The sequence below is a fragment of the Propioniciclava sp. genome (genome assembly GCF_047602245.1).
Lineage (GTDB): Bacteria > Actinomycetota > Actinomycetes > Propionibacteriales > Propionibacteriaceae > Propioniciclava.
The window spans coordinates 3,310,511-3,368,181 of record NZ_JASGHT010000001.1 but is presented as its reverse complement, the minus strand read 5'-3'; the positions used below and the strand labels follow the sequence as shown (position 1 = coordinate 3,368,181).

Here is a 57,671-nt window from a genome sequence, read left to right as displayed (position 1 = left end):
CCCGGCTGAACCGGCTTGCCGAATCGACCAGTCGGCCCAAGTCGTTCTACGTCCGCGCCCTGCTCGAAGAGCATCTTTCGGAGCTCGAGTACGTGGCCGGTCTCGATTCCGAGGCCGAGGCGATCCGGCGTGGTGAGGTCGAGGCGCGGCCGATGGATGAGTTGGCCCGCGAACTCGGATTCGACCCGGCCAAGCTGCGCGCCGAGGCGAGTTCCGGCGCCGGCTCATAGCCCGGAGTCGAGCACCTCCCGATGAGTGGGTTCAATCTTGTCCGGTCACCCACGTTCGACAAGCACTTCCGCAAGCTTGATCGTCCGGTTCAGCGCCGTGTACTCGTCGCACTGTACGACCTCGTTCAGCTCCCAGATCCAACCGAGCGATTGAAACCACTGCAGCATTCGAAGGCGGGCCTGTGGCGTCTCCGCGTCGGCGACTACCGAGTGATCACCAGCGTCCAGAAGGCGGAGCTCACGGTCATCGCCATCGATGTCGGCCATCGCAGCAGCATCTACGACTGAGAGAGTGCCTGGACTCGAACCAAGAACAACTGATCAGATGGTCAGGTCGCCCGTCCGCCAAGCGGCGACGATTCGGGAGGCGATCGAGGAGCGCATCGGCAAGGTCAACTCGCCGGCGTCCACCAGCCGGGTGACCTCGCTTTGGCTGTAGAAGTTCGCCCACTCGATCTCGGTGCCGTCGACGCGGATCTCGTCGCCGATCGCGCGGGCGACGAAGCCGAGCATCAGCGAGCGCGGGAACGGCCACGGCTGGCTGCCGACATAGCGCACCGCAGAGAGTTCGAGCCCGGATTCTTCGCGAATCTCGCGGCGGACGGCCGCCTCCAGCGACTCCCCCGCCTCGACGAAGCCGGCCAGGATCGACACGCGGGTGTCCTCCCAGCCGGTGTGGTGGCCGAGCAGCAGGCGTCCGGCTTCGTCGAGGATGGCCACGATGACGGCCGGGTCGGTGCGCGGGAAACGCTGCCGGTCACAGCCCGGGCACCAGCGCATATGCCCGCCCTCGCGCACTAGCGTGCGGGTGCCGCATTGGCCGCAGAACGGCGCGACCCGGTGCCAGTTCACCAACGCGACCGCGGTAGTGGCGATGTCTGCTTCGGTCTCTTCCAGGACGCCGCCAAGCTGGCGCAGGGACGCCGACGGTCCCTGGGTCGCGGCCGGAACCGCGAACCACGGAGCCCCCGCGACGGTGCCGACGAGGTAATGCTGCTCGGGGTCGTAGCCCCCCTCGGGTGCGATCGGGCGCAGCGCATTGCCGGTCTGATCGGAGGAGATGTTCGAGCGTTCGTCCACGCCGATCACGCGCGCGGCCCGATGACGCCACATCGCCTCGACGGCGGCATCCTCCAGTCGCCCCTCAGGCGCCCTGTCCAGTTCACTACGCGTGACCCACGGTTCCATGCACCCCAAGATAGACCTGTCGCCCCGCTACCTCGGTGTCATCCGGGTCACCAGGCGTTCAAGCTCCTCACGGCCGGGCAACTGCGAGGGTCTTGTGAGCGTTCGGGCGAGGACGTCGTAGAAACCGACTTCGACATCCTCGATGTCGAGGCCGTGCAACTCGGCCCAGGCGAGGCGGTAGACCGCCAGCTGGAGCGGGTTCGCCGATCCGCGGCCGGTCTTCCAGTCGATCACCTGGGGGCGTCCGCGGTCTTCGAAGACGGCGTCGATGCGGCCTCGGACCACCTGTCCACCCAGGAACAACGAGAACGGGATCTCGGTGGCGACCGGCGTCCGGCCCGCGAAGGGGCCCGACTCGAAGGCGTCGATCAGGCGTTGCAGGTCGGCGTCCGCGTCAAGGTCATCGACGGGGTCGTCGAGCAGGGTGGGGGCGGCGGTGAAGCGGCGCTCCAGCCAGGTGTGGAACCGTTCGCCGACGCGGGCTGCTCGCCGGGGCGGGCGCGGCATGGGGCGAGCGAGCGCATCGAGGTAGCCGTCGGCGTCCTCGGACAGGGCGATGAGGGCGGTCGCCGACAGGTAGGGCGGTAGCGCAGTCTCACCGGCTCCGCGGCGTAGTTTCGCCTCGGCCAGGAGTTGAGTGGCGGCGGCGTCCCACGTAGCCAGCACCGCCTCCTGGTCCAACGGCAAGCCCTCCGGCTCCACCAACTCGCCCCGCCGGGAGCGTTCGACGGACTGCGCGGCGTCGACACGCCGGGCGTGCGCTTCGGCGTCCATCGGGGCCGGCCACGGGAGGCCGGTGCCGTCGCGAAGCAGCGGGTTCTCCGGGGAGATCTCCTCGGTGTGCACCTCGTCGGCGAAGTCCTCCAGGGTGCGCAGGTAGGGCGACGGCTTGCGCGGCTTCTTCAGGTCGCTCCAGGCGTGCGTGGTCGCCACGAGATGCTGACGGGCGCGGGTCACCGCGACATAGGCGAGGCGGTCGTCACCGCGGCGGGCCTCCGAACGCAGCGCCTGGTCATACTCGGTGGCGGCGGCATTGGTCACGTCGGCCAGCTGCGGCACATTGGCGGCGTCTCCGCGCAGGTCGGCGGGCAGCACGTCGGCGCGCTTGAGCCAGTTGCCCTGCACCCGGTTCGACGGGAAGATCTGATCGGCCAGCGCGGGCAGGTACACCACCTCCCATTCGAGGCCTTTCGCCTTGTGAATGGTGAGTAGTTTCACCGAATCGGACGCCGTGGGCACCGCCTGTTCCAGGCCGACGCCGCGCTCCTCCTCGGCAGAGATCCAATCGAGCAACCCCGACAGCGACCCGTCGCCGTCGATGTCGGCATACCCGGCGACCTGGGCGACGAACGAATCCAGCTGACGGGTGCCGCCCGGCCCGCGCATGCCCAGCTCGACTTCCAGTCCGAGCGTGGCGATGACCCGGCGCACCAGGTCGGTCACCGGTCCACCGGCGTGCGCCCGCAACGCGGAAAGTTCCGCGGCACAGGCCGCCATCCGCTGCTTCGCCTCGGGCGTGTACGGCCCGTCGCCGGGATCGGCCAGCGCCTCGGCGAGGCTCGGCACCTGCGCGGACTCGGTCTGCGCGATCGAATGTTCGATCAGCGCGCGGGCGTCCGCCTCGTCGTCGGGACGCCGTGAGCCAGCCAACTCGCGCGCGCGGCGTCCGAGCACCGCCAGATCGGCCGGACCGATCGCCCAGCGCGGACCGGTCAGCACCCGCACCAGGTCGGGGTTCGCGGTGGCGTCGCCGAGCACGCGCAGCACGGCGACCACATCGGCGACCTCGGGAACGCCGAGCAGCCCGTCGAGACCGACGATCTCGACGGGGATGCCGCGCTCGAGCAATTCGGCGTACAGCGGCCGGATGTGCGCGTTGCGGCGCGCCAGCACCGCGATGTCGGACCACAGCCGGGCGCGACCGGAATCGTGGGCGGCGGCGATGTCGTCGGCGATCCAGGCGATCTCGCCCGGCCAGGTGTCGAACGTCGCCACCCGGATGTCGCCTGGCGGCGTACCGGGCGGGGCGACCAGGTCAGTGTCGATGCCGTCCCATTGCAGTTCCTCATCGGCCCGCAGCGGCGCCGACAAGGCGTTGGCCGCATCGAGGATGCGCTGGCCCGAACGCCGGTTCACGGTGAGCGCATACGGCGTAGCCGGGGAGCCATCAACCCGCGGGAATTGCTCGGCGAAGGTGATGATGTTGGCCGCCGCCGCGCCACGCCAGCCGTAGATCGCCTGGCACGGATCGCCCACCGCCGTCACCGCGTGCCCGCGGCCGCTCGCGGCGTCCGCCCCTGAGAACAGCGCGGTCAGCAGCGCGGCCTGGGCGCTGGACGTGTCCTGGTATTCGTCGAGCAGCACCACCGCGAACTGCTCGCGCAGCATCGCCGACACGGCGGGCACGCGTTGCGCCAATTCGGCGGCCACCCCCATCTGGTCGGCGAACTCGACCGCACCCAGGTCGCGTTTGAGCCGCTGATACGACGCCACCAAATCGGCCAACTCGGCACGTTCGGACGCCGCCGCCGCGGCCGTCCGCAACGACGCGTACAGCGCCTTGCCGCGCGAACGCGGCGCCACCTCCACCTCGGACAGGAACTCCGCGGTGTGCCCGGCCAGCGCCGAGGTCGGCACCAGATGCGACGACAAATCAGCATCCAGGCCCAGCACCCGCTCGGTCACCGAGTCGGGACGCAACCGGGCCAGATGCGCCAACGGTCCGGGGGCGGCATTGACCACCCGCGAGGCGATCCGGAACCGGGAGGCCCCGGTCAGCATGCGCGCGTCGCCCTCGACGCCGATCCGCAGGCCGTGGTCGGCGACCAGCCGGGCCGCGAACGCGTCGTAGGTCATGATCAGCTGCTCGCCGGCGTCGTCGAAACCGTCGGCGTCCACCACGCCCGCGGTGGCGAGGGCTTTGCGGACGCGGTCGCTCAACTCGGCGGCCGCCTTGCGGGTGAAGGTCAGCCCGAGCACCTCTTCGGGACGCACCTGGCCGGTGCCGACCAGCCAGACCACCCGCGCGGCCATCACGGTGGTCTTACCCGAGCCGGCGCCGGCGATGATCACGCCGGGTTCCAGCGGCGCGGTGATCGCGGTCAGCTGCTGCTCCGAGAACGGGATGCCGAGGGCGTCCGAGACCTGCGCCGGCGAGGTGAACACGACCATCACAACACCTGCCCACTGCGCGCCGGGCAACTCGACCGCACCGCGCACCGCCGGCAATGGTCGCCCGCGCGCGCCTCGAACGAACCTTCGGCGATGATCCGGCTGGCCTGGGCGATCCGGTGGTGCACCCAGGTCGGATAGGCGAGTTCGTCGGCGTTTTCGGTGAGGTGTGGTTTCTCGGTCAGCGACGGCTGGCGGAACTCCTTGGGCCAAGCGTCATCGCCGTGGCGCAGATAGACCAGCGACCCGCCCGCCGAACGCCCTGGTGCGGCGTGTTCGGCGAAGCCGCCCGCCTCGATGGCGAGCTGATAGACGCCCACCTGCGGGCTGCCGGCCGCCTCCGCCTGCGTGGGCGCATAGCGGCCGGTCTTGAAGTCGATCACCCGCAGTTCGCCGGACGCCGTGCGCTCCAGCCGGTCGACCGTGCCGGTGAGGATCACTGCGCGCCCGTCCACCTCGATCCGCGCGGTGAACGGCACCTCGACGCCGATCACGTCGGCATGCTCGTGGCCGGACTGCCAGGCCGCGAACCGTGCGACGGCGGCGTCCGCCTCGGCCCGTTCGGACGCCGACAGCCACGCCGCCGGGAACGGGATGCCGGCCCACACCTGGTCGAGCAGGTCGCGCGCGGTCTCGGGGGTGAGTTCGCCCACCGCGGCGCGCTCGGCGACCGCGTGGATCACCGACCCGAGCAAGGTGGTGCTCGATCGCGGCGGCTCGGCGGTCGCCTCGCGGGACAGGAAGTACTGACGCGGACAGGTGAGCACCGATTCCAGCTGGCTCGGGCTCAGCCTGATCTCGGGGCCGCGTGGGGGGCTGGTCAGCCCGGTTGGCTCGCGCAACCCCCACCATCGGGCCGGATCGGCGTCCGGCACCAGCACCCGGCCGGTGTCGTCGGTCGCGTCGGCGAGCCGCGCCAACCGGAGCGCTGCCGCCTCGCGCATGCCCGGCGGGGCCTCGGCGTCCTGGGCCACCCGTCGCAACTCGGTGACCAGCGCCCGCAACGTGTGCAACCGCACCGGAGGCTCGAGGACGTGCCGCACCGGCACGCCCAGCTCACCCAGGAATCTCGACGGGCGATCCTCCTCGCCCTCGGTGCCCTCCACCGCGGTCACCAGCAGGCGCCCCTGCGCGCGTGAGCAGGCCAGCAGGAACAGCCGCCGCTCGCCGGCCACCAGTTCGCGCGTGGTGACACCCTCGCCGAGCCCCGACGAGGTCAGACGCTGCGGATCGAACACCGACCCGTGCCGGCGCACATCGGGCCACACACCCTCCTGCACGCCCGCGACCACGGTGAACGCCCAGTGCCGCCCGGTCGCCCGGTGCGCGGTGAGCACCCGGACGCCGCGTCCCGACACCGCCAACTCGCGCTGGCTGTCGGCCGGGATCTGCTGCTGCGCCACCTCGGCCAAGAACCAGCGCACCCCGTCGGCCCCCGGCGGCGCCAGCGACGCCTCGGCGAGGGTGAACAGCGCCACCACCGCATCCAGATCATGGTTCGCCCGCGCCGCCGCATCGCCCGCCCCGGTCGCCTCGGCGCGCAGCTGCTCGGGCCACGCGGTGCCCGACCAGAGCAACCACAACGCGTCCTCAACCCGGCCGTCGTGAGCAATGAGTGCGGACGCCGCCGCCAACAGGTCGCGCCGTGCCGCCAAAACGCGCAGCGGCGATTCGGACGCCACCGAGTCGGGCGCCTGTTCATCAGGAAGCGGCCGCTGACCGGCGAGAGCGTGGGCGATCAGGGTCGCGGACGGCGTGCCGCCGCCGGCGGCGTCCGATGCCCGCAACAGACGCCCGACGCGGCGCAGCGACACGGCGTCGAAACCACCCCAGCCCGACAGCAGCAGACGGTGCGCCTCGTCGGCGTCCGGGACGCCGCCGCGCGCGGCAATCTCCAACGCCAGCAGCAGTGGCCGCACCGCCAACTCCGACGCCAAGCCGATCTCGTCGCCCGCCACCTCGACCGGGATGCCCGCATCGATCAATGCCCGGGCCAGCGGCGGGATCTGCGTGCGCCCCTTGCGCACCAGCACCGCCATCTCACCCCACGGCAGCCCTCCCTCAAGATGGACGGCCCGCAACTCACCCGCGATGAAGCGCGCCTGGGTAACCTCGTCGGGAAACGTGCACACCTCGACCCGGCCCACACCCTCCGCACCCACCGCCCGGTAGGCGCGCGCGGCGTCCGCATCGAGCGCGGGGGCACCCAGCCGGCGCGCGACGGACGCCAGCGTCGCCGCATGGGCCTCGCCCTGCCGCCAGGCCCGGTCGAGCACCTCCACCCGCGGCGGCTCGCCCTGCGCGGTGAACAACCGCACGAACTCGGCGGCCGCGCGCGGGTGCGCGCCACGGAACCGGTAGATCGACGTGTCCGGATCGGCCAGCGCCACCACCGGGAACCCGTCCGGCACCAAGGCGCGCACCAGCGCGATCTGGGCCGGATCTAGTTCGCACCAGTCATCGACATAGACCGCTCCGAAGGTCGCGCGCACCGCGGAGACCACATCCTCGTGTTCCAGCAACAACCGGGCGCGATGGACGAGTTCGGCGTAGTCGAGGGCACTTTCGGCGTCCAGGATGTCGAGATATTCACCGAAGAACTCGCCCAGGATTCTCCAGGTCGGCTCACCGGACGCCGCCCCGAAAGCGGCCACATCCTCGGGATCAAGGCCCAGTTGCCGCGCCCGGGCCACCACCGCGCGCACCTGCGCCGCGAACGCGCGGGTGCCGAGGGCGGCGTCCAGATCTTCGGGCCAGGCCCGCGACCAGCCACGCAACAATTCCCGGATCCGGAACTCCTGCTCCGGGGCGGTCAGCAGCCGCGGCTCGGCGTCATCGGCGTCCGCCCACCGGCGCACCAGCGCCAGGCAGAACGCGTGAATCGTCATCACCTGCGGGGCCAGCGTGGTGTGCCCGGCGGCGCGCACGATCCGGTCGCGCAACTCCAACGCCGCCTGGCGGCTCGAGGCGAACACCAGAGCCGGTGCCGCGCCCGTCACGATCCGGCCGGCGACGGCGTCCACCAGCAGCGTCGTCTTGCCGGTGCCGGCCGCACCCAGCACGAGCAGCGGCCCACCAGCCCGCGCGACGACGTTCACCATGCCCACCATCCCAGCACAACGCACCGACAAAACCGCGCCGGTCCCGCCCCTGCCCGAACGCGCCGCGGCTGGCTAGGGTGAACCATGGCCGACGTGACGACCACCGTGGAGGGGCGCACCCTCAAACTCACCAACCTCGACAAGCAGCTATACCCGTCGGGGTTCACCAAAGGTGAAGTGATCGAGTACTACCGCGCCATCGCGCCCGTGCTGCTGCCCCATCTCGACGGACGCCCCGTCACCCGCATCCGCTTCCCCAACGGCACCGCCGACAAGGGATTCTTCGAAAAGAACGCCCCCGCAGGCGCCCCCGAATGGCTGCGCATCCTGCACACCACCGGAGCCGACGGCGACCTCGACTACCCGGTCATCGACACCCTGCCCGCGCTCATCTACATGGCCAACCTCGCCGCACTCGAACTGCACGCCCACCAATGGAAAGTGTCCGCGCGCACCAAGAACGTCACCGTCGACAAGAATCTGCCCGTCGACCAGTTGGTCATCGACCTCGATCCCGGCGAGGGCGTCACCATGCCGCTGATCGCCACCGCCGCCCTGCTGATGGCCGGAGAACTCGGTGATGCCGGCCTCACCAGCTACGCGAAAACCTCCGGTGGCAAGGGAATTCAGGTGTACTCCCCGTTGGTGCGGACGCCCGCCGGACGCGTCCTCGATTGGGCGCGCGAACTCGGCGAACGCCTCGCCGCGCAACACCCGGCATTGTTCGTCACCGCCATCGCCAAGGAAGCCCGCGTCGGCAAGATCCTGATCGACGTCAACCAGAACCTGCCCGGACGCACCACCGTCGCCCCCTACTCCCTGCGCGCCCGCGACGAACCCACCGTCTCCACCCCGCTGCGCTGGGAGGAAGTCGAAGCCGCCACCGACGGCGCCCCGCTGCGGTTCACCGCATCCGACGTGCTCGCCCGGGTCGAGTCCGGCGGCGACCTGTTCGCCGATCTCCTCGGACGCCGTCGCGGCACCCTGCCGGACTGATCCCGTCCCACTCCCGCGCCACCCACACCCGCCTCAGGTGATGGCGTCGTTCGCCTCCGGCGTGCTGCCACGTTCGCCTCCGGCGCTCTACTCCCGTTCGACTCCCGCGCTCTACTCCCGTTCGCCTCCGGCGCTCTATCCACCGTTCGCCTCCGGCGCTCTACCCACCGTTCGCCTCCGGCGAAGTGACCCGAGAATGTCCGACCCCACGGGTAGGGTTGCGGCGAACCCGAGGAGGAACAGCATGGAAGTCAAGGTCGGCATCCAGAATGTCGCGCGCGAGATCGTGATCGAGACCAACACCCCGGCAGCCGAGCTTCAGGAGGCCCTGGCGACCGCTCTCGCCGAGGGCGGCGTGCTCTCGCTCAGCGATGACAAGGGCCGCAAGGTGCTCATTCCGGGCGCCAAGGTTGCCTACCTCGATCTCGGCACCGAAAACGCCCGGCCGGTGGGTTTCGGGGCCCTCAACAATTGACGCGCTAGGATAGGCGGGTACGCACGCCCGATTGTGCGTCCCCGCCCCCTGAGCGCACCCCCGAGTGCTGCGCACAAGGCGGGTCTTGACGAGGGCCGGCGCGAGAAAACGCCGGTGAAGTAGTAAGGCATCGCGCTGACCGACATCATTACGCCCCAGGCCGACGAGAACGTCGAGGTCCTGGCAGACGACATCACCACGCCCGAGGCGTCCGACACCGATGCGGCCCAGGCCGCCGACGTCGCACCCGAACAGGCCAAGCCGACGTTCGCCGACCTCGGTGTCCGCCCCGAGATCTGCGAATCGCTGGCGACCAAGGGCATCACGCACCCGTTCCCGATCCAGGCCATGTCGCTGCCGATCGCCATGTCGGGCACCGACATGATCGGCCAGGCCCGTACCGGCACCGGCAAGACGCTCGCCTTCGGCATCGCCCTGCTGGAGCGCATCGCGGTTCCGACCGATCCCGAGTACGCCGACCTGAAGCATCCCGGCAAGCCGCAGGCGCTGGTCATGACGCCCACGCGCGAGCTCGCGCTGCAGATCACCGGCGACCTTGAGGACGCCTCCCGCGTCCGCGCCGCCCGCATTCTCACCGTCTACGGCGGTGTCGGCTACGAGCCGCAGCTCGAAGCGCTCGCCACCGGCGTCGACGTGGTTGTCGGCACCCCCGGACGCCTGCTCGACCTGGCCAGCCGCCGCAGCCTCGACCTCAGCCATGTGCGCGTCCTCGTGCTCGATGAGGCCGACGAGATGCTCGACCTCGGCTTCCTGCCCGATGTCGAGAAGCTGATCGCGCGGACGCCGTCCTCGCGGCAGACCCTGCTGTTCTCGGCGACCATGCCGAGCGCCATCATGGGGCTCTCCCGCACCCATCTGACCCAGCCGGTCAACATCCGCGCCGAGGCGCACGATGCGGCCACGACGGTGCCGCAGACCACCCAGTTCGTCTACCAGGCGCACGACCTCGACAAGCCCGAGATCGTCGCTCGCGTCCTGCAGGCCGATCACGCCGGCAAGGTGATGGTCTTCACCCGCACCAAGCGCGCCGCGCAGCGGCTGGCCGACGATCTGGTCGATCGCGGGTTTTCGGCGGCGTCCATTCACGGCGACCTGTCCCAGGTGATGCGCGAGAAGGCGCTCGCCCGGTTCCGTGAGGACCGCGTCCGCGTCCTGGTCGCCACCGATGTCGCTGCGCGCGGCATCGACGTCGCCGACATCACCCACGTGATCAACTACGAATGCCCCGACGACGACAAGACCTACGTGCACCGCATCGGCCGCACCGGCCGCGCCGGCGCCAAGGGTGTCGCGGTCACCTTGGTGGATTGGTCGGACGTCACCCGCTGGAAGGTGATCAACAAGGCGCTCGATCTGTCGTTCGCCGAGATCGTCGAGACCTACTCCACCAGCGCGCACCTGTACGAGGACCTCAACATCCCCGCCGGCACGAAGGGACGCCTGCGTCCCCCGCGCGAGGAGGCTCCCCGGGAGCGTCCCGAGCGCAAGCCCCGCGAGGAACGTCCCCGCCGCGAGCGTTCGCGTCGTCGTCTGCGCAACGGCCAGCCCGTCGAGGGTGAGCCCGCCGACGGTGCTGCCCAGGCATCGGACGCCGACGCCAAGCCCGCTCAGGCCTCCGCCACCGCGGTCGAGGATGCCGCCCCCGCCGAGGGTTCCGGTGACGGCGCGGCCCGTCGCCGCCGCCGTCGTGGCGGACGCGGTGGTCGTGGCCGTCCCGGTTCCAAGCCGGACGCCGCCCCCAGCGAGTCCTGACGAATCTACGCAAGGCCCCCGTGATGATGATCGCGGGGCCTTGTGCGTAGGTAATCCCGGCATCAATGCAAAGTCGTGGTGAGTAGACGCACCACATCTCTACATTCACCCGTCAGGGACAACGGCGACATCTTCGGAGTTCGCCCGTCCAACCGCGGGACTGCAACGTCGCGGCAACCTGCGCCGCGATTTCGCATGGCTTCTCTCTGAGATCGAATGATCCGTACCGAAGCGTGGTCTGCCCTTGACTGGCATGGGTGTTGTCGCGGGCCAAGTCACGGAACACGGTGCGGAGGTGCCTGCGTCCGTCGATCTCGACGATGACGCCGTACTCCCGGTGGAGGACGTCCGAGCGAGTGCCTTGACTCAACGACACTTGACGGTCACCGGCAGGCAAGTGGTGTGCGCGCACGACGTCGCGGTCGTAGATCCACTCGAGGGTGCTTTCGATCCCCGAAAAGTCAGCGATGATGCTGCGCATGGCTGGGCCCGCGGGTGTGCGTCCGCGGGCTTCGAGCCGCTGCACCATGAACGGCAAACTCACCCGGCCGAGCCTGGCGGCGTCCGAGAGCAGAGACACCCAATCATCGAGGTCCTCGGATTCGCCGAGGTCGAGCAGCGCATCCTCCAGACGAATCCGAGGGAGCGAGCCGATTGTTCGCCCGAGGCGTTCCTGCCCGTCAACACGAAAACGCCACCCCGGGCGCGGGAGGCGGCGGACACCCGGAAGCGTCCAGACCTCGATCACCGGCGCCTCAATCTCAAGCCCGGACGCCGCGAGCGCGGCACGCCCGCCCAACGCCGACTCAGGTCCGCCGACCAGGTGGCCGGCCCACCATCGTTGGAGGTGATTGACATCGGGAGTCGCGGCGTAGACGCCGGGCATCACACGCGACCAGAGTCCGGAGTCGACGAGTCTGCGCAGCCCGGGACGCCCCAGCGATGGTGTGATCTGAGCGAAAGTTGCGACGTGAGCCTGCTGCTCAAGCAGTCTCCTGAGCGCTGGTGATGGTTGACGAGGTTCCCACATGCCTATAGCAATAGGCACGCCCTGTCACGTTTACGCTGAGGCTTAACTCGGGCCTAGGCGACCGGGGGCCGTGATCCGGCGCTCGCCGACGTCATCACCAGCGACGACACCCAGGCCGTCAATGTAGAGATGTGGTGCGTCTACTCACCACGACTTTGCATTGAACCGTGAACCCGCGAGGAGAGAACTCAGAAGCGGTCGGGTTCCTCGGCGTTGAACATGAGCTTGCGGGGACCACCCTCGCCGCGCACCACCAGACGATCGAAGCCGGCGCCTTTGGTGGGCATGATCTCGGCGGTGTGCTCACCGAACAACCAGCCCACCTGGGTGGCGGGGTCGGCGGAGCGTTTGCGATTCTGGCGGAGCCAGCGGCGTCCGTGTGCGGTCAAGGCGAGGTCGGTGGACTGGCGCACCAGCAACTCGACCCGCTCGCCGGCGTCATTCAGCCCGTAGTCGAGGCGAACTGCGGAAACGAGTCCCGGGAACCCGAACTCGACCCGGTCGCGCGACAACGGCTCCCGTCCGCAGCTCGACCGCACCACGGCAACAGCACGATCGGCTTCGGCTTCGACCTCGGCCCAGTACGAGGCGCCCAGTTCGATCCCCGCGAAGCCCGGCGCGTTCACCCGGGCGCGCAGGGCGTCCAGCAAGGTGTCGGCGTCGGCGTCCGCGAAACCGATGTAGGTGTCGGCAACGACAGGGAACGCACCGGAATCACGCAACGCGACCACGGGAACCTCGCGCCCGTCCACCAGGCCTTTGCCGATGGCGAGCACGTCGCGATACGGCCGCGGAGGGCCGGCCAGCAGACGGTAGTGGTCGCCCTCCAACCGGGCGATGCCCTGGCCGACACCGTCCCAGGCGAGCACCACGGCCATCACCAGGAACGGCGCCACGATGACGATGAGCACCGCCGAATCGACGTGCGGAGCCTGCGCGAACATGATCGCGGCAGCCACCGTGGCCAGGCCGAACACGACGACTCCGGCGATCCCCCAGAATCCGCGGGCGGCCGTGCGTCGCGAACGCACCAATGTGGCGGACATCAGCAATTCCTCTCGGTACGTACCCACCGGCACAAGCCGGTCAGTACACCATTCCCATCGCGGCGCGAACCTCGGCGAGCGTCGCATCCGCGATCGCATTCGCGCGCTCATTGCCCTCACGCAGCACCGCCGCGATATGGCCAGGATCACGCTCGAGCTCGGCTCGCCGGGCACGAATGGGCGCGAACTTCTCGTTCAGCGCCTCGGTCAGATAGCGCTTCAGGCCACCGCCGCCGCCGTCACCGATCTCGTCGGCGATCGCGACCGGATCACGGTCCGCGCACAGGCCGGCCAAGGTGAGCAGGTTGCTCACTTCGGGGCGGTTCACAGGGTCGAAGGTGATGGTGCGGTTCGAGTCGGTGACCGCCTTCTTGATCACCTTCGCGGTCTCGTCGGCGGTCATCCGCAACTCGATGGTGTTGCCCTTCGACTTGCTCATCTTGGTGCCGTCCATGCCGAGCACCAGCGACCCGGCCGACAGCAGGGCGTCCGCCTGCGGGAACACCGGGCGCTTCGGATCGACGCGTCCGTACCGCTCATCGAAGCGGCGCGCGACCACGCGGGTCTGCTCCAGGTGCGGCAGCTGATCCTTGCCGACGGGCACGATGTTGGCCTTGCAGAACAGAATGTCGGCGGCCTGATGCACCGGGTAGGTGAGCAGCAGGCCCGACATCGGACGCCCGCCGGTGGCGTCATGCTCGGCCTTCACGGTCGGGTTGCGGTACAGCTCCGAATCCGACACCAGCGACAGGAACGGCAGCATCAGCTGGTTGAGCGCCGGCACCTGCGAGTGCGCGAAAATCGTGGTGCGCGCCGGGTCGATACCGATCGACAAGTAGTCGGTGACCAGCGAATACACCCGCTCGGCGATGGGGCCGGTGCCGTCGCGGTCGGCGATCACCTGGTAGTCGGCGATCAGCACCAGGGTCTCAACGCCGGCGTCCTGCAGGCGGACGCGGTTGGCGAGCGAACCGAAGTAGTGGCCGATGTGCAGATGCCCGGTGGGACGATCGCCGGTCAGCATCCGGAACACGGACGGGTCGCGGGCAATCTGCTCCTCGATCTGGCGGCTGCGCTCCTCGGAACGGCGCAGCGAGGCGTCCGAGGTGGACGCCGCGAGGGCGTCGGCGGTGGCAGTGTCGGTGCCGACCTGCTCAGTCATGGGGTTCTCCTTGTCGTCTGGCCCCACAGGCATGCGAAACGGCCGCCCGCAGGGACGGCCGTCATCGGGTTCGTGCATCAAGGCCGTCGTCGCGGCCACCACCAACCCTTGTTCACGTTGCGTAGTTTAGCGCTCGTCACGCGCACCCACCGCGCGCATGGATACGCCGGACGATCTCGGCATACACCTCGGGATCGGTGAGGCACGCGCCGAGCGGATTATTGACCTTGCCCAGCCCGTGATGGTCGCTGGATCCGGTCGCCAGCAGCCCGAGACGCCCGGCGATACCGCGCAAGGCTTCGCGAGTGTCGGCGTCATGGTCGGGATGATCGACCTCGATGCCGTCGAGTCCGTGCGCGACGAGGTCGGCGAGGAACTCCTCGGGCAGGTCGTCGCGGCGTCCGCGGGCCCACGGATGAGCCAGCACCGCCACCCCGTACGCCTGGCGGACCAGCGCGATCGCCCGGGTCAGCTCGGTGCAATAGCGGTCGACGTAGGCCGGGCCGCCCTCGTACAGCCAGTCGCGAAAGGCGGCATCCCGGCTGGGCAGGTACCCCTTCGCCACCAGCGCGTCGGCGATGTGCGGGCGTCCGAGCGAACTGCCCCCGGCTTGGGCGAACACGTCCTCGATCGTGATCGGCATGCCGAGTTCGGTGAGCCGGGCCACCATGCCGGGAACGCGTCCGTTGCGGCCCTCGCGCACCTTCGCGAGTTCGTCCCGCAGCGCCGGCTCGGAGGGATCGCATCCGTAGGCGAGCAGGTGCACCGACGCTCCCGCGCGCTGCGTGGAGAACTCCAGACCAGCCAGCAGGCCGATGCCGGAGGCCTGCGCAGCGGCCTTCGCCTCATCGATCCCGTCGAAGGTGTCGTGATCGGTGAGCGCGATCACATCCAGCCCCGCGGACGCCGCATTGCGGACAAGCTGAGCCGGGGCGTCGGTTCCATCGGAGACGAGCGAATGGGTGTGAAGATCAATGCGCACACCCCCAGTAAACGCCATCGCGCTACGCTCGGGGGCAACCCCCTGCGACAGGAGTAGTCCATGAAAGCGGACGCCGCAACGACCTGGGTAGGCCTCGCCGCCGTCGCCGTCCTCGCGGGCGTGTTGACGTCCTGTTCGAGCGTGGCCGGCCCTCGTCCGTCCGAGTCGGCCCCCTGCGCCGAGACGCGCGGCATCGCGGTCGACTATGTGGAGGGCGCGCCGGGAGCCGCGAGCGCGATCGAGGCCGCCGATGGTTTCGTGGACGCGAAGGGACTGGCCCGAACACCGGACGCCTCGTGGGTGGTCCGCGATCAGGCGGACTCGTTCCAGGTGCTCGAATCCGGGTCACTCACCGTCCGCGTCGGGCATTCGGACGCCGGCTGGCTCGTCTCCGAAGCCCGGGAGTGCCTGCGGCGGTGAGGCCGGGTCATTCCTGCGCCCGGCCACGCACCCATCGCCAGATCGCGATCCCGATCGCGGCGATCCAGAGGAACCCGGTGACCTCGTCGGTGCCGGGCGGGATCGCATCGAGCCCCACGACCGGCCGGATCACGGCGATCAGGTAGGACAGCACCGACGCAGCCAGCAACATCACGGTCAACTCGATCACGAACCGCACAGCGGGCTTCCATTGCTCAGGCATCGGCGCGTCCGTTCTGGTGGAGTGATGTCGGGCCAACATGGTTGCATCCATGCTGCGACAACGAACGATACCCGGCGACGGCCCGCATGGCCGATCTGGCCGCCCGGGGTGCGTTCTCACCGGGACGCCGGGGGCGCCTCGACCGGCGGCCTGTGGGTGACCGACTTGGCCCCTGCGAGCGTTCGGACGACGTCAGGATCCCGGTGTTAGGCTCGGGCGTCATGCCCGGCCCCGGAGGGAGGCGCCATGAAGACACGACCGGTCGGCTCGCTGAACACTCCAGGACGGCGGTCGTCGTGGTGGCCCAGGCTCAAGGTCTCCGACGACGCGTTCGGCTCGTTCGCGGAGGCGTCCGCGCGGTTCATGGGCACAGCCCAGTTTCTGGTCTGGATGTCGCTGTTCGTCGCCGGCTGGATCATCGTCAACACCGTGGCACCCGGTTTCTTCCATGACGATTTCCCGTTTCAGTTACTGACGTTGATCCTGTCGATCCAGGCGTCGTATGCGGCACCGCTGATCCTGCTGGCCCAGAACCGTCAGGAGGCACGCGACCGGGTCGGACTCACGCGTGACCGGGAGACCGCCGCCCAAACACGCGCCGACATGGACTTTCTCGCCCGCGAGATCGCATCGCTGCGCATGCGGATCAACAGCTTCCCCACCCGCGACTTCGTCCGCGCCGAGTTGCGCGCGTTGCTGGCGGAGTTGGAGCGCTCTGACAGCCCGGCGGCGTCCAACCGCGGGCCGGAACTGTGACTGCGGGATGAAAACATCAGGTGCCAGGAAGCACCATGCTGTGGCCGCAGAAGCGCCGTCAATGTGGAGACGTGGCGAGTAGACGCACCACGATTTTGCATTGATGACACGGACATCGTCCGTGACGAACCAGTTGGACCCGCCAAGTCCCGGTGCGCGGGACCGGCCTGCGCACCCCATGTCCTCACCGTTGCCTACGAGGTGAACCGTTGCCTACGAAATTCCGTGCGCAACGGTTCACATCGTGCGCGTGAGCGATCATCAGTCCCGGGGCACCATCCGGATCGATGAACTAGATCAGACCCAACTCGGCGAAGCCCTGCGCGATGCCGTTCGAGGACGGTCCCGGAATGACGTATTGGGCGACGGCCAGCACGTCGTCCGGTGCTCCTTCGACGGCGACGCCGATGCCTGCGTAGTCGATCATCTCCAGGTCGTTCATGCCGTCGCCGATGCCGATGATGTCGGCACGGTCGAGACCGAGGTGCTTCTCCACGATCGCGATGCCGGACGCTTTGGTGATGCCCTTCAGGTACAGCTCGCCGCCGTAGACGCTCCCGCCCATGACGGAGTTGGGAACCACGCCGATGTCCGGGCCGAGCTGCTCCACCAGAGTGGCCACCTCGATCGGAGAGTGCATCACCGTCGCCTTGCTGAACGGACCGACGTCCTCGCTCGTGTTCACCTCGGTCACCACAAGGTCCACGATCCCGTCGCTGTGCACGTGCTCGAAGAAGCCGCTCAGCCGCTCCTTCGAGGCGGGGGTGGTGGACAGAGCGTCCGGCGCCTCCAAGGTGAAGGTCGCATCGTTCTCGATCAGCAGCGAGGCGGTCTTCCGCGCCAGCTCAAGCGGATAGCGGACATCCGCGAGCACCTCGCCATCGATCTCGACGTACCCGCCCGCCGCGCAGACAATTCCGTCGAAGAAGCAGTCCAGGAAGAACGGCGGCATCAGCGCCCGCGGACGCCCGGTGCAGAGGAAGACGCGGTGTCCGGCTCGTCGAGCCTGGCGCACCGCGTCCACGTGGGCGGGCGGAACCTGTCCGCGCGCCGAGAAAGTTCCGTCAAAGTCAATGAAAACGCTTCTAGCCATCAGTTCAAAGACGCTACCAGACCTGAGGACGCCCGTCCCCAGCAGAGTCCCTAGGTCAGGCCGAGTTCCGTGAAGGCGTGCACGAGACCGTCGCTCGCAGGACCGGGAATGATGTGGTGGGCCGTCGCCAGCACCTCCTCGGGCCCGCCTTCGACGACCACCGAGGTGGCGGCGTAGTTGAGCATCGCCAGGTCGTTCACGTCGTCGCCGATGCCGATGAAGTCGGCGCGGTCGAGTCCGAGGTGCTTCTCGATGGCCGCCATCCCGATCGCCTTGTCGACGTCCGACAGATGCAGGTCGCCGCTGTAACCCCCGCCGCCGAAGACAGCGAGGGAGACCGCGGCGATCTCGGGACCGAGCAGGTCGGCGATGTCGGTCAATGCCACGGGTGAGGCCATCACGGCGGCGACGGCGAACGAGCAGTGGCCGAGGCTTTCGGGCAGCGGATCCACGCGCAGGTTCTCGACGCCGGTGGCTTTCATCAGGTCGTACAGGCTGCGCAACCGTTCCAGGGCAGCGGGCGTGGTGTAGATCCGGTCCGGCGCTTCCAGAATGAAGGTCGCATCGTGCTCCATCAGGACCGACGCGGTCGTGGCGGCGAGTTCCGCCGGGAAGCGGACGTCGGTGAGCACATCTCCGTCGACCTCGACGTACGCGCCGGAGGCGCAGATCATCCCGTCGAAGTGGTCGGTCCGGAAGCGATCCGGGATCAGGACCTTGGGGCGTCCGGTGCAGAGGAAGACGCGATGACCCGCCTGCCTCGCTTGGCGCACCGCCTCGAGGTGGGCGGCGGGAACGACAGCGTGATAGGCGAGCGTGCCGTCGAAGTCGATGAATACGGTCTTGGCCATGGCGCAAGGTAGCAACACGACCGTCGCGCAAACAGGGGCACGACTACGCGGGGTACTCGACCTCGCAGCGGGGTGACTCGTCCGAAACCATCCGAGCGAGTCACCCCGCATTGCCGAACTCAGCAAACTCACTGACCCCGACCAGCGAGCGTCCAGGTCACACCAGCAGCGTCCTGATGGTGCGCAAGGCCACGGACATGCGGGCCAAGGTGGATTCCTCGGAGGTGATCTCCGCCAACTCGGCCGCTTCGCGGTCGATGCCACCCACCGCGTCCACCCAGGCGTCCACCACCGCGACGGGATCGGACGACTCGGGTGAGGCGTCCAAGGCCGCGCGGGTCAGGCCCGATTGCAGGTTCTGCACGTCGTCGCGCAGGGCGGCGCGTGCCATCGTGTCCCACCGGTCGGAACGGTCGAGCTCGATGACTCGCTCGTTGACCCGGTCAAGCCCCAGACGCAGAATGATCGTCTGGTAGACGGCCTGCACCAATTCGAGCGAACGCCCGCTCCGCAGGGTGATGTCCACGATGCCCAGCGCTTGGTGTGCCCATCGCGAGCGCGCGGCCAGGTGTGCCAAGTCTTCCGCCACGCCAGCTGAACGGAGTTCACCGTAGTCGGCATCGATCTGCTGACGCTGGTGCGGGGTGGCGACGTCATCGAACCGTTCCAGCACCTGGGCGACCGGCTCGGTGAACGCCGCCGCCTCACCCTTGATGTCGAGCACGCCGCGCCGATTGTGCAACAGCCAGCGCGCGGCCCGTTCGATCAGCTGCTGCAGCCGGACGCGGGCACGCAGCTCGTGCCGTGACGCCAACCCCATGCCGGGCAAAGCGAGCTCGTGGCGGGCCACCTGGAAGATGGTGCGCGCCGCCAGCTGGGCCCGGATCACCTCGTTGACATCCGAGGAGGTCTCGCTGGCGAGCCGGCTGTAGGCGGTGATCCCTTGCGAGTTCACGAACCGGTTGACGGTGACCATGGTGACGATCTCCCGCTTCAGCGGGTGGGTGGCCATCGCGTCGGCGTACCGTTCCCGCAGTGCGCGCGGGAAGTAGGTGACCAGCCGGTCGGCCAGGTAGGCGTCGTCGGGCAGCGAGGACGCGGTGACGATCTGCTCCAGGTAGATCTTGGTCCAGGCCAGCAAGGAGGCCAGCTCGGGCCGGGTGAGCCGCTCCCCCGCCGCGATCCGGTGCTGCATCTGCTCGCGGGTGGGCAGGCCTTCCAGTTCGCGGCTGAGCGCGCCGGCGTCCTCCAACTGCCGCATCCACACCTCATAGGCCGAGGTGAGCGGCTGGCGTTGCGCCTGCTCGATCGACAGGGCGAGGTTCTGGTCGACGTTGTGCACCAGCACCAGTCCGGCGACCTCGTCGGTCATGGACGCCAGCAGCGCGGCCCGGTCCTCGGCGCCGAGGCGTCCGGACGCGACGTCGCCCGACAGCAGCACCTTGATGTTCACCTCGTGGTCGGAGGTGTCCACCCCGGCGGAATTGTCGATGAAGTCGGTGTTGATCCGTCCGCCACCGCAGGCGTATTCGATGCGCCCGGCCTGGGTCCAGCCCAGGTTGCCGCCCTCACCGGCGACCCGCGCGCGCACGTCGCGGCCGTCCACGCGCAGCCCGTCGTTGGCCTTGTCGCCCACTTCGGCATGGGTTTCGGTGGACGCCTTCACGTACGTCCCGATGCCGCCGTTCCACAGCAGGTCGACCGGCGCGGTCAGCATGGCCCGGATCATCTCGGTGGGGGTGAGCGCGGTGACGTGCTCGGGAATGCCCAGCCGGGCACGCACCTGCGGGGTGATGTGGATCGCCTTCGCGGTGCGCGGGTATACCCCGCCGCCCTCGCTGATCAGGTGCGGGTCGTAGTCGGCCCACGTCGAACGGGGCAGGTCGAACAGGCGTTGCCGCTCGGCCAGGGACGCCGCGGCGTCCGGGTCGGGATCGAGGAAGATGTGCAGGTGGTTGAAGGCGCCCACCAGCCGGGTGTGCGGGCTGAGCAGCATGCCGTTGCCGAACACGTCGCCGCTCATATCGCCGATGCCGACGCAAGTGAAGTCCTCGTTCTGGCAGTCGACGCCAAGCTCGTAGAAGTGCCGCTTGACCGACTCCCAGGCGCCGCGGGCGGTGATGCCCATGCCTTTGTGGTCGTAGCCGACCGAGCCGCCCGAAGCGAAGGCGTCCCCGAGCCAGAACCCGCGTTCGACCGAGATCGCGTTGGCGATGTCGGAGAAGGACGCGGTGCCCTTGTCGGCGGCCACCACCAGGTAGGTGTCGTCGCCATCGTGGCGCACCACGTCCGGCGGCGGTACCACCACGCCGTCGACCAGGTTGTCGGTGAGGCTGAGCAGGGAGGCGATGAAGATCTTGTAGCAGGCGATCCCCTCGGCCATCCAGGCGCCACGATCGACGCGCGGGTCGGGCAGGTTCTGCGGGACGAAGCCGCCCTTGGCGCCCACCGGCACGATGACGGTGTTCTTCACCATCTGCGCCTTGACCAGGCCGAGCACCTCGGTGCGGAAATCTTCGCGCCGGTCCGACCAGCGCAATCCGCCGCGGGCGACGGCGCCGTAGCGCATGTGAACCCCCTGGACGCGGGGGCTGTAGACGAAGATCTCGTGCGCCGGGCGCGGCTCGGGCAGCAGGTCGAGCTGGGCCGGGGCGATCTTGAAGGCGAGCGCGGGCTGGTCGTCGGCGAACGCATTGGTGCGCTGGATGGCGCGCAGCACCGCGACGAACATGCGCAGGATGCGGTCCTGGTCGAGGCTCTCGATGGCGTCCAGCGCATCCAGGATCTCGGCGATCTCGTCCTCGCATCCCTCGCGCCGGTCGTCGGCCGACCCTTCGCGCGCCGGGTCGAAGCGGGTCTCGAACGCCGACACGAGCGCTCCGGCGATGACCGGGTTGGCGTTCAGCGCGGCCGCGACATACGGCTGGCTGTACGGAATGCCCGCCTGCTGCAGGTAGCGGGCCATGCCGCGCAGCCAGGTGACCTGCTGCCAGGTCAGGCCCGCGCGCATCACCAGACGGTTCAGCGCGCCGGGGTGGCAACGGCCGGTGTAGGACGCCTCGAAGGCCCGGCTGAACCGGGTGCGGTCGGCCAGGGTCCAGTCGGCCAGCGTCTGCCCCTCGGGCAGCTTGAACCCGAAGTCATACAGCCACACCGGCGTACCGCGCAGATCCCACAGATAGGGACGCTCGTCGATCACCTGCAGGCCGAAAGAATCCAGGTGCGGTAGCACCCGCGACACCGTCATCGCGCCCCGGGTGATCACCTTGAAGCGCAGATCCGAGGAATCCTCGCGATCATCCGGCTTGTACAGCGCGAACCGCAGGTCGGCGTCCGTGGCCAACTCGTTGGCCAACCTGAGGTCGGAGACCGCCTGCTTGGCGGTGTGCGCGGCCTCGTAGGCCTCGCCGAACTCGACGCCGCGCGCCTCGGCGGGCAGCTCGGCCGCGGCGTCGTTGAAGTCGTCGATCCAGCTGCGGGTCGCGGTGGCGACCGCGGACTCCAGCGCCTTCAGGTCGGGTGCGCCGTCGAGCTTGCCCTTCTCCCACTTGACCAGGAAGATCAGCCGGGCCAGCGGCGATTCGGTAACGGACGCCTGGAACTCGACCGAGCTGCCGCCCAGGCGGCGCAACAGCAGTTCCTGCACACGCTCGCGCACGTCGGTGCGGTACCGGTCGCGCGGGAGTAGCAGCAGGCAGGTCCAGAAGCGTCCATAGCGCCCAGGACGGACGAATAGCCGCGTCCGCCGGCTCTCCTCGACCCCGACCATCGACGCGATGTCGGCAGCGAGCTCGACCGGATCGGTCTGGAACAGCAGGTCGTGCGGCAAGCTCTCCAAGGTGCGCAGCGCGGTCTGCGCCGAGTAGCCCGAGGTGCCCAGGCCGATCATCGACGACACCTTGCGTACTCGTTCGCGCAGCCATGGGATCCGCGACAGCGGCTCGGTGAACGCGCGCGGCGCGAACAGGCCGAGGAAGCGGTGCTCGCCGCTGATCCGGCCGTCGGGGCCGAAGGTGCGCACCCCGATGTAGTCGAGGAAGGCGGAGCGGAAGATCATCGAGCGGCGCGAATCCCGCGTGACCACGATCAATTCGCGATCATCGCTGCCCGGTCGCCGCGCATGGAATTCACCCGGTGAGGGCTCGCGCAGGATCCCCAGCCCGCTGCCCTCGACGGGCACGAACGTATCGCCGTCGGCCCGATAGGCGCGGTAGCCGAAGAACTCGAAACGCTCCTCAGCCAGCCAGCCGAGCAGGTCGGCGACTTCGCGCACCTCCTCGACCTCGAAACCGGGCGACCCGAACACCAGCTGGCCACGCACGGTGGCCACCCGGCCGAGCATGTCGGGCAGGTCTTCGTGAGCGGCCCGGGAGGCCTCCAACGCCGCCAGCAGCGCCGCACGGAGCTTCGGGCCCACCTCGGACGCCGCACTCCCCAGCGGAGGATAGGCCGCGATGCTGACCCAGGACTCCTCAATCGAGCCCAGCTCGTGCTCGGCCATCGCCGTCAGGACGCCGTCGGCATCGCGGCGAACCGACAGGATCGGATGCCGCAGCCCACGGATCGTCCAGCCCTCATCGGCGAGGATCATCGTGCACGTCGCGACGATGAACGGACGGTCGTCGGTGACGATCTGCACCAGCGTCGAACCGCCGGCTCCCCACCCGTCCGTCTCCGGGCGGGGCGTGCTCACCCGGACGAGCTCTTCACCCGTCATCCGCCGGCGTCCCACCTCGAGATGGGCCTCCATGACGCGGGCGGTGGTCTCCGGATCCTCGTCCGGGCCGTCCGCCGGCTCGTACCGTAAATACTCCGCCGCGAACAGCTCTCCGTCCGCGAAATCTGCCAGCTTGGAAACGAGGGGAATGATCTTCTTGCGCCCGCGGGGGCTGCCGGTCTCCATGAAGAGTGTGCTCCTTTGCATCACACGGATCATTCAATCCTAGCCCTGATCCGCGCGGAATGCTCCCTGCCGTCTTGCCCTGCGCGCGGTCGGCGCGCTAGGCAAGGGGCATGCATCTGACCAGCCGCCACGAACTGCCCGCCGATCCGGACGCCGCCTTCACCATGCTGACCAACGAGGCGTTCCTCAGCCAGGCCGCGCGGGCCTCCGGGGCGCGGAACATTCACGCCCTCGCGTCCGCCACCCGGACCGCGGTCGAGGCCACCGTCGACTCCCCCGCCGCCGTGCGCGCGTTCATCGGCACCGAGCTGACCTTCACCCAGACCATCACCTGGGGGCCGCGCGAGGCTGACGGTGCACGCACCGGCAACGTCACCATCGACATCAAAGGCGCCCCGGCCTCGCTGGGCGGAACCGTGCGGCTGGCGCCGACGGCGTCGGGCAGTTCGCTGGACTGGGACGGCGAGTTCACCGTGTCGGTGCCCTTCGTGGGTCCCTCGGTCGAACGCGCCGCCGCCCCGATGATCGAGGAATCACTGGATGTGATCGGCTCCCAGGCCCGGGTGTGGTTGACGCGCTGATCAGCGCGCACGCCCCCAGGCCATCGGCATCGGCAACCAGCCACCGACCCTTTACGAGTACCCCCTCTCCCGGAGGCGCGCAGGTTAGTCTTGTTTTACAAGTCTTGCTATACACGATAACTTCGAGGCGTGGTCATCGACGCCGAGCGGATCGCCACGAACATCCGCAAGGGAGTGCTGGAGTACTGCGTCCTCGCGCTCGTGTCCCGGGGCGACAGGTACGGTCTCCAACTCGCCGACGAGTTGGTCGCGCGCGGCCTCACCGCGAGCGAAGGCAGCCTTTATCCGCTACTGGCGCGCATGCGTGAGGCGGGCAGCGTCGACACGCGCTGGGAGTCCGCGGACTCGGGCCGCCCTCGTCGCTACTACGCCATCACCGACCACGGACGCGCACAGCTGCGCACCTTCGCCGACGTCTGGTCGGCGCTTGCGCCACAGGTCGGCGCACTACTCGAGGAGGAATCATGATCGCCGTCGACAAGTACCTGACGGACCTAGAGGCGGCTCTGGCGGGGCTTCGTCCCGCCGCGCGGGAGGCGATAGTCGACGGCGTCCGTAGTCATATCGCCGATGCCCTCGAGGACGGCCGCGCCGTAGATTCCATCCTCGCCGCGCTCGGCACGCCCGAGGCCGTTGCGCGCAACGCCCGCGAAGAACTCGGCGCCGCCGCAGGACAGGCCGCCGGACGTGATGCGGCTGAGCGCGCGCAGCGGATGCTGCACTGGGCTGCCCTCGGCCTGGCGGTGGTCACGGCGGTGCTGATGGTCCGACTGGCGGTGCCGATGCATTCGGGAATCGCAACCAACACAGGGCTGGAGTACCGCCTCCTCAGCACGCTGGGCATTGCCAGCGGGCTGCTCCCGCTCATCCCCGCCGCGTTCACGCTGCTCCCGCTGATGCTCCCTGGGCGGTGGCGTCATGCCGCAGGTTGGGTCGCTGCCGTTCTCATCACCATGTTCTCGCTGCTCGGTGAATTCATGGACGGACTGTTCACACTACCGCTGGCTCTGCTGTTGTGGGCAGCAATGATCGTGCCCGGCTGGATCCGCCGCGGGGGAGGAGGCCTCTGGGCCCACATCTGGCGCACCGTGGGCGCTGCGGCTATCGCCCTCCCGGCGATCCTCGTCACGGGCGCCTCACTCGGCGGAACCTTCGGGCCGATGAAACCGCTCTCCTGGGCCATGACGGCGGCCGTGCTGCTGGTCGCGCTCCTCTTCGGCACACGGCGTCCGTACCTTGACGCCATCGTCGCCACGCTCGGCGCGGGGCTGATGATCGGGGCGATGTGGCCCGGCGGATTCCTGATGCTGGGTGGCTGGTTGGCCGGCGGCCTCTGGGTGGTGGCAGGCCTCGTCGGCATCGCCACCCGGCCAGCGAGGTCCATCGCCAGCGGTTGGTGAACAGGTGGTCGAGGAATCCCTGGATCTGATCGGCTCCCAGGCCCGGATCTGTCTGACCCGGTAGCCTCGCCGAGGTTCCGCAGGGTTGGGCCAAGATGTTGTCGTTTTCAGGGCGTTGATCAGCGCCAGACCCCGCTCGGGCTGAGAAGTTGTCGTTATCAGGCCAAGGATCGAGCCCATAACGACAACTTCTTAGCCAACACCGGCTCAGGCGGAAACGCCAGCCTTCAGAACGACTAAATCTTGGTCCTTAGCGGATAGGACGATCGTCTTGGGTCAGGCGCGGGCGCGGCGGGCCAGTTTCATGATCTCCTCGAAGACCAGTACCGCGACGCCGGCGCCGATGGCGAGGGCCCAGTGCGCGGGGGTGATCGAGGTGGTGCCGAAGGCGTGCTGGAGCGCCGGGACGTTCACCACGAGCACTTGCGCGATCGTGGCGGCGGCCAGCGAGATCCATAGCCAGCGGTTGGTGAACAGGTGGTCGAAGGCGCTGGCCAGGTCGGAGCGGCTGTTCAGGGCGTTGAACATCTGCATGAACACCAGGGCGGTGAACATGGTGGTGCGGCCCACCTCTAACTGCTGATCGACCGGTGCCAGGTGCTCCATGCCACTGAGCAGTCCGCCGGGCAGGGTGAGGTCGTAGACGATCAGGCTGAGCACCCCCATCACCAGGCCGATGCCAATGATCCGGCTCCACATGTGCCGGTCGATGATCCGCTCGTCCGTGCCACGGGGTTTGCGGGCCATCACGTCGTCGATCTGCGGGTCGACGCCCATCGCCAGCGCGGGACCGGAGTCGGTGACCAGATTGATCCACAGGATCTGGGTGGCGAGCAACGGCACCACCGCGGCCCCAGGATCAGCCGGGTCAGAAAGCCCGATCACGCCGGCGAGCACCACGCCGAAGAAGACGGTGGCCACCTCGCCCATGTTCGAGCTGAGCAGGTAGCGGATGAACTTCTTGATGTTGTCGAAGATCACCCGGCCGCGCTGGACGGCCGCGACGATGGTCGCATAGTTGTCGTCGCCGAGGATCATCTCCCCGGCCTCTTTGGTCACCTCGGTGCCGGTGATCCCCATCGCGATGCCGATGTCGGCCGATTTCAGCGCGGGCGCGTCGTTGACGCCGTCGCCGGTCATCGCGACGATCAGCCGGTTGGCCTGCAGCGCGTCCACGATGCGCAGCTTGTGCTCGGGCGACACCCGGGCGAACACCCGGGTCTGGCGCACCACCTCGGACAACTGCCGGTCGTCCATCGACTCCAGTTCGTGGCCGGTCACGGCGTGGGTGTCGTCGCCGTCTTCGATGATGCCGAGGTCGGACGCGATCCGCGCGGCGGTCACCGGGTGGTCGCCGGTGATCATCACGGTCTTGATGCCGGCGCGGTGGGCGTCCGCGATCGCCTCGGCGGCCTCCTGGCGCGGCGGGTCGATGATGCCGACGATACCCACGAAGATCAGGTCGCGTTCGGCGCTCTGGTCGAACTCCTCCCGATCGTCCGGACGCGCCGCCCGCCAGGCGACGCCGAGGGTCCGGTAGCCCTGCTCACTGAGCTCGACCACGACGCGCTCCCACTCCTCGCGGCGCGCCTGGGTGAGCGGCGAGGACGCGTCACCGATCTGCTCGGCGACGCAGCGCTCCAGCAGCACATCCGGCGCACCCTTGGCCAAGACCAGCACCTCACCGCCGGCCGGTGCGGCGAGCACCGACATCATCTTGCGTTCCGAATCGAACGGCGCCTCGCCGCGCCGGTCGAGTTCGCCGACCGCGGTGACGACGCCGTCCAGTTTGGGCGCGGCCACCAGGAACGCGGCCTCGGTAGGGTCGCCCTGGATCTGCCACTGCTCCCCGACCCGGTGCAATTGCGCATTGCTGGCCGCCGATCCGGCGGTCAGCACCAGGCGGGCCTCCGCCAGCACCACCGGCCCGTCGCCGTCCACCACCCGCACCCGGCCGACCGGCTCATAGCCGGTGCCCGACACCTCGACGCGCCCGGACGCGGTGACGATCTCGCGCAGCGTCATCTCGTTCTTGGTCAGCGTGCCGGTCTTGTCGGAGCAGATCACCGACACCGAGCCGAGGGTTTCCACCGACTCCAGGTTCTTCATCACCGCGTTGCGCCGGGCCATCGCCTGCACACCGATCGCCAGCACCAGCGACAGGATCGCGGGCAGCCCCTCCGGCACGGCGGCGACGGCGAGCGAGACGCCCATCAGTAGGATCTCGACGCCCTCCTGAGCCGAATCCACCCCGTTGACGACGGCCACGACCGCCATCACGCCGATCGCGATCAGGATCACCAGAATGCCCAGCGCTCGCGAGATCTTCGCGATCTCCACCTGCAACGGCGACGGGTCGCGTTCGGTCTCATCGAGCAGGGTGGCGATCTTGCCGACCTCGGTGTTCATCCCGGTGCCGGTCACCACGGCCCGCCCGACGCCGCGGGCGACGGCGGTGCCTTTGAAAACCATATTGGTCCGGTCGCCCAGTTGGGCCTCGGCGGCCAGGGTCGCCGGGTTCTTGGCGACGGCCTCCGATTCACCGGTCAGCGACGCCTCCTGCACGCGCAGGGACGCCGCGCTGACCAGGCGGGCGTCCGCACCGACGGCGTCCCCTTCGGCCAGCACCAGCACATCGCCGGGCACGATCTCGGAGGAGGCGACGTCGGTCAGGCGTCCGTCGCGCAGCACGGTGGCGTGCGAGGCGGTCATGTCGGCGAGGGCAGCGACGGCGTCCGCTGCCTTGTTCTCCTGGACGAAACCGATCACCGCGTTGGCGAGCACGATCACCAAGATCACCACGGCGTCCACCGGCACCGAGTGGGCGCCCTCCAGCACCCAGGCGGCCACCGAGATCACGATGGCGACCAGCAGCAGGTAGACCAGCGGATCGGCGAACTGGCGCAGGAACCGGCGCCAGGCGGGCTCGCCCTCGACGGAACGCAACTCGTTGCTGCCGTAGCGTTCCAGCCGCGCGGCGGCATCGGCGGCGCTGAGGCCGTGCTCGATATCGACGCCGACATCGAGTGCGACCTGCTCAGCCACGAGGACGGACGGATCGGGATTCTGGACGACGAGCGGTGCGGTCACCGAGCATCACCCTTTCGAGGCCGGGGTTCCACGCTACCGGCATCCGGGCCTGCGACAAGGGGATTAGCCCGCTTTCGTCGAATCTCCCCGCGCGGCGGCCTCGCGGCGCTTCTTCGCCGCCTCCACCGACGCGCGCAGCGCGGCCACCAGATCGACCACCTCGGCGGTCTCGCCCTCGCCCTGCGGTGCTGCGGCCAGCGGGGCGTCGGCGAGCTTCGCCTCGACGACCTGCTGCAGCGCCTCGCGGTAGGAGTCGGTGAACTCCGCGGGATCGTACGGCGCGGTGAGCTGCTCGATGAAGGAGGTGGCCATCGCCACCTCGCCCTGGGCGATCTTCACCTCGCCCGGTGGGGCGGCGAAGGAGCCGTCGCGCAGTTCGTCGGGCCACAGCAGCGTGTGCAGCATCAGCAGATCGCCGTGGGCGCGCACCAGCGCGAGCGACTCCCGCGAGCGCAGCGCCACCTTCACCACGGCCACCTTGCCGGCCTCGGCGAGCGCCTCGCGCAGCAGCACGTACGGTTTGACGCCGGGCCCGTCGGCTTCCAGGAAGTAGGCCTTGTTCCAGGCGGTCGGGTCGATCTCGGAGGCGTCGACGAACTGGACGATCTCGACCTGCTTGGCGCTCGGCAGCGGCAGTCCCTCGAAGTCGGACGCCTCCAGCACCACCATCCGGCCGTCGTCGGTCTCGAAGCCCTTCGCCACATCGGCGTAGGCGACGACCTGGCCGCAGACCTCGCAGGTCCGCTTCATCTTGATGCGGCCGCCGTCGGCGGCGTGCACCTGGCGGAACGTGACGTCCTTCTCCTCGGTGGCGCTGTACAGCTTCACCGGGATCGTGACCAGGCCGAACGACACGGCCCCTTTCCACAGGCTTCTGGGCATGCCGCCTAGTGTGTCAGGCGTTCCCATTCAGCGGAACCGTGCCACAACAGCTCGGTGTTGCGCAGCAGCGCGGTGATCGCGTCGGCGTCCCAGGCCTGATCGAGGTCGGCCTCACCGAGCGCCTCACGCGCGGCGGCGGCCAGCCCGGCACCGTCGGAGTCGTCGGCGAACAGGCTCTCGACGCTGCGCCAGCGCACCCGCCCGGCCGTCACAGCACCGAACTCGGCCGGTTCGGTGCCCACCGCGTCCGCCGCGCACACCGCGACGAGCCGGACGCCGTGCGCCAGCAGCCCGGCGATGCCGGCCACCTCCAGCAGGGTCAGGTCGGCGTCCTCGGTATCGGACGACGGAAGCTCGAACGCCTCCAGGAACGAGGGCGTCGCGGCGAAGCCGGTCACGTCACGGACGCCGCTGCTCGCCCAGTCGGCGAGCTCGGCGGGAGACAGGGGGACGAAGACGAGCATGCCTCCCAGCATGGCACGTTTTCCACGCAGGCCCCGTTGCCCGACGCCCCACCCGCGCGCGAGCAGGGGTTATCCACAGGCGAGTTGCGGGTTGCTGGCGCCGACGCGCGGGCGTCCGGCACGGTGGCGGTATGCCTGCCCTGCTGTTGTTGCCCGCGCCTGCACCGGCCTGCGCCACGCCGGTGGCGACGCTACCCGCCCCATGCACCCGCCCGGCCCTGATCGGGTGGAGCGCCGATGCCGAGGAGGATCCGTGGCTGGCCATCCAGCCCGCCCTTCCCGCGGCTCCCGATCACGTTCCCGAGCTGGTCGACGACGATGTGATCCCGGACGCCGCCCGCGCCGCCCACGCGATCATCCGGGCGCTGGCCGAGGTGCTGGGCGGCAACCGTCCCGTCGCGCAGATCCGCCCGGCGCTGCTGCCCCGGGTGGCGCACCTGCTCGATCATCTGGTCCGCTCCCGCGCGGCGGCGGGAGCGCAGTTGGCCAGCATGCGGGTCCAGTGCCCACACCCGGCGGCGGTGGAGGCGTCCTTCACCCTGGCCGGGCCTCGCCGGGGCGCGGTCGCATTGCGCATCGAACGGCAGGGGCACCGCTGGGTGGTGGCGTCGGCCGAGGCGGCGCTGGGCCCGGACGCGCGCAGGCCCGCGCGGACATGATCCGCACGGGCCTGCGCCGCTGGTCAAGCGGAGTCTCAGCCGCGCTTCTTCTTGTTCGAGCGGCGCTGCTTGCGGTTCGACTCCGGCGGGATGGCCCGTCGGGGCGCGGCCTCCTCGGCGTCCTCGTCGTCGGGATCGCCATGGGTGTCCACACCGCCGTCGGCGTCCGGGCCTGTATAGGTCAGGTGCCGTGCCCGGGCTGCCACGTCGACCGGAGCGCCCGCGTCGTCGGTCACCACACCGACCTGCGGCGCCTGCTCGGTCTGCACCTCAAGGTTGAACACGAACCCGATCGACTCCTCCAAGAAGGCGTCCATCATCGCGTTGAACATGTCGCCGCCCTCGCGCTGGTACTCGACCAGCGGGTCGCGCTGCGCCATGGCGCGCAGGCCGATGCCCTCGCGCAGGTAGTCCATCTCGTAGAGGTGCTCGCGCCACTTGCGGTCGAGCACGGTCAGCACGACCCGGCGCTCCAGTTCGCGCATCACCTCGGGACCGAGGGCCTCCTCGCGGGCGTCGTAGGCGCGCTCGGCGTCCTCGACGAAGTCGGCGACCAATTCATCGGCGGTCGACGAGGCGTCGGCGTAGTCCTCAATGTCGAGACCGACCGGGTACAGCGTCTTGAGCTGATCCCACAGCGCGTCCAGATCCCAGTCCTCGGCGAAGCCCTCGGTGTGCTGGCGAACGACCTGCTCGACCACCTTGGCGGTGGCGTCGCGCAACTGGCCGTCGACGTCGGCCCCCTCGAGCACCCGGCGGCGGTCGCCGTAGATGGTGTGCCGCTGCCGGTTCATCACGTCGTCGTACTTCAGGACGTTCTTGCGCATCTCGAAATTCTGCGACTCGACCTGCTCCTGAGCGCTGGCCACCGAGTTGGTGACCTGCTTGTTCTCGATCGGCACGTCGTCGGGCACGTTCAGCACCAGCAGGACGCGCTCGATCAGCTCGGCCTTGAACAGGCGCATCAGGTCGTCCTGCAGCGACAGGTAGAACCGCGACTCGCCCGGATCCCCCTGACGGCCGGAACGCCCGCGCAGCTGGTTGTCGATACGCCGCGACTCGTGCCGCTCGGAGCCGACCACGTACAGGCCGCCGACCTCGACGACCGCGTCGTGCTCGGCGCTGGTCTGCGCCTCGATCTCGGGGTACAGCTTGGCCCACGCCGCCTCGTACTCATCCGGCGTGGTCGACGGGTCGAGTCCCTGTTCGCGCAGCTGCGCGTCGGTGATGAACTCGGGGTTGCCGCCCAAGATGATGTCGGTACCGCGGCCGGCCATGTTGGTGGCGACCGTCACCGCACCCTTGCGGCCGGCCAGCGCAATGATCGCGGCCTCGCGCGCATGGTTCTTCGCGTTCAGCACCTCATGCGGCACACCGGCGCGCACCAGCTGCTTGCTCAGGATCTCCGACTTCGCGACGGACGCCGTGCCCAGCAGCACCGGCTGGCCCTGGGCGTGTCGTTCGACCACGTCGGCGACGACGGCATCGAACTTCGCCTCTTCGGTGCGGTAGATCAGGTCGGGCTGATCGACGCGGATCATCGGCTTGTTGGTGGCGATCGGCAGCACACCCAGGCCGTAGATCTTCTGGAATTCGCTCTCCTCGGTCTTGGCCGTACCGGTCATGCCCGCGAGCTTGTCGTACATGCGGAAGTAGTTCTGCAGCGTGATGGTCGCCAGGGTCTGGAACTCCTCCTTGATCTGGACGCCCTCCTTCGCCTCCAGCGCCTGGTGCAGGCCCTCGGAGTAGCGGCGCCCGACCAGAGTGCGGCCGGTGAACTCGTCGACGATGACGACCTCGCCGTCGCCGGTGACCATGTAGTCCTTGTCGCGTTTGAACAGCTCCTTGGCACGGATCGCGTTGTTGAGGTAGCTGATCAGCGGCGTGTTCGCCGACTCGTACAGGTTCTCGATGCCGAGGGAATCCTCGACCAGCGCGATGCCGGACTCCGACACCGAGATGGTCTTCTTCTTCTCGTCGACCTCGTAGTGGCTGTCGCGGACCATCCGCTTCACCATCCGCGCGAAGACCGGGTACCAGCGGTGGTTGTCTTCGGCCGGGCCGGAGATGATCAGCGGGGTGCGCGCCTCGTCGATGAGGATCGAGTCGACCTCGTCCACGATCGCGTAGTGGTGGCCGCGCTGCACGCAATCGGCCAGCGACAACGCCATATTGTCGCGCAGATAGTCGAAGCCGAACTCGTTGTTGGTGCCGTAGGTGATGTCAGCCGCGTACGCGACCCGGCGCTCGGCGGGAGTCATCTGCTGCAGGATGACGCCGGTCTCCAGGCCGAGGAAGTGGTGGATGCGGCCCATCTGCTCGGACTGGTACTTGGCCAGGTAGTCGTTGACCGTGACCACGTGGACGCCCTTGCCGGTGAGCGCGTTGAGGTAGCTGGGCAGCGTCGCGACCAGCGTCTTGCCTTCACCGGTTTTCATCTCGGCGATATTGCACAGGTGCAAGGCGGCGCCGCCCATCAGCTGGACGTCGTAGTGCCGCTTGCCGAGCACGCGCACGGACGCCTCGCGGACGGTCGCGAACGCCTCGGGCAGCAGCCGGTCGAGATCCTCGCCGTTGGCGAGGCGCTCCTTGAACGCCGCGGTCTGGGAGCGCAACTCGGCGTCATCCATCGCCTTGAAGTCGTCCTCGATCAGGTTCACCTGCTTGGCGATCGCCTCGAGGCGCTTGATCTGGCGCCCCTCTCCCAGGTGCATCAGCTTGTCGAACAGGCCCACTTGACTCGCGCTTCCTCATCCGCGTGACGATGCCGGGACCGGCACCGTCGTCCATCGTAGCGGTCGGGGTTCAGCAGTGGTGCGCCAGAGCCGCCGCCAGATCGCCGCGTGGGACGACGACAACCTGGTTCAGCCCGAGCCAGATGGCCATCGCGTGCAGTTCCGAGGCCAGCGCCGCGGCGGTCACCACGGCGTCCGCACCCTCCTCCAGCCAGGACGCCTGCACGATCAGGACGCCGGCTGCGCGGTCCGCCTTCAGGTCGACACGGGCGGCCGGCGCCTCACCGTGCCAGAACAGGTACACGTAGTAGCCGTGCCGGCGCTGAGCGGCGGGGGTATAGATCTCGATCCGGTAGTGCGTGGCGAACAAGCCCTCCAGGCGCTCGCGCTGGAACACCATCGAGTCGAACGGGCTGACCAGTGCCTGCGCGTGCAGCGCCCGCGGCGTCCGCGCCTGATGCCACAGCCAGTGCTCCCCGGCCACGCCCGCCACCTCGACGGGTTCCAGCAGCCCGGCCTGCGTCAAGCGGCGCACGCTGGCGCGCGCGTCCGCGCGGCGCAGGTAGAAGTAGTCGGTCAGCGCACCCAGGTCAGCCACCCCGAGCGCCCGCGCCGCCCGGGCGATGAGCACATCGTAGGCGTCCGGTTCGCTCAGCTCCTCGGCGGCCAGCACCGCCGGCGGCAGCACCCGCTCGGGAAGGTCGTAGAGGCGCTCGAAGGACGCCGTCCGCCCGGCGATCGCCACCGCACCGGTCGAGAACAGGTGCTCCAGAACATGCTTGGCGTCCGACCAGTTCCAGCCCCAATGATCGCGGGCCCGCTCGGCATCGTCGGCGATCTGCCGCGCCGTCACCGGGCCATGGGCCGCCACCTCGGCCAGGATCTCGCCGACGTAGCCCGGCCGCTCCTGGAGCGCGCGCTGCACGCCCGGCCAGGGCCGTTCGGCGTAGCGGCGCATCCGCCAGCGCAGCGCCGGATGGAGCGTGACGTCGACCAGGCTGGCCGCGTGCCCCCAGTACTCGAACACACGCCGCGGCGTCCGCTGCCAGGCCCGGGTGAGCAGCGCGGTGTCGTAGTCGCCGAGCCGCGCGAAGGCCGGCATCAGGTGGGCGCGCACGGCGACGTTGACCGAGTCGATCTGGAACTGGGCGAGGCGGTCGATCTCGGCCTGCAGCTGCCGTGGGCCGACCGAGGCCGGCTTGCGGCGTCCGAACCCCTGGGCGGCCAGCGCGATCCGGCGCGCCTGCCGCAACGTGAGGCGGCCGGGCATCAGGAGCCTCCCGATGCCCGGCCGCGGTGTATCTCAGTCACGCAGGACTACTGGGTCACGTCGAGGTGGATCACGCCGTAGTCGTAGGCCTTGCGCCGGTACACCACGCTCGGCGCGCCGGTCTCAGCGTCGACGTAGAGGAAGAAGTCGTGGCCGACCAACTCCATCTCGTCCAGCGCCTGCGCCAGCGTGAGCGGCGTCGCGGGGAAGATCTTTTCGCGGACGACGAGCGGCCCGTCGCCGGTCACCTCCAGGCCCGCGATCCGGCGCACCGGGGGGGCGTCCTCGGCGGGCGGCGGAACCTCGACCGGGGCGGCGGCGATCGTGTCGGCGACGCGGAGGCCACGGTGCACCTTGCGGCGGTCCGCCGCGCGGCGCAACTGCGACTTCATCTTGTCGAGCGCGTGGTCGAAGGCCATCCCCTTGTCGTCGGCGGACGCCTCGGAACGCACCACCGGCCCCTTGCCGATCAGGGTGATCTCGACGCGGGTCGCCTGGTCGGGCTGCTTGTGCGAGTGGGCGGAGACCTGGACCTCCACCCGCTGGACCCGATCTCGGAACCGCTCGATGCCCTGAAGTCGATCAGTGACCTTCTCGCGGAACTCATCCGTGATCGTGCAGCGACGGCCGGTGACGATGACGTCCATGTCAACCTCCTTGTTCGGGAACGAAAAGGCACCCGCACCCAGGTCACCGGCGAAGCCGGGGAACTGGCTGGAGTGCCATATCGACAACCTAGCGCGCTAGGGCGCGCAAATCACGCGTTGGGGCGCAACTTCTCGCCGGACGCGCCCGGCAGGCGTCCGTGACGGCGGGAAGAACAGGGCCGCAACAAGCCTGTAACGGCAGGTAACCAACCCGGAACACGGGCAACACCACGACGAAACACGCGCGGCGGATCGTTGTCAGCATGATCTATGAAATCAGTGCAGGCGACACCGCCTGGGTGCTCATCAGCGCGGCGCTCGTGCTGCTGATGACCCCGGGTCTGGCGTTCTTCTATGGGGGCATGGTCCGCGCCAAGGGCGTCCTCAACATGCTCATGATGAGCTTCGTGACGATGGGCACCGTCGGCGTGCTCTGGGTGCTGTACGGCTATTCGATGGCGTTCGGCAACAGCGTCGGCGGCCTGGTGGGCGACCCGCTGCAGTTCGCGGGCCTGGCCGGCCTGATGAGCGAGGACGCCGTGGTCGGCACCATTCCGACGCTGGCCTTCGTCGGGTTCCAGGCGTGCTTCGCCATCATCGCGGTGGCGCTGGTGTCCGGCGCCATCGCAGACCGGGCCACCTTCGGCGGCTGGGTGCTGTTCACCGTCCTGTGGGCCACCCTGGTCTACTTCCCCGCCGCCCACTGGGTCTTCGCGTTCGATGGCGCGACGGCCGAGTTCGGAGGCTTCATCGCCAACACGATCGGCGCGATCGACTTTGCCGGCGGTACGGCGATCCATATCAACGCCGGCGCTGCGGCCCTGGCCCTGGCGCTGGTGATCGGCAAGCGCGTGGAGTTCGGCGTCCGCCCGATGCGGCCCCACAACATGACGCTGGTCATGCTGGGCGCGGCCCTGCTGTGGTTCGGCTGGTTCGGCTTCAACGCGGGCTCGGCGCTGGGCGCCAACACGACCGCCGCCGTCGCGTGGGTCAACACCCTCGCCGCCACCGCTGCAGCCATGTGCGCCTGGCTCGTCGTGGAACGCTTCCGTGACGGTCACCCGACCTCGCTGGGTGCCGCCTCGGGCATCGTCGCCGGCCTGGTCGGCATCACTCCGGCGGCCGGTTCGGTCAGCCCGCTCGGCGCCCTCGTGATCGGCATCCTCGCCGGCGTGGCCTGCGCTTACGCGGTCGGCCTCAAGAACGCCCTCGGCTATGACGACTCGCTCGACGTGGTCGGCGTCCACCTGGTCGGTGGCCTGGTCGGCACGCTGGCGATCGGCTTCCTGGCCGACCCGTCCTCGCCGGCCGGCGTTGCGGGCCTGCTCTACGGCGGCGGCCCCGACCAGCTGTGGGCCCAGTTCCTCGGCGCGGCGGTCGTCCTGGTCTACTCGTTCGTGGCGACCTACATCATCGGTTTCGCGATCCACAAGACCATCGGCTTCCGGGTCAGCAAGAAGGACGAGCTGTCCGGCGTTGACCTCTCCGAGCACTCCGAGGTCGGCTACGACCTGTCCGCTGTCTACTACTCCGCGCTCGGTGGTGCGGGCGTGCGCCGCACGCTGCTGCTGGACGCCAGCGACCTGCCCGAGACCGAACTCGCCAAGGAGGGCTCCAAGTGAAGCTCGTCACCGCCATCATCCAGCCCGACAGCCTTGAGGACGTCCAGCGGGCCCTGGTGAAGTACGGGGTCAAGGGAATGACCGTCTCCGAGGCCACCGGCTACGCCCGCCAGCGCGGCCACAAAGAGGTCTACCGCGGCGAAACCTTCATGATCGACTTCATTCTCAAGGTGAAGCTGGAGATCCTCTGCGAGGACTCCGAGGCCGAACCGATCCTGTCGATCATCGCCTCCGCCGCCCGCACCGGTGAGGTCGGGGACGGCAAGGTCTGGGTCACCCCGGTCGACACCGTGGTGCGGGTCCGCACCGGCGAGGTCGGCGTGGCCGCCATCTGATCGGTTCGCTTGATCTGCCGCTCACCCACAGAGATGCCGGCCGGACGGGACTTCCCCGTCCGGCCGGCATCTGCGTGCGCTGGCGTCTCAACCCGCTCGGCGGCCGTCACGGCGTGGTGTCGCGGCGATCACCGCGCACGCGGACGCGGAAAGCGAGGCCGCCGCCAGGGCCCGGCAGGCCTCGGCCAGACTGGCGCCGGTCGTGGTCAGGTCGTCGACGACCACACGAAGCCCCGGGCGTCCGGGCTTGGCGACGAGGGCGCCGCTGAGGTTCCTCCAGCGGGCGGACTCCCCCAGTTCAGCCTGGTCGTCCACCGTGCGCGCGTGCCGCAATCCGGATTCGACCCGCGCGGGCAAACCCGACGCCGAGAGCCGTCGTGCCGCCGTCACCGCCAGCGCGCGCGTCACATCGAGGCCGCGGGCACGCACCGATGCCGGGAGCGACGGGACGGGCACCAGCACCACCTCACGCCCACCGCCGGTGTCGAGAAGGGCGCGTGCGACAGCCTCAGCCAGCAGGGCTCCCAGGACGTCGCGCAGCCACCAGGCCTGGCGTTCCTTGTAGGCGATCACCAGCGCCCGCAGCAGTCCCTCGTGGCGTCCGGCCGCGGCCACCGGCACCGTCGATCCACGGACGTCGACGGTCTCCGCGACCAGAGCGTCCAGCTCGGCGCGGCATGCCAGGCACAGCCGTGCCGACGGTCGTTCGCATCCCGGGCAGACTGCGCCGAGCAACAGGGACGCCGCGGCGTCCGCCAGCCGGCCCGGCAACCACGAGTCCTGATCCACGCCCGACATTAGGCAGCGGCTGTCACCCCGGGTAGAACACCGAGCTCAGTTCGGAGGCCTGGGCGGTCCAGCGGAAGTCGCTGCTGTATCGCCACACCTCGCCATCGGCGGTGCGGACGACCGGAGGCACCCCGGGAGCGACCGCGAGTTCGGTGAGGCCCGCGAGCGCGGACGGGCCGATCGGGGTGACGTTCGAACCGTCCTGGGCCACCGCAAACACCTGGGTCGTCCGGCCGTCCGAGACCACCGCCAGGAGCGTGTCCGGCGTGCGCCACCCGGCATCGAGCACCGTCAAAGGAGCCACCGAGCCGCGCGAGACGTCGATCGATCGCCAGCCCTCGACGGCGACTCGGTCGCCGGTCCGCACCACTCGGGCCACCCCCATCTCGAGGTTTCCGCCGGGGGTGCGGATCACCAGCGCGATCCGCGCTCCGTCGGGCGACAGGCGGAATCTCTCGACCTGCGCCCCGCGCGGAACTGCCGCCGGCACCGCCCCCCATGACGATCCTGGTCCGAGACGGAACAGGGCGCCGCCGAGCACCGCCCACAACTCGCCCTGCCGCGAGAACGCCAGCCTCCGCACCGCCCCGGGTGGTTCGAGGGATTGCCCTCCTGGTTCGGACAACGGAGCGAGGTTCAGGTGTCGCCCGTCAGCGGACGCCGAGGCGGCCGCCACCGCGTCCGGGCGTACCGCGGCGACGGCGGCGTCCGCGATGCCGGGGGCGACCTCGATGTGTGTGACGGGCGCGGCCCCTTCGCCGACCCGGACGATCCGGCCGCGGTGAATGCCGAACAACTGCCGGCTGCTGCTGCGATCGACGGGGTCGGCCTCGGCGAAAGCGCTGGTGGGAATGGTCTTGCCATGCGGCGCGACCTCCCACGCCGGCTCGCCGGCCCAGCCGACCTGGATGGCGGCGACCGTCTCGAACTGGCGGAAGGTCCACGCGAACTGCTTCGCGAGCCTGGCGCGGGCGGTGGCATCCAGATCGGCGGCACCACGCCGCAGCGCGATGGTCGCCACACCCGCGGCGTCCACCGAGACACCGTCGAGCGCGAGGCGTTCGGGAGCAGCCGCCACCGCCGGGGCCAGCCATTGCGTCGCGCCACCCGCCACCGCCGCGGCGGCACGCTGGTGGGCCTGCTCACCGCGCGGGAAGTAGCGCGGATCAGGCACCAGCCAGTCGCCGTCGTTGGCCGGGAAGTAGGTCACCACACGGGTGAACGCGCTCGGGAACAGGTACTCCGACACCAGCAGCCCCTCCGGCGGATTGCTGATCCGCCACTGCCCGTCGGCGTCCCGGACCAGCCCGAAGTCGTGATCCACCACATCGTTCGACTGCCGATAGGCGCCGGCCGCGTCGATCGTGCCGACGACGGACGCCTTGAGGGTGGCTTTCCCTTCACCGATGCTCACCGGGTTGCCCTCGGCGTAGATCCGCACCCCCTGCTCGGGGTGCCAGCGAGCGGTCGCCTCGGCGGTCAGGTAGGCGCGGGCGACCGCATAGTCGGGCTGATAGGACGCCATCGCGTGCAGGAACCCGTCGACGATGGTGCCCGCGCCGGCGCCCTGCTGGGGCGGGCCGGGCGCGATCTCCACACCCGTGTTGACGCGTTCGGCGACCGCGGAGACCCGCACGATCGGTCCCGAGGTCGGCACCGACACGCAGCCGGTCAACGCCACGGCCAGCACGAGGAGGAGAGACACCAGACGACCGGTCATGAGGCGTCCTCGGGGGTCGCGGGCAGGGGCGAGGAGGCGAGCGGCTCGTCGGGGACGCGCGGCAGCGTCAGCCGGAACTGGGCGCCGCCGCCCGGGCGCCCCCAGGCGTCCAGCCAGCCGCCGTGCAGTTGCGCGTTCTCCAAAGCGATCGACAGACCCAGACCGGAGCCGCCCACCGTCCGCTGCCGGGACGGATCGCCGCGCCAGAACCGGCCGAACACCTGGTGCGCCTCCGCCGCGCTGAAGCCGACGCCATGGTCGCGGACGGTGACGGCCACGGCCTTCTCGTCGGCGCGCAGCCGCACCTCGACGTCGCCGCCCTCGCCGTGCTCGATGGCATTGGAGAGCAGATTGGACAGGATGCGCGCCACCCGCCGTGGATCGATCAGGCAGCGGGCCTGGTCGGGAAGGTCGAGGATCATCGCGCTGCCGTAGGCGTCCGCCAGGGGCCGGTGGGCGTCCACTTCGGCCTCGACCAGCGCGACCAGGTCGATGTCGTCGAGTTGTAGGTCGGCCGCGCCCGCATCGAAGCGGCTGATCTCGAGCAGGTCGGTGAGCAGCGATTCGAAGCGGTCCACCTCTCCCTTGAGCAGTTCGGCCGACCGGCGGGCGAGCGGATCGAATGCGTCGCGTTCGTCGTAGAGGACGTCGGCGGCCATCCGCACCGTCGTCAGCGGCGTCCGCAACTCGTGGCTGACGTCGGAGACGAACTGCCGCTGCATCAGTGACATGGTCTCCAGCTGGCGGATCTGGCGGCCCAGCTCGGCGGCCATCCGGTTCATCGAGCGGGCCAGGCCGGCGAGATCGTCGCGTCCGCGCACGTTCATCCGCTCATGCAGCTGGCCGGCGGCGATCCGCTCCGAGGTCAACCGGGCCGCCCGGATCGGCCGCAGCGCCTGCAGCGAGATCACGTACATGGTGCCGGCGCTCAGCGGCAGCAGCAGGGCCAGCCCCATGAAGGCCGCCCGCCGGACGAGCCGCAGCGTCTCCTCCTCCTTCTCCATCCCGAACAGGAAGTAGACCGGGTAGCGGCCGCTTCCCGGCGCCTGCAGCGCACCGGCCACAACCACGCCCGGCCGCGGAGCGCGGCCGTCGTTGAAGTGGATCAGCGTCGGCGTGGTGTAGAGGTCCTGTCCCCCGCCGGCCGCCGCCTCGCGGATCGCCGCGGGCACCGAGGTGACATCGAGGCCCGCCGAGGCGATGTCGGAGGCCGGTGCGCTCACGATCACGTCGTACTGGTGCCCGACGGTGCCACGGGCGGCCGCCTCACGAGTCAGCGCGGTCAGCCGTTCGCTCACCGTCGAGGTGCGGACGTCGGCCTCGCGCAGGGAAGCTTGCATGCTCTCCACGACGGCCGCAGCCTCGGAGACCGACTGGGCCGACTTGGCCTCGAGGATGCCGCGGGTGGACTGGTCGATGAGCACCCACCCGGTGACGCCGAACACGGCGAGCACCGCGACGATGCTGCTGAACACCACTCGGAACGACAACGAGCGCGACCACCAGCGGACGGGCGCGCCGATCAGCCGCCGCAGGCCGTTCATTGCTGTTCGGGCGTCCCCGCGCGATACCCGACCCCGCGCACGGTCACGATGATTTGCGGGCGCTCCGGATCGGGCTCGATCTTGCTGCGCAGCCGCTGCACGTGCACGTTCACCAGCCGGGTGTCACCCGGATGGCGGTAGCCCCAAACCTCCTGCAGCAGCAGTTCGCGGGTGAACGCCTGACGCGGCTTGCGGGCGAGCGCGAGCAGCAGGTCGAACTCGAGCGGGGTGAGCGCGATCGCCTGAGCGCCGCGGTGCACAGTATGGGCGTCCACGTCGATGACCAGGTCGCCGATCCGCAGCGTCGACGGGTCCTCCGCACTCGTGGACGCCCGGCGCAGCCGGGTCTTGATCCGCGCGAGCAGCTCCTGGGTCTTGAACGGCTTGGCCACATAGTCGTCGGCGCCCGCCTCGAGCCCCTCGACGACGTCGCTGGTGTCGGACTTCGCCGTCAGCATCACGATCGGCACGTCGGACTCAGCGCGCAGATCGCGGCACACGTCCACCCCGTCGCGCCCGGGCAGCATCAGGTCGAGCAGCACCAGGTCGGGCTTGTGCGCCCGGAACGCCTCCATCGCCTCGTCGCCGCGGGCCACCCAGAACGGTTCGAAGCCGGACGCCTCCAGCACGATCTGCAGCATCTCCGCCAGCGCGGCGTCGTCATCGACGACAAGCACCTTTCCGCCTGTCACCTCGGTCACCCTCGACCCTCCTCAGTTCAGCTCCGGCGTGGGCGTCCACGTCGCCAGCCAGCCTAGCTGTCCACCTTGACGAGCCAGGACGCGTCGCCAGAGTGTCTCCGGGTTCGGGTCGAAAACATCCTCGTGGCGGCTGGCGACCACATGCCAGGCCCCCTCATCGATCTCCGCCTCCAGCTGGCCGGGCGCCCATCCGGCGTATCCGGCGAAGATGCGCACGTCGCTGTAGGCGCCGGTGGCGAGTTCGATCGGGGTCTCCAGGTGCAGCAGCCCGATCCGGGCGAACAGCCGCCGCCAGCCCGGCGGCTCCTCCTCGTCGTCGACCGGGGTGGCCAGGCAGATCGCGCCCTCCTGCGAGACCGGGCCGCCGTCGAAGAGCCGGTGCGGCCAGCTGGTGAGCGGCTCCCAGCCTGGCAGCACCCGCGCGAGCTCGACATCGGCGAAGGAGTTCAGCACCACGCCCAGCGCTCCGGAGTCGTCCACGTCGAGCAGCAGTACCACCGACTGGTCGAAGATCCCGTCCATGAGGCCCACTCCTGCCACGAGCAGGGTTCCCGGCCTCAGCGGCACGGGCGTCACGGACTCCACGCGCTCATCCTGCCACGGGTAGGCCCCGGCGAGACCGGCTATCCCGAGGCTCCGCTGACCGAACGCCGTCGACGGATCACCAGCACGGCCGCGCCGATCGCCAGCGCGAGCGCGGCCGATCCGGTCCACGACGCCGCCGGCGCCGCCAACGCGACGGTGGTGGCGTCGGGAAGGCTGAGGGCGTCCTGGCCGACCGCGCGTGGCGTCACGGTCAGCTGACCGTTCAGCCAGAACAACGATGGCACGGCGAAGGTCACGGTGCGTTCGCGGGCGTCGCCGGGCAGCAGTTCGGTGACCTCATCCGGCTCGGAATCCGTGGCGGCCAGGCCGAACGGGCCGGACACCGACACCCGGCCGGCGGCCCCCAGCCGCACGTTGCCGTCGTTGGTGATCCGGTAGTCGACGCTCAGCGTCCCCGGGGCGAACGGGATCCAGGACGGCTCGAAGCGCGTGCTCACGGCGTCCACACCCAAGGCGGGCCTGATCTCCCCGGCCACCTGGAGGTGGAGCCGGACGCCGACCCGGTAGTTGAGCTGCACGTCGGCGCCCTGCACGACGCCGACCGTGATGCCCGCGGGATGATCGCCGGGCAGCGCGGTGGCCGGAACGTCGATGTGGACCGGAAGCACCACGGACGCCCCCGGCGCCAGCGTCAGCGAGCCGTTGTCGGTGCCCTGCACGGTGATCCAGCCGCCGGCGCCGTCGTGCGACCGGGCATCGATGTCGAAGGCGCCGTCCGGCCCGGCCACGCCGTCGCCGACCGCGACGACGAAGGTGGCGGGGACGTCGCCGCTGTTGGTCACCGCGATGGCGTCCTGCACGCGCTGGCCCGGCTCAAGGGTGTGCCGCAGCGACACCCGTCCGTCGGGACCGCCGGCGTCCGCGGGGACGACGCTCCAGGTGACCGTCTGGGCGTGCGCGGGGATCGCCAAGCCCACACCTACCGCCCAGAGGAGAGCGAGCGTGATCACCACCCTCCAGGCGAGCGCGGTGGTCGAGGACTGCGGACGGGCGTGCATACGGGCTCCTTGCGTGACGTTCGGTCGCGAACGCGGGGTGGACCGGTCTGTGGCCGGCCCACCCCGCGTCGGGTGGTGGGATCAGTCCTGCGCGAACAGCGTCAGGGTGATCGTGCTGCCGTAGCGGCCGGACTCGGCGTCCGCCGGGACCGCGAGGTCCAGGCCGGCCGCAGCGACGGTGGTGCCGACCCGGGTGACCCGGTCGGAGCTGGCCAGCGTCGCCGGCTTGCTCAGCGTGGTGACCGTGCCGGCCGCCGCGCCGCCGTCGGAGGATGCGATCGACGGCGTCCAGGTGAGGTTCGCCGCCTCGATGGTGCGGGTGTGGTTGCCGGCGACGAAGTCGGTGGCGCTGCCGGACAGCGTCCAGCCCTTGCCCTGGGACTGGGCGTCGCTCCGGGTGTCGGCGACCGTCACGCTCGGCAGTGCGCCGCTCAGCGCGCGTCCGGTGCCGCTCAGGGCGACCACGCCGCCGTCGTGACCGACGCTCAGCGACAGTTCGCCGCGGGCGGCTGGGGCGAGGGTGGCCTCGATGCTGATCGCGTTGCCCTCGCTGGCCGGCGTGCCGAGCAGGTCGAAGATCGTCTTGCCGACGTCGGTGTTGTCGAGGTACGCGCCGCGCACCTTGTCCCAGCCGGTGGCGCGCGCGTTCAGCGTCGCCGAGCCGGCACCGTGCGCGAAGAACGGCACCAGCTGGTTGGTGTGGTTGCCCGAGTGCCACGACACGGACGGAAGCTCACCTTTGGCGCCGATCAGCGCTGTCCAGCCAGTGTCGCTGCCGGCACCGGGGCCGGACAGGAAACCGGTCTCGTGATCGGCGGTCACCATGATCAGGGTCTCGTCCCAGCTGCTGTTCTTCTCGACCCAGTCGACCGCGGCCTCGACGGACCGGTTGAAGTCGTACTGCTCCTCGACCAGGCGAGTGGTCTGGTTGGCGTGACCGGCCCAGTCGACGGCGCCGCCCTCGACCATCAGGAAGAAGCCGTCCTCATCCTGCTTCAGCACGTTCAGCGCCGCCTTGGTGGAGGTGACCAGCGACGGCACGTCGGCGTTCTGCGGATCCGAGAACGGGGCCACGTTGTTGTTGGTCTCCAGTCCGGCGCGGTTGTACTGGAACGTCTCCGCCACACGCGCCAGGCCGAACAGCTTGTCGGGAACGTTCGCGCCACTGGCGACGGCCTCGAACTGCGCCTTCGAGTCGATGAAGGTGAACGGCGTCTTGCCGCCGGCGACGCGCTCGAAGTCGTCCTTGCCGATCCACGCGTCGTCCTCGAAGTACGCCGGACGCGAGCGGTTGTCGTCGTCGAAGTTGGGGTGCCCGCCGCCGATGATCACGTCCACACCGGAGTCGATCATCTCGTTGGCGATGCCCGTGTTGTCCCAACGGTCGGTGTTGTGCGCGATGAAACCGGCGGGCGTGGCGTGGCTGAACGGCACCGAGGTGACCAGGCCGACCTTCTTGCCCACCGCCATGGCGCGCTCACCGACGGTGGTCAGCTTGGTGCCGTCGGTCTTCGCGTCGAAGCCGAGGACGCCGTTGTAGGTCTTCACGCCGGTGCCGAGGGCCGTCCCGGCGGCCGCCGAGTCGGTCGGGCTGTCCTTGGCCCAGTCGAAGGCGCCCCAGGCGGCATCGCTGGAGTAGGTGCGGCCCGCGTCGATGGTGGTGCGCGAGAAGTGCGACTCGGCGACCTGGACGTCCCAGCTGTCGTAGACCTGGCTAGGCGTTCCGGGCACATGCTCGATCGCACCGGTGGCGGGGTTGACGACGACCTGCTGGTAGGTGGTGCCGCTGTCGTAGAGGCGTCCGGCGTCGAACTGGTTGTACCCCGCGCCATCGGAGATGAGCAGGATGATGTTCTTGGGCGTGGTGACTTCTTCGGCCGACGCGGTGGTGGTCAGAACGGGGGCAAGTGTGATGCCTGCGGCCAGGCCGACGCACACGGCGGCCCGGACGCGAGGACGGATGCTGGGTTGCATGGAACTCCGCTTCCTTCTGGGATGACAGCGCGGGGATTGGCCGCGCCTGAGCCTCAGCGTTGGCCACCCCGCTGACTTCTCAGCCGACGTTCAGTTAACAATCAGTGACCACCCAGGAAGCGTTCAGTGTCCGTGTTGTCCATCCGCCAAAGGTGCCGAGCCGCTCACACCATCGTCGCGACCAGACTCTCGCGGCATGCGAGGGTAAATCGCTGCACTCGATTTCGGAACGTCCCGAAAAACATCAGTGGGACTGATGTTCTCGAGCGACCTGCCGGATCGAGTGAAGTGATTTACCGCCGCAGCCGCCGAGACCACTACAACGCCGGGCCCGTCTCAATCGTGAGGGTCCCTTTCGTGCCGTCGACGGTCACCAGCACCCCGTCGGCGAGGCTCGTCGCCGTGACCGTGCCGAGCACCGCGGGGATGCCGTACTCGCGGGCCACGATCGCCGCGTGCGACAGCGGCCCGCCGGTGTCGGCGACCACCGCCGCGGCCAGGGAGAACAGTGGCGTCCACGTCGGGTCGGTGTAGGGGCAGACCAGCACCTCGCCGGGTTGGAGCAGGCCGAAGTCGTCGGGCGTGCGGATGATGCGGGCCCGGCCCGATGCCCGGCCGGCGCTCGCGGGCAGCCCGCGCAGCACGTTCGTCGCGTTCGCGGGGGCGCCGCGGTCCCACCAGGCCGCCTCGGCCGCGCCGCGCCGGCGACGGCGCAGGACGACGGCCGGGCTCAACGAGGCCCCCGGATGGCGCAGTGCCTCGACGATCTCGTCGAAATAGAGGAAGCGCACCTCGCCGGGATCGTCGAGAACCCCCCGTTCCACCAGCCGGCGGGCCAGTTCATCGACGCCGGCGCGGCCGAGGCACAAGAACTCCTCGATCAGGTAGACCGTGGCCTCGCGGGTGAGGTGCAACGCCCGCAACCGGCCGACGGCAGCCCACCAGCACCGCCGCAGGAATCGCGGCAATCGCTGCTCGATCGTCCCCGCGATGTCGGCGTCCGCGCGCCGCTCGGGTTGTTCGCCTCGCGAGGCAGCGGCCAGCAACGCGTAGAACCCCTCGATATCCTCCCGCCACGAGCGGTTCGAGAAGGGCAGGTAGGCGCGGGCTGTCCGGGCACCATGCAGGGCCAGGAACGCCTCGACCTCCTGCTGAAACGCCTCACCCACCGCGGTCGCACCGAGGGCGTCCCGCACCCCGCCGCCCGGCGCGCCGACGATCACCTCCGCGACACCACTACGGCGCGCCCGCGCCGCCAACTCCTGCACGCCCGAGGTCACTTCGGCCGTCTTGTACGCCACCCCCGCGAACAGATCCTCCGGGCTGACCTCACGGCCGCTTCGGGCGACGCCCAGCAGCCCGGCGGCCATCGTGCGGTAGGCGACCAGCGGGGTCAGGTAGCGGACGAACCGGAGCCCGGTCAACGCGCCGGCCTCCTCCACCGCATCGCGCACCAGCCGGATCACCTCGGCGTCCGGGGCCGATCGGACGCCCGCGGCCCGGGAGGCCAGCGCGTCCAGGCGCCGCCGCAACACCCGTTCGTCGTCCGGCCACGCGAACGGGTCACGCCGGAGTCCGGCGGCCAGCCGGCCCAGCAGGCGCAGCACCAGCGCCGGGGTGACGCGCACGTGGTTGGTGCGGACGGTGACGATCCCGTCCGGATCGCCGATGATCAGCGACGATGCGGGCGCCGAGGTGATGCCGAGCGCCACCATCGCCCCACCCGTGATGGCGTGAGTGGCCATCACATCGAGCGGGAACGGTGCGGGATAGTGCTCGATCAGGTCGTCACGGATCAGCCGGTGCAGCATGCTTCGGGGGTGTTCGTGCTTGTGCTCACTCGGTGCGGTGCTGGTGATCGGCCGCGACTGGAGCAGGAAGAGGTCGTCGCCGACGAGCGCCCATTCGACGTCCTGCGGCGCGCCGTAGTGGGCCTCGACCCGCTCGCCGAGATCGAGCAGCCGCAGCAGTTGCGCATCGGTGACGCTGGGCCGCGCGCGGGCGTCCTCGGCGACGTCGGTGGTCACGGTTCCACCACCCGGCACGGCATCGATGCGCAACTGCTTGGCGCCGATCTCCCGGCCGGTGACCGCGCGCTCGGCGCGGGCCAGCCGGAACGTGTCGGGCGTGACCAGCCCGGCGACCACGCTCTCACCCAGGCCGTAGGAGGCACCGACCAGCATCGTGGTGTCGTCGCCCGTGACCGGGTCGCGGGTGAACAGGACGCCGGCCGCGTCCGGTTCGATCATCGTCTGGACGACGACGGCCAGCGCCAATCCCTCATCGGGGACGCCGTGGCGGCGCCGGTAGTCGATGGCGCGCTCGGTCCACAGTGAGGCCCAGCAGCGCCGGACCCCATCCAGCACCGCATCAAGACCCACGATCCCGAGGAAGCTGTCCTGCTGGCCTGCGAAACTGGCATCCGCAAGGTCTTCAGCCGTGGCGGACGACCGAACCGCGACCGCCGGCTCGCCCAGGCGCGCGTAGGCGTCCGCGATCGCTTCCCTCAGCTCGACGGGCATGGGCGCCGTCTGGATTCGCCGCCGGGCCTCGGACGCCGCGCCCTTCCGCACATCGGCGCTCAGTTGTTCGGCGAGTGCGGCCGTCGCGGCGGTGTAGGCGTTCGTCGTGACGCAGAACCCACGCGGCACCGGGAATCCGGCTCGCGCGCACGCGCCCAGGTTCGCCCCTTTGCCACCCACGCGCACCGCATCGGACCCGGTGATGTCATCGAACCAGAGAATCACCTTGACTACTCTACACTTGTAGAGGCATCGAGCGGGCGTATCTTTCGGTGAACGGCACGGACCGCGGACGCAGGCGGGCAACGACGAGACTGAGAACAACAAGACAGGGGACACCCATGACCGAACGACGCACGGCGATCGCCGAAGCCGGCGTCCGGCTGCTGGCCTCGCGCGGCGTCCGGGCATTGACCCATCGCGCCGTCGACGCCGAAGCCGGCCTCCCCGCAGGATCGACCTCGTACTACGCCCGCACGCGTCGCGACCTGATCGGACTGATCATTCAGCATCTCGCCGAGCGAACTGAGGTGGACCTGGGCGCCCACCACTTCGACGGCGAACTGACGGTCGACTCGGTGGCGGACGCGCTACGTGCGGGCCTGGACGCCACCCTGCGGCGCGCCGACGATCACAAGGCGCGACTGATCCTGCTGCTGGAATGCGACGGCGACCCCGATCTGCGCGACTCCCTGTCCACCCGCCCACAGGTCAGGCAGGGCTTCGTCACCACGGCCACCCAGATCCTCGCCCAACTCGGCGTCGAGGACGCCGACGCCCGCGCGCTCGACCTGATCGGGCTGCTCGACGCCCTCCTGATGCAGCGCATCGTCCGCGGCGCGTCGTTCGACGACGGCGCGGTGCTACGCGCCTACCTGCGCGGGCTCACGAGCTAGCGGACCGTCCTCGAAGTCATCCACGACGACACGGTTGGCGCTGCGCGCCGTCCGGCGCAGCCTCATAGGCCGACCACCCCATCGACCATGCCGAAACCTCACCTCAATGCAAAGTTGTGGTCAGTAGACGCACCACAATGTTGCATTGACGGCCACGAACACACGCGGACGCGCCGGCGTGAGGGCGCTACTTGGCCCCGGGGTCGCCGAGGAGGCCGAGGTGGTCGAAGGCCTGGTAGAGGCCGTCGTCGTTGACGTCGGCGGTCACGTAGTCGGCGATCGCCAGCATGTCGTCGGAGGAGTTGCCCATCGCCACGCCCACCGCGCAGCACTCCAGCATGGGGATGTCGACGGTGGCATCGCCCATCGCGACAGTGTCGGCGCGGTCGGCGCCGAGGTGCGCCAGTAGGACGTCCACCGCGTGCGCCTTGTCGATGTTCGCCACTCCCAGGTCACCGAACAGGGCGTGCGAACCGCGTCCGCCCCAGGTGCCGGCCTTCAGCTGCGGGAACGCCTCTTTCGAGTCGAGGTGATCTTGGTAGTCGCCGAGCAGGAAGCTGATCTTGTTGATGTCGTCGCGGTAGAGATCGGCACCGTGGATCATCTCGGGGAAGATCTCCTCGACCGTGATCGTGTCGGAGTTCGGAGCACCCTTGCCCGCGGAATAGGCACGCATGGCCGGCAGCGCGGCCGTCTTGAAATGCTCGCTGCCGTACAGGCCCGAGTTGGCCTCCAGGTAGAACTCGAGACCGCGCGCGTGCAGCCAATCCACGATGGCCCGGCATTCGTCCAGGGTCAGGGTCTGGTGCATGACGACCTCGCCGCGATGTTCGACGTAGGAGCCGTTCCCACCGATCATGCCGTCGATGCCGATCTCCCACAGTTCCTCATACATCTCGGCCTTGCTGCGCCCGGTGGTCAGGTACACGAGGTGACCGGCCCGGCGAGCGGCCTGGATCGCCGCCACGGCCGAGTCGGGAAGCTGGTTGGAGTAGTCCACGACCGTGCCGTCCACGTCGAGGAAGATGATGCGCGGCATGAATGCCCTTTCTGTTGGTGTTAGTGCAGCGAGTGATCTGGAGCGGCGAGCCGCCAGCAGTGGAAGGGAGCAACGAGCCCCGCGCGCGTGGGTGCGCAGATGAAAGCGCCGGCGTGGGTGGCGGCGTCCGCGCCGAGGGAAACAATGCGGACCAACCGCAGCGGTTCTAGGTTCACGCAGGGTCACTCCCCCGGCCTCGTCGCGGGGTTGCCTGCCGCCCCGGCCAGACGGACGACGCAGGCCGGGTTGCCCTGCGCGATGACGTTCGCCGGGATGTCGTCGGTCACGACCGATCCCTCGACGATCACGCTGTTCTCGCCGATCGTCACCCCTGGGCACACGATCACTCCCCCGCCGAGCCACACGTTGTCGCCGATCGTGATCGGCCTCGCGGCGGCGGTCGTCTCGCGGTGACCCTCAGGATCAGTGGGCCGTGCCGGCGTCAGCAGTTGGACGTTCGGGCCGATCTGGCAGTCATTGCCGATGGTGATGGACGCCACGTCGAGCGCGGTCAGGTTGTAGTTCACGAACGTGCGCGCACCGATGAAGATGTTCTCGCCGTAGTCCACGAAGAACGGGGGCCTGACGATGGCCCCCTCACCCAGGTGGCCGACGAGTTCCTCCAGCAGGTGCCGCGCATCGTATCCCAGCGTCTCAGCACGGAAATACAGGTCGGCCTTCAGCGCTGCTTCGCGCGCACGGCACTCGAGCCCCTCCCGGTCGACGGGCACCGCGGCACCGGCTCGTCCATATTCCCGGCCCGGACGAAGGGTCCTTGCGATACACACGTCCGTCATGGAGCCACACTAACACGATATGTGTACGTCCGTACACACCAGGGCCATGCGCGTCACCCCTGCGCGGTGATGCGTGCGACCGCCCGGACGACCTCGGCGGGGTCGCGATCCTCCACATCCAACGCGCGGTGGATGGTGAGGCCCTCGATGAGGGCGTCGAGCATGCGGGCGGTCTCGGGGTCGAAATGCCGTTCCAGCGCCACTCGGCTGCGGCGCATCCAGTTGGTGGTGATGTCGCGGAACGCGGCATCGCGCGAAGCCAGCGTGTACAACTCGTGGGTGACGACGAGGTCGTCGGATTCACCGAACACGTCTTCGAGGATGATCGCCACCACCGCCTCGCGCGCGGACTCGACATCGACGGCTTCCGCCATCCGGCGCTCGAAGCGGTCGGCGACCTGATCGGCGAAGCGGGTGAACGCCTCGCGCAGCAACTCATCCATGCCCGAGAAGTGGTAGGTCATCGAACCCAGCGGAATGTCGGCAGCCTCGGCAATCTTGCGATGCGAAGTGCCGGCCACCCCGGCCTCGGCGATCACCCGCAGACAGGTGTCGATGATCCGGTCGCGCCGGTCGGGGTCACTGCGGCGCGGACGGCGTCCGGACGCGGCAGGCTTAGCGGCCGGCATCGGCGTCCTCCCCGATGCTGCGGATGACGCGGGCGGGATTGCCCACCGCGACGACGTTGGCGGGGATGCCCTTGGTCACCACCGACCCCGCGCCGATGACGCTGTTCTCGCCGATCGTCACGCCAGGGCAGACGATCACACCGCCGCCGAGCCAGACGTTGTCCTCCAGCACGATCGGTTGCGCGGCCTCGAGTTTGTCGCGGCGCGGCTTCGGGTCGATCGGGTGCGTCGGCGTCAGCAGTTGCACGTTGGGGCCGATCTGGCAGTCCTCACCGATGGTGATGGACGCCACGTCGAGCGCGGTCAGGTGGTAGTTGACGAAGGTCCGCGCGCCGATGGAGATGTTCTCGCCGTAGTCGACGAACAGTGGCGGCTTCACGTACGCCTGCTCGCCCAGATGGCCGAGCAGGTTCTCCAGCAGGGAGCGCGCGCCGGGATCCTCCGCCACCGATGCGCGGTGGTAGGCGTCCGCCAACCGCACCGCGCGGTGCGCGAGGCGGCTGCTTTCGGGATCGTCGGCGATGTAGAGATCCCCGGCGAGCATCCGCTCGCGGTTGGTGCGCGGATCTCCGGCGAAGTAGCTGTCGGTCATGGGGAAAAACTAGCAGGTTTGATATGGACGTACGTACACATATGTCGTAGCGTTCTTCTCATGACCGATCCCCTGTCTGCCACGATCCCCCTCCACACGCCGGCCTCCACCAACGAGTGGTGGCGCAGTGCCGTGATCTATCAGGTCTACCCGCGGTCGTTCGCCGACGCCGACGGTGACGGCATCGGCGACCTGACCGGCATCACCTCGAAGCTGCCCTACCTGCGCCGCCTCGGCATCAACGCCCTCTGGATCTCTCCGTTCTACCCCTCGCCTCAGGCCGACGCCGGCTACGACGTCTCCGACTACTGCGACATCGACCCGGTTTTCGGCTCCCTCGCCGACGCGGACGCCCTCATCTCTCACGCACACCAGCTTGGCTTGCGCGTCTTTGCCGACCTGGTGCCGAACCACACCAGCGACGAGCACCCCTGGTTCCAGCGAGCACTCGCCGCCGAACCCGGGTCCCCCGAGCGCGACTGGTATCTCTTCCGTGACGTCGATCCCGGCAACCCCGACCAGCGCCCGAACAACTGGCAGTCCGATTTCGGAGGCCCTGCCTGGTCGAAGACGCCTGACGGCAAGCAGTGGTACCTGCACATGTTCGATTCCAAGCAGCCCAACCTGAACTGGGAGAACCCGAAAGTGCGGGCCGCCTTCCTCGACATCCTCCGATTCTGGCTCGACCGGGGCATCGACGGATTCCGGGTCGACGTTGCCCACGCCCTGATCAAGGCACCGGGCCTTCCCGACTTCCATCACACCCGCGACGACTTCCTCACCGGCGCCATTCCCACCTACGCCGCCCCCTTCTATGACCAGGACGACGTGCATCTGATCTACCGGTCCTGGCTTGAAGTGCTCGACAGCTACCCAGGGGATCGGGCGATGGTCGCCGAGGCCTGGGTACAGCCCTACGACAGGCTCGCCCGTTACGTGCGCCCCGATGAGTTCCACCAGGCCTTCAACTTCGCCTTCCTCCAGTCCCCCTGGGAGGCCGGTGCGCTCCGTCAAGGAATCATCGACTCCTACCGCTCCAACGACGCGGTCGGCGCCCCGACCACCTGGGTACTGTCCAACCACGACGTCGTGCGGCACCTCACTCGCTTCGCCCTCGACCGGTTGCGCCCCTCCGGTTTGCGGCCGGACGACCCGGCACCCGACTACACGACCGGCCTACGGCGGGCGCGCGCGGCGTCCACCATGTTGCTCGCGCTGCCCGGTAGCGCCTACCTCTACCAAGGCGAAGAACTCGGGCTCCCCGAAGTCATCGACCTGCCCGCACACGCTCGCCAGGACCCCACCTTCCGCCGTACCGAAGGCGACCGGATCGGACGCGACGGCTGCCGCGTTCCGATTCCCTGGGTGAAGGACGCTCCCGCCTACGGCTTCAACGACACCGGTGAATCCTGGCTGCCCCAGCCGGCACTCTTCGGCCAACTCGCCGCCGACCAGCAGACCGGACGCGATGGTTCAACCCTGGAGCTGTATCGCGCACTCCTCGCCGTCCGGCGCAGTCGCGCGTTGGGCGAGGGCCAGCTCACCCTGGTCAATCTCGGCGAGGACATCGTTGCCTTCGACGTAACCACCGCCGCCGGCGCGATCCGCGTCGTGCTCAACCTCGGCGAAACCGGTTGGCCGATCCCGGACGGCGCCCGGCTGCTCGCCGCCAGCGATCCCAGCGTCAGCGATGAGGTCCACACCGACACCGCCGTCTGGCTCACCATCTGAGCGGTCGGCCACAAAAATCCGGTTCAGTGCGCCGGCCTCATCGGCAGTGGCGCACTGAACCGGATCATTCGGCCCTGGCATCACCTTTCTCTTCGGTGATGACCACCCTTGCTAGCGGGGAAGAAGTTCCTCGAGAATTCCAAGCACCCCATCTTCGGAGTTCGAAGGTGCCACCCGGTCAGCAATGTCGCGAATGTCTTGGGGCGCGTTGGCCATCGCGACGGACAGCCCGACCGCCTGCAGCATTTCAAGGTCGTTGTAGCTGTCGCCGAAAGCGACCGCCTCGGCGAGATCCACACCCCAACGATGCGACAGGCATTCAAGGCCGAATGCCTTGTTGTAGCCGGGCGCATTGAGATCGGCATCCTCCGGGCCCGCGACGACCGCGGTGAACTCCCCCTCCAGCAAGGCCTGGAACTCGGACACGAAAGCGCGGGGGTTCTCTAGCTGGAGCGTCGCCTTGACGATGTCGTCGGCAAACTCGAGGACGTCATCGACGACGCGCATCCGCGGAAAAAAGCGCCTGGCCCAAGCCAGATCCTGCTCGGAAAACCGTGAGGGAACCAGCCCACCGTCCGGCGTTGAGACGAGATAGGTGAGGCCACGCTCCTCCAACGCGGAGACCATCAGCCGGCCCGCACCACGGCGCGGGGCCGGCGCGTGGAAAGGAGCCTCGTCGCCGATGTCGTACAGGAAGTGGCCGTTCTCGGCAACGTAAGCCACCTCATCGGCGGGCTCGAAGAACGACCTCAGCTGCCAGTACTGGTTGCCGCTGGCCACCACGAACCGGACGCCGGCCTTCCGCATCCGTTGTCGTAGCCGAAGAAACCGCTCGCGGTCGTAGGTCATGTCCGGCCTGAGAAATGTGCCGTCCATATCGACCGCCACCAGGGAGATCCGCACGGTCAGTTCCGCCTTTCGTCGATGCGTGATGATCAGTTCTGCACCTGCCGGGGTTCGCCAGGTGCGCTTGAGCACAGGGGCCAGGATGGTTCAGAGCGAGGCGTGAGAATGACTGCCGGCCACGCCGGGGCGTCCGCCGAGAACGCCGGCAAAGATGACGACCAGGACCCCGGCCACCGGAATGATCACCAGCCCCGCCCGCAGGCTCGTGGCATCCGCGATCACCCCGACAAGCGGTGGGGAAAGCAGGAATCCCAGCCGCATCAGCCACGACACGATCGTCAGTCCCGTGCCGTGGCGCAGCCCGGGCAGATCGTCGGCCTGCTGCATCGCGGCCGGCACCAAGGTGGCGACGCCGAATCCGGCGGCGGCGAAGCCGAGGATGCTACCCGGGACTCCCGGGAAGACCAGGGCGACCCCCATGCCGGCGGCGACCATCATTCCCCCGGCACGGGCCACCACCCGCTGCCCGAAGCGATCGACGAGACCATCGCCCATCAGGCGTCCGAGGAACTGGGCGCCGACCAGAGCGATGAAGCCGGTCGCCGCCAAGGCAGCCGGAGCACCGAGCGAGGTGAGGTAGAGCGTGGCCCATGAGTTGCCGGCGTCCTCCACGATCGTGCCTGCCATGGCGATGATGACGAGGGCACCCAGCACGAGGACCGTGCGCGTGGTGAGGCCGCGCCGCGGGACGGCATCCGGCACCCGGGCGCCCGCAACGGCGTACTCCTCGGGTTCATCATCGCGACCCGGCAGGCAGAACCTCAACGCCGTGAGCGAGACGACGGAGAAGAGGACGGCCGACAGCGCCAGATGGGCAGGGAGCGGGAGCCGCAAGGCGATGGCCCCGGCCGCCATGGCGCCGCCGAGGACCGCGCCGATCGACCACACCGCATGGAAGGAGTTGAGGATGGAGCGGCCGTAGTTGCGCTGCACTCGAAGAGCGTGAGCGTTCTGCGCAACGTCGGTGATCGCGTCCATCGCACCACCGAAGAACAAGCCGAGCGCGAAAAGCAGGACCGTGGGCGAGAGCGCGGCCGCGAGCAGGCCGAGTCCGGTCAGGATCGTGCCGACGACCGCGACTTTGGCCGACCCGAAGCGACGGATCAGCGTCGCGGCCGCCAGCCCGGCCACGATCGCACCCACCGGAAAGGCGGCAACCGAGAGTCCGTAGACCGCGTTGCTGATCCCCAGGGACTCCTTGATCTCCGGGTATCGCGGGAGGATGTTGGCGAGGATCGCACCGTTGGTGAGGAACAACGCGGCGACCGCGCCGCGTGCCCGCCGGTCGGCAGCCGAGGCGAGGGAATGGACAGCCACACTCATACGTACGATCGTACATATTGATGGTCACGCGGACAACTCCCGAATGAACACATGCGCACGTACGTACACATCAGCTGTACCGTGGTGGTGGCCTCCCGCCCGGCCTTCAGGCATCACGCCGCACCGCGCCCTCGAACGAATGCGATCCCATGTACTCCCTGCTTCTGGCGATCATCTACCTCGCCTTCATCAGCCTCGGCCTTCCGGATTCCCTCGTCGGCTCCGCCTGGCCGGTGATGCACACCGACCTCGGCGTCCCACTGTCGTACGCCGGCATCGTGACCATGGTCATCGCGATCGGCACGATCGTCTCCAGCCTGCAATCCGACCGCCTCACCAAGCGGTTCGGGCCGGCCTGGTCACCGCGGCCAGCGTCGCGCTAACCGCGGCCGCGCTGTTCGGCTTCTCGACCTCGGGCTCGTTCGTGGCGCTGTGCCTGTGGGCGATCCCGTACGGGCTCGGCGCGGGTGCGGTGGACGCCGCGCTCAACAACTATGTGGCGCTGCATTACGCGTCCCGGCACATGAGCTGGCTGCACTGCTTTTGGGGTGTCGGCGCCTCGATCAGCCCGTTCATCATGGGCCATGCCCTCTCCGACGGGTCCGGCTGGAGCCACGGCTATTGGATCGTCGGCGTGATCCAGGCCGCCCTCACCGTCGGGTTGTTCCTCACCCTTCCGCTGTGGGGCAAGCACCGGGCGTCCGCCGAGGAGGCCGGCGAGGTCGACCTGAACACCGCTCCCCTGCCGCTGGCCCAGGCCGTGCGTATCCCCGGCGTCCCGCTCATCCTGCTGGCCTTCATGGCCTACTGCGCCGCCGAGGCAACCCTGATGCTGTGGGCGTCCACCTATCTGGTCGGAGCGCGCGGCGTGGATGCGGCGACGGCGGCACGGTTCGCGGCGCTGTTCCTGCTCGGCATCACGCTGGGACGGTTCCTGTCCGGCTTCGTCGCCGACCGGTTCGGCGACAAGCAGATGATCCGGATGGGCGGCCTGATCGCGCTGGGCGGCGTCGTCCTGATCGCGCTGCCGGTCGAAACGGACGTCCTCGCCCTGGGCGGTCTGGTACTGGCCGGGTTCGGCTGCGCGCCGGTCTACCCCGCGATCATCCATTCCACCCCGGCCAACTTCGGGCGGGAGAACTCCCAGGCGATCATCGGCATCCAGATGGCCGCCGCCTACACCGGCACCACCGCCATGCCGCCGCTGTTCGGCCTGCTCGCGCAGTACATCGACATCGGCCTGTTCCCGTTCTTCGTCGGGGTCTTCACCGTCCTGCTGCTCGCGATGACCGAGACGCTGAACCGGCGGATGGCCGTCCGCTCGGCCGTCTGAGCGGCCAACGCCTCGGCCGGCGTACCTGACCGCCCGAATCCGGACGCCGCACTGGCGCGATGGCGACAGCTACGCCGTGGCGCTGACCCTTGGGGATCATGGCCGGCAAAAGCCGGCGATCACCCGGGCGACGGACGCCGGATCCTCCAGCATCGGCAGGTGACCGGCCGCCACCTCGTCGACGCGCGCAGCGCCGAGACGTTCGGCGAACCGGCGCTGCAGCGCGGCGGGGAGTTCCTTGTCGTCGGTGGTGACCAGGTAGCCGCGCCGCTCACACCAGGGCTGCGTGCCGGTGCGATCGCGGTAGTAGCCCAGCGGTTCAGGAGTGAAGCCGGCGACGAGCCGGTCGACCGTGGCGGGGTCGAGGGCTGAGGCGAGCGTCGTCCGGATCGCCGACTCCGGCGGCCGGGTGCCGGCGATCCGCATCACCGCGCCGAGGATCCAGCGGTTCGGAACCGGCATCGCCGAGAGGAACGATCCCCCCGG

The 57,671-nt window shown here is 69.3% G+C and carries 47 protein-coding genes and 1 pseudogene (2 of these 48 running past the window's edge); 16 read left to right on the top strand and 32 right to left on the bottom strand.

Going from position 1 to position 57,671, the window contains the following annotated elements; genetic code table 11:
* On the top strand, positions 1-230 hold the 3' portion of the coding sequence (locus tag QM708_RS15905) for a TraY domain-containing protein (RefSeq protein ID WP_415110779.1). 43 nt of this gene lie to the left of the window's left edge; only the last 230 of its 273 coding nucleotides appear in the window; its start codon lies beyond the left edge, outside the window; it ends in the stop codon at positions 228-230.
* A gap of 21 nt (positions 231-251) precedes the next feature.
* Positions 252-518: a type II toxin-antitoxin system RelE family toxin gene (locus tag QM708_RS15900; RefSeq protein ID WP_415110776.1), complete on the top strand. Its 267-nt coding sequence runs from the start codon at positions 252-254 to the stop codon at positions 516-518.
* 33 nt (positions 519-551) lie between these two features.
* Here QM708_RS15900 and nudC read toward each other — a convergent pair whose 3' ends face one another.
* Genes nudC through QM708_RS15885 form a run of 3 tightly spaced genes read right to left on the bottom strand, consistent with a single transcriptional unit; the run spans position 552 to position 7,690 of the window.
* Positions 552-1,418 (bottom strand): NAD(+) diphosphatase, encoded by an 867-nt coding sequence (nudC, locus tag QM708_RS15895; RefSeq protein WP_415110773.1) that lies wholly within the window; start codon positions 1,416-1,418, stop codon positions 552-554.
* A gap of 27 nt (positions 1,419-1,445) precedes the next feature.
* Positions 1,446-4,589 (bottom strand): ATP-dependent DNA helicase, encoded by a 3,144-nt coding sequence (locus tag QM708_RS15890; RefSeq protein WP_415110770.1) that lies wholly within the window; start codon positions 4,587-4,589, stop codon positions 1,446-1,448.
* On the bottom strand, positions 4,589-7,690 hold the full coding sequence (locus QM708_RS15885; protein WP_415110767.1) for an ATP-dependent helicase: 3,102 nt from the start codon (positions 7,688-7,690) through the stop codon (positions 4,589-4,591). Before QM708_RS15885 ends, QM708_RS15890 begins: the two co-directional genes overlap by 1 nt.
* Before the next feature lie 84 nt (positions 7,691-7,774).
* Between QM708_RS15885 and ligD the strand changes: the two genes are divergently transcribed.
* The 3 genes from ligD (at position 7,775) to QM708_RS15870 (ending at position 10,934) form a co-directional block, all read left to right on the top strand.
* Positions 7,775-8,686: a non-homologous end-joining DNA ligase gene (gene ligD / locus QM708_RS15880; RefSeq protein ID WP_415110764.1), complete on the top strand. Its 912-nt coding sequence runs from the start codon at positions 7,775-7,777 to the stop codon at positions 8,684-8,686.
* A gap of 244 nt (positions 8,687-8,930) precedes the next feature.
* Positions 8,931-9,161, top strand: a complete 231-nt coding sequence (locus QM708_RS15875; protein WP_415110761.1) for a DUF3107 domain-containing protein — start codon at positions 8,931-8,933, stop codon at positions 9,159-9,161.
* Positions 9,162-9,455: 294 nt separating this feature from the next.
* A complete protein-coding gene (locus QM708_RS15870) occupies positions 9,456-10,934 on the top strand; it encodes a DEAD/DEAH box helicase (protein ID WP_415111488.1) in 1,479 nt (492 codons plus the stop codon).
* 112 nt (positions 10,935-11,046) lie between these two features.
* Here the strand turns inward: QM708_RS15870 and QM708_RS15865 are convergent, their stop codons facing one another.
* The 4 genes from QM708_RS15865 to QM708_RS15850 all read right to left on the bottom strand — a co-directional run bounded on the left by QM708_RS15865 (position 11,047) and on the right by QM708_RS15850 (position 15,154).
* Positions 11,047-11,964 carry a type IV toxin-antitoxin system AbiEi family antitoxin domain-containing protein gene (locus QM708_RS15865; protein ID WP_415110758.1) on the bottom strand — a complete coding sequence of 306 codons (918 nt, stop codon included), beginning with the start codon at positions 11,962-11,964 and terminating at the stop codon, positions 11,047-11,049.
* 188 nt (positions 11,965-12,152) lie between these two features.
* Positions 12,153-13,010: a hypothetical protein gene (locus tag QM708_RS15860; protein ID WP_415110756.1), complete on the bottom strand. Its 858-nt coding sequence runs from the start codon at positions 13,008-13,010 to the stop codon at positions 12,153-12,155.
* A 40-nt stretch (positions 13,011-13,050) separates the two neighbouring features.
* Entirely contained in the window at positions 13,051-14,172 is a 1,122-nt protein-coding gene (gene trpS / locus QM708_RS15855; protein ID WP_415110753.1) for a tryptophan--tRNA ligase, read from the bottom strand.
* Between the two features lie 136 nt (positions 14,173-14,308).
* A complete protein-coding gene (locus tag QM708_RS15850; protein ID WP_415110750.1) occupies positions 14,309-15,154 on the bottom strand; it encodes a PHP domain-containing protein in 846 nt (281 codons plus the stop codon).
* Positions 15,155-15,214: 60 nt separating this feature from the next.
* Between QM708_RS15850 and QM708_RS15845 the strand changes: the two genes are divergently transcribed.
* Positions 15,215-15,574, top strand: coding sequence for a hypothetical protein (locus tag QM708_RS15845; protein WP_415110747.1), 360 nt, complete (start codon positions 15,215-15,217; stop codon positions 15,572-15,574).
* A 7-nt stretch (positions 15,575-15,581) separates the two neighbouring features.
* On the opposite strand, the gene QM708_RS15840 is transcribed toward QM708_RS15845, so the two are convergent.
* Positions 15,582-15,797: a hypothetical protein gene (locus QM708_RS15840; protein ID WP_415110744.1), complete on the bottom strand. Its 216-nt coding sequence runs from the start codon at positions 15,795-15,797 to the stop codon at positions 15,582-15,584.
* A gap of 246 nt (positions 15,798-16,043) precedes the next feature.
* Here QM708_RS15840 and QM708_RS15835 point away from each other — a divergent pair, with 246 nt between their 5' ends.
* Complete coding sequence (locus tag QM708_RS15835) at positions 16,044-16,553, top strand: DUF1003 domain-containing protein (RefSeq protein ID WP_415110741.1); 510 nt, start codon at positions 16,044-16,046, stop codon at positions 16,551-16,553.
* 292 nt (positions 16,554-16,845) lie between these two features.
* Here the strand turns inward: QM708_RS15835 and QM708_RS15830 are convergent, their stop codons facing one another.
* The 3 genes from QM708_RS15830 to QM708_RS15820 form a co-directional block, all read right to left on the bottom strand.
* On the bottom strand, positions 16,846-17,646 hold the full coding sequence (locus tag QM708_RS15830; RefSeq protein ID WP_415110738.1) for an HAD hydrolase family protein: 801 nt from the start codon (positions 17,644-17,646) through the stop codon (positions 16,846-16,848).
* Between the two features lie 50 nt (positions 17,647-17,696).
* Positions 17,697-18,497 (bottom strand): HAD-IIB family hydrolase, encoded by an 801-nt coding sequence (locus tag QM708_RS15825; RefSeq protein ID WP_415110735.1) that lies wholly within the window; start codon positions 18,495-18,497, stop codon positions 17,697-17,699.
* Positions 18,498-18,654: 157 nt separating this feature from the next.
* Positions 18,655-23,400, bottom strand: a complete 4,746-nt coding sequence (locus tag QM708_RS15820) for an NAD-glutamate dehydrogenase (protein ID WP_415110732.1) — start codon at positions 23,398-23,400, stop codon at positions 18,655-18,657.
* A 110-nt stretch (positions 23,401-23,510) separates the two neighbouring features.
* On the opposite strand from QM708_RS15820, the gene QM708_RS15815 reads away from it, so the two are divergent.
* From QM708_RS15815 to QM708_RS15805, 3 genes are all read left to right on the top strand, one after another.
* The gene (locus QM708_RS15815; RefSeq protein ID WP_415110730.1) at positions 23,511-23,981 is read left to right on the top strand and encodes a DUF2505 domain-containing protein; all 471 of its coding nucleotides are present in this window, start codon (positions 23,511-23,513) and stop codon (positions 23,979-23,981) included.
* A gap of 129 nt (positions 23,982-24,110) precedes the next feature.
* Complete coding sequence (locus tag QM708_RS15810; RefSeq protein ID WP_415110727.1) at positions 24,111-24,449, top strand: PadR family transcriptional regulator; 339 nt, start codon at positions 24,111-24,113, stop codon at positions 24,447-24,449.
* Positions 24,446-25,381: an HAAS signaling domain-containing protein gene (locus tag QM708_RS15805; protein WP_415110725.1), complete on the top strand. Its 936-nt coding sequence runs from the start codon at positions 24,446-24,448 to the stop codon at positions 25,379-25,381. Before QM708_RS15810 ends, QM708_RS15805 begins: the two co-directional genes overlap by 4 nt.
* Before the next feature lie 276 nt (positions 25,382-25,657).
* On the opposite strand, the gene QM708_RS15800 is transcribed toward QM708_RS15805, so the two are convergent.
* From QM708_RS15800 to QM708_RS15790, 3 genes are all read right to left on the bottom strand, one after another.
* Positions 25,658-28,471: a cation-translocating P-type ATPase gene (locus tag QM708_RS15800; protein WP_415110723.1), complete on the bottom strand. Its 2,814-nt coding sequence runs from the start codon at positions 28,469-28,471 to the stop codon at positions 25,658-25,660.
* A gap of 63 nt (positions 28,472-28,534) precedes the next feature.
* Positions 28,535-29,353, bottom strand: a complete 819-nt coding sequence (locus QM708_RS15795) for a Ku protein (protein WP_415110720.1) — start codon at positions 29,351-29,353, stop codon at positions 28,535-28,537.
* Between the two features lie 5 nt (positions 29,354-29,358).
* A complete protein-coding gene (locus QM708_RS15790) occupies positions 29,359-29,817 on the bottom strand; it encodes a DUF6912 family protein (RefSeq protein WP_415110717.1) in 459 nt (152 codons plus the stop codon).
* 131 nt (positions 29,818-29,948) lie between these two features.
* Between QM708_RS15790 and QM708_RS15785 the strand changes: the two genes are divergently transcribed.
* Positions 29,949-30,476 carry an Rv3235 family protein gene (locus QM708_RS15785; protein WP_415110714.1) on the top strand — a complete coding sequence of 176 codons (528 nt, stop codon included), beginning with the start codon at positions 29,949-29,951 and terminating at the stop codon, positions 30,474-30,476.
* A 35-nt stretch (positions 30,477-30,511) separates the two neighbouring features.
* On the opposite strand, the gene secA is transcribed toward QM708_RS15785, so the two are convergent.
* From secA to hpf, 3 genes are all read right to left on the bottom strand, one after another.
* Positions 30,512-33,190, bottom strand: a complete 2,679-nt coding sequence (gene secA, locus QM708_RS15780; RefSeq protein WP_415111485.1) for a preprotein translocase subunit SecA — start codon at positions 33,188-33,190, stop codon at positions 30,512-30,514.
* Between the two features lie 91 nt (positions 33,191-33,281).
* Positions 33,282-34,481, bottom strand: coding sequence for a winged helix-turn-helix domain-containing protein (locus QM708_RS15775; protein ID WP_415110711.1), 1,200 nt, complete (start codon positions 34,479-34,481; stop codon positions 33,282-33,284).
* Between the two features lie 47 nt (positions 34,482-34,528).
* Positions 34,529-35,128: a ribosome hibernation-promoting factor, HPF/YfiA family gene (hpf, locus tag QM708_RS15770; protein ID WP_415110709.1), complete on the bottom strand. Its 600-nt coding sequence runs from the start codon at positions 35,126-35,128 to the stop codon at positions 34,529-34,531.
* Between the two features lie 263 nt (positions 35,129-35,391).
* On the opposite strand from hpf, the gene QM708_RS15765 reads away from it, so the two are divergent.
* Entirely contained in the window at positions 35,392-36,750 is a 1,359-nt protein-coding gene (locus tag QM708_RS15765) for an ammonium transporter (RefSeq protein WP_415110706.1), read from the top strand.
* Positions 36,747-37,085 (top strand): P-II family nitrogen regulator, encoded by a 339-nt coding sequence (locus tag QM708_RS15760; protein ID WP_415110703.1) that lies wholly within the window; start codon positions 36,747-36,749, stop codon positions 37,083-37,085. The genes QM708_RS15765 and QM708_RS15760 overlap by 4 nt, the downstream gene beginning before the upstream one ends.
* Positions 37,086-37,172: 87 nt before the next feature.
* Here QM708_RS15760 and QM708_RS15755 read toward each other — a convergent pair whose 3' ends face one another.
* The 8 genes from QM708_RS15755 to QM708_RS15720 form a co-directional block, all read right to left on the bottom strand.
* Positions 37,173-37,874 (bottom strand): ComF family protein, encoded by a 702-nt coding sequence (locus tag QM708_RS15755; protein WP_415110701.1) that lies wholly within the window; start codon positions 37,872-37,874, stop codon positions 37,173-37,175.
* 22 nt (positions 37,875-37,896) lie between these two features.
* Positions 37,897-39,594: a GerMN domain-containing protein gene (locus QM708_RS15750; RefSeq protein ID WP_415110698.1), complete on the bottom strand. Its 1,698-nt coding sequence runs from the start codon at positions 39,592-39,594 to the stop codon at positions 37,897-37,899.
* Positions 39,591-41,138: an MtrAB system histidine kinase MtrB gene (gene mtrB / locus QM708_RS15745; protein ID WP_415110695.1), complete on the bottom strand. Its 1,548-nt coding sequence runs from the start codon at positions 41,136-41,138 to the stop codon at positions 39,591-39,593. The genes QM708_RS15750 and mtrB overlap by 4 nt, the downstream gene beginning before the upstream one ends.
* The gene (mtrA, locus tag QM708_RS15740; protein WP_415111482.1) at positions 41,135-41,779 is read right to left on the bottom strand and encodes an MtrAB system response regulator MtrA; all 645 of its coding nucleotides are present in this window, start codon (positions 41,777-41,779) and stop codon (positions 41,135-41,137) included. Before mtrA ends, mtrB begins: the two co-directional genes overlap by 4 nt.
* 72 nt (positions 41,780-41,851) lie before the next feature.
* Positions 41,852-42,424, bottom strand: a complete 573-nt coding sequence (locus QM708_RS15735) for a YqgE/AlgH family protein (RefSeq protein WP_415110692.1) — start codon at positions 42,422-42,424, stop codon at positions 41,852-41,854.
* 38 nt (positions 42,425-42,462) lie between these two features.
* Complete coding sequence (locus QM708_RS15730) at positions 42,463-43,443, bottom strand: hypothetical protein (protein ID WP_415110689.1); 981 nt, start codon at positions 43,441-43,443, stop codon at positions 42,463-42,465.
* An 81-nt stretch (positions 43,444-43,524) separates the two neighbouring features.
* Positions 43,525-45,417, bottom strand: a complete 1,893-nt coding sequence (locus QM708_RS15725) for an alkaline phosphatase (protein ID WP_415110686.1) — start codon at positions 45,415-45,417, stop codon at positions 43,525-43,527.
* Positions 45,418-45,734: 317 nt separating this feature from the next.
* A complete protein-coding gene (locus tag QM708_RS15720; RefSeq protein WP_415110683.1) occupies positions 45,735-48,164 on the bottom strand; it encodes a PEP/pyruvate-binding domain-containing protein in 2,430 nt (809 codons plus the stop codon).
* A 116-nt stretch (positions 48,165-48,280) separates the two neighbouring features.
* Here QM708_RS15720 and QM708_RS15715 point away from each other — a divergent pair, with 116 nt between their 5' ends.
* A complete protein-coding gene (locus tag QM708_RS15715; RefSeq protein WP_415110680.1) occupies positions 48,281-48,835 on the top strand; it encodes a TetR/AcrR family transcriptional regulator in 555 nt (184 codons plus the stop codon).
* A gap of 187 nt (positions 48,836-49,022) precedes the next feature.
* On the opposite strand, the gene QM708_RS15710 is transcribed toward QM708_RS15715, so the two are convergent.
* The 4 genes from QM708_RS15710 to QM708_RS15695 form a co-directional block, all read right to left on the bottom strand.
* The gene (locus tag QM708_RS15710; RefSeq protein WP_415110677.1) at positions 49,023-49,874 is read right to left on the bottom strand and encodes a Cof-type HAD-IIB family hydrolase; all 852 of its coding nucleotides are present in this window, start codon (positions 49,872-49,874) and stop codon (positions 49,023-49,025) included.
* 182 nt (positions 49,875-50,056) lie between these two features.
* Positions 50,057-50,671 carry a sugar O-acetyltransferase gene (locus QM708_RS15705; RefSeq protein WP_415110674.1) on the bottom strand — a complete coding sequence of 205 codons (615 nt, stop codon included), beginning with the start codon at positions 50,669-50,671 and terminating at the stop codon, positions 50,057-50,059.
* Between the two features lie 53 nt (positions 50,672-50,724).
* The gene (locus QM708_RS15700) at positions 50,725-51,300 is read right to left on the bottom strand and encodes a TetR/AcrR family transcriptional regulator (RefSeq protein WP_415110671.1); all 576 of its coding nucleotides are present in this window, start codon (positions 51,298-51,300) and stop codon (positions 50,725-50,727) included.
* Positions 51,287-51,892, bottom strand: a complete 606-nt coding sequence (locus QM708_RS15695; protein WP_415110668.1) for a sugar O-acetyltransferase — start codon at positions 51,890-51,892, stop codon at positions 51,287-51,289. Before QM708_RS15695 ends, QM708_RS15700 begins: the two co-directional genes overlap by 14 nt.
* A 60-nt stretch (positions 51,893-51,952) precedes the next feature.
* Here QM708_RS15695 and QM708_RS15690 point away from each other — a divergent pair, with 60 nt between their 5' ends.
* On the top strand, positions 51,953-53,623 hold the full coding sequence (locus QM708_RS15690; RefSeq protein ID WP_415110665.1) for a glycoside hydrolase family 13 protein: 1,671 nt from the start codon (positions 51,953-51,955) through the stop codon (positions 53,621-53,623).
* A gap of 111 nt (positions 53,624-53,734) precedes the next feature.
* Here QM708_RS15690 and QM708_RS15685 read toward each other — a convergent pair whose 3' ends face one another.
* Positions 53,735-54,601, bottom strand: a complete 867-nt coding sequence (locus QM708_RS15685) for a Cof-type HAD-IIB family hydrolase (RefSeq protein WP_415110662.1) — start codon at positions 54,599-54,601, stop codon at positions 53,735-53,737.
* A 15-nt stretch (positions 54,602-54,616) separates the two neighbouring features.
* Positions 54,617-55,852, bottom strand: coding sequence for an MFS transporter (locus tag QM708_RS15680; RefSeq protein ID WP_415110659.1), 1,236 nt, complete (start codon positions 55,850-55,852; stop codon positions 54,617-54,619).
* A gap of 149 nt (positions 55,853-56,001) precedes the next feature.
* On the opposite strand from QM708_RS15680, the pseudogene QM708_RS15675 reads away from it, so the two are divergent.
* A pseudogene (locus tag QM708_RS15675) lies at positions 56,002-57,185 on the top strand (MFS transporter).
* A gap of 96 nt (positions 57,186-57,281) precedes the next feature.
* Here the strand turns inward: QM708_RS15675 and QM708_RS15670 are convergent.
* A protein-coding gene (locus QM708_RS15670) for an alpha/beta fold hydrolase (protein WP_415110657.1) crosses the window boundary here: on the bottom strand, positions 57,282-57,671 show its 3' portion. 291 nt of this gene lie beyond the right edge of the window; 390 of the gene's 681 nt are visible here — the last part of the coding sequence; its start codon lies off the right edge, out of view; the stop codon is at positions 57,282-57,284.

Bases quoted from the DNA above. Each gene is read 5' to 3' on its own strand.
- QM708_RS15900 (WP_415110776.1), top strand. From the start codon at position 252: ATGAGTGGGTTCAATCTTGTCCGGTCACCCACGTTCGACAAGCACTTC.
- nudC (WP_415110773.1), bottom strand. From the start codon at position 1,418: ATGGAACCGTGGGTCACGCGTAGTGAACTGGACAGGGCGCCTGAGGGG.
- QM708_RS15890 (WP_415110770.1), bottom strand. From the start codon at position 4,589: ATGGTCGTGTTCACCTCGCCGGCGCAGGTCTCGGACGCCCTCGGCATC.
- QM708_RS15885 (WP_415110767.1), bottom strand. From the start codon at position 7,690: ATGGTGAACGTCGTCGCGCGGGCTGGTGGGCCGCTGCTCGTGCTGGGT.
- ligD (WP_415110764.1), top strand. From the start codon at position 7,775: ATGGCCGACGTGACGACCACCGTGGAGGGGCGCACCCTCAAACTCACC.
- QM708_RS15875 (WP_415110761.1), top strand. From the start codon at position 8,931: ATGGAAGTCAAGGTCGGCATCCAGAATGTCGCGCGCGAGATCGTGATC.
- QM708_RS15865 (WP_415110758.1), bottom strand. From the start codon at position 11,964: ATGTGGGAACCTCGTCAACCATCACCAGCGCTCAGGAGACTGCTTGAG.
- QM708_RS15860 (WP_415110756.1), bottom strand. From the start codon at position 13,010: ATGTCCGCCACATTGGTGCGTTCGCGACGCACGGCCGCCCGCGGATTC.
- trpS (WP_415110753.1), bottom strand. From the start codon at position 14,172: ATGACTGAGCAGGTCGGCACCGACACTGCCACCGCCGACGCCCTCGCG.
- QM708_RS15845 (WP_415110747.1), top strand. From the start codon at position 15,215: ATGAAAGCGGACGCCGCAACGACCTGGGTAGGCCTCGCCGCCGTCGCC.
- QM708_RS15840 (WP_415110744.1), bottom strand. From the start codon at position 15,797: ATGCCTGAGCAATGGAAGCCCGCTGTGCGGTTCGTGATCGAGTTGACC.
- QM708_RS15835 (WP_415110741.1), top strand. From the start codon at position 16,044: ATGAAGACACGACCGGTCGGCTCGCTGAACACTCCAGGACGGCGGTCG.
- QM708_RS15830 (WP_415110738.1), bottom strand. From the start codon at position 17,646: ATGGCTAGAAGCGTTTTCATTGACTTTGACGGAACTTTCTCGGCGCGC.
- QM708_RS15825 (WP_415110735.1), bottom strand. From the start codon at position 18,497: ATGGCCAAGACCGTATTCATCGACTTCGACGGCACGCTCGCCTATCAC.
- QM708_RS15820 (WP_415110732.1), bottom strand. From the start codon at position 23,400: ATGGAGACCGGCAGCCCCCGCGGGCGCAAGAAGATCATTCCCCTCGTT.
- QM708_RS15815 (WP_415110730.1), top strand. From the start codon at position 23,511: ATGCATCTGACCAGCCGCCACGAACTGCCCGCCGATCCGGACGCCGCC.
- QM708_RS15805 (WP_415110725.1), top strand. From the start codon at position 24,446: ATGATCGCCGTCGACAAGTACCTGACGGACCTAGAGGCGGCTCTGGCG.
- QM708_RS15795 (WP_415110720.1), bottom strand. From the start codon at position 29,353: ATGCCCAGAAGCCTGTGGAAAGGGGCCGTGTCGTTCGGCCTGGTCACG.
- QM708_RS15790 (WP_415110717.1), bottom strand. From the start codon at position 29,817: ATGCTCGTCTTCGTCCCCCTGTCTCCCGCCGAGCTCGCCGACTGGGCG.
- QM708_RS15785 (WP_415110714.1), top strand. From the start codon at position 29,949: ATGCCTGCCCTGCTGTTGTTGCCCGCGCCTGCACCGGCCTGCGCCACG.
- secA (WP_415111485.1), bottom strand. From the start codon at position 33,190: ATGCACCTGGGAGAGGGGCGCCAGATCAAGCGCCTCGAGGCGATCGCC.
- QM708_RS15775 (WP_415110711.1), bottom strand. From the start codon at position 34,481: ATGCCCGGCCGCCTCACGTTGCGGCAGGCGCGCCGGATCGCGCTGGCC.
- hpf (WP_415110709.1), bottom strand. From the start codon at position 35,128: ATGGACGTCATCGTCACCGGCCGTCGCTGCACGATCACGGATGAGTTC.
- QM708_RS15765 (WP_415110706.1), top strand. From the start codon at position 35,392: ATGATCTATGAAATCAGTGCAGGCGACACCGCCTGGGTGCTCATCAGC.
- QM708_RS15750 (WP_415110698.1), bottom strand. From the start codon at position 39,594: ATGACCGGTCGTCTGGTGTCTCTCCTCCTCGTGCTGGCCGTGGCGTTG.
- mtrB (WP_415110695.1), bottom strand. From the start codon at position 41,138: ATGAACGGCCTGCGGCGGCTGATCGGCGCGCCCGTCCGCTGGTGGTCG.
- mtrA (WP_415111482.1), bottom strand. From the start codon at position 41,779: ATGCTGCAGATCGTGCTGGAGGCGTCCGGCTTCGAACCGTTCTGGGTG.
- QM708_RS15730 (WP_415110689.1), bottom strand. From the start codon at position 43,443: ATGCACGCCCGTCCGCAGTCCTCGACCACCGCGCTCGCCTGGAGGGTG.
- QM708_RS15725 (WP_415110686.1), bottom strand. From the start codon at position 45,417: ATGCAACCCAGCATCCGTCCTCGCGTCCGGGCCGCCGTGTGCGTCGGC.
- QM708_RS15715 (WP_415110680.1), top strand. From the start codon at position 48,281: ATGACCGAACGACGCACGGCGATCGCCGAAGCCGGCGTCCGGCTGCTG.
- QM708_RS15710 (WP_415110677.1), bottom strand. From the start codon at position 49,874: ATGCCGCGCATCATCTTCCTCGACGTGGACGGCACGGTCGTGGACTAC.
- QM708_RS15705 (WP_415110674.1), bottom strand. From the start codon at position 50,671: ATGACGGACGTGTGTATCGCAAGGACCCTTCGTCCGGGCCGGGAATAT.
- QM708_RS15700 (WP_415110671.1), bottom strand. From the start codon at position 51,300: ATGCCGGCCGCTAAGCCTGCCGCGTCCGGACGCCGTCCGCGCCGCAGT.
- QM708_RS15695 (WP_415110668.1), bottom strand. From the start codon at position 51,892: ATGACCGACAGCTACTTCGCCGGAGATCCGCGCACCAACCGCGAGCGG.
- QM708_RS15690 (WP_415110665.1), top strand. From the start codon at position 51,953: ATGACCGATCCCCTGTCTGCCACGATCCCCCTCCACACGCCGGCCTCC.
- QM708_RS15680 (WP_415110659.1), bottom strand. From the start codon at position 55,852: ATGAGTGTGGCTGTCCATTCCCTCGCCTCGGCTGCCGACCGGCGGGCA.